59 protein-coding genes and 3 tRNA genes (1 of these 62 only partly in view) are annotated in these 56,934 nt (G+C 47.7%); 31 read left to right on the top strand and 31 right to left on the bottom strand.

Annotated features, from left to right (window positions below):
* Positions 1-99: 99 nt before the first annotated feature.
* From C4B57_07345 to C4B57_07375, 7 genes are all read left to right on the top strand, one after another.
* On the top strand, positions 100-372 hold the full coding sequence (locus C4B57_07345; GenBank protein ID PXF54279.1) for a hypothetical protein: 273 nt from the start codon (positions 100-102) through the stop codon (positions 370-372).
* A 16-nt stretch (positions 373-388) separates the two neighbouring features.
* Positions 389-1,888, top strand: coding sequence for a hypothetical protein (locus tag C4B57_07350; protein ID PXF54280.1), 1,500 nt, complete (start codon positions 389-391; stop codon positions 1,886-1,888).
* Positions 1,889-2,239: 351 nt separating this feature from the next.
* Positions 2,240-3,142 (top strand): radical SAM protein, encoded by a 903-nt coding sequence (locus tag C4B57_07355; GenBank protein PXF54281.1) that lies wholly within the window; start codon positions 2,240-2,242, stop codon positions 3,140-3,142.
* Between the two features lie 253 nt (positions 3,143-3,395).
* The gene (locus C4B57_07360; GenBank protein PXF54282.1) at positions 3,396-4,136 is read left to right on the top strand and encodes a hypothetical protein; all 741 of its coding nucleotides are present in this window, start codon (positions 3,396-3,398) and stop codon (positions 4,134-4,136) included.
* Complete coding sequence (locus C4B57_07365; GenBank protein ID PXF54283.1) at positions 4,137-4,877, top strand: MotA/TolQ/ExbB proton channel family protein; 741 nt, start codon at positions 4,137-4,139, stop codon at positions 4,875-4,877.
* Between the two features lie 29 nt (positions 4,878-4,906).
* Positions 4,907-5,257 (top strand): hypothetical protein, encoded by a 351-nt coding sequence (locus C4B57_07370; protein PXF54358.1) that lies wholly within the window; start codon positions 4,907-4,909, stop codon positions 5,255-5,257.
* A 146-nt stretch (positions 5,258-5,403) separates the two neighbouring features.
* Entirely contained in the window at positions 5,404-9,456 is a 4,053-nt protein-coding gene (locus tag C4B57_07375; GenBank protein ID PXF54284.1) for a hypothetical protein, read from the top strand.
* 290 nt (positions 9,457-9,746) lie between these two features.
* Here C4B57_07375 and C4B57_07380 read toward each other — a convergent pair whose 3' ends face one another.
* Positions 9,747-10,286, bottom strand: a complete 540-nt coding sequence (locus C4B57_07380; protein PXF54285.1) for a hypothetical protein — start codon at positions 10,284-10,286, stop codon at positions 9,747-9,749.
* 474 nt (positions 10,287-10,760) lie between these two features.
* Between C4B57_07380 and C4B57_07385 the strand changes: the two genes are divergently transcribed.
* Positions 10,761-11,024 (top strand): AbrB family transcriptional regulator, encoded by a 264-nt coding sequence (locus tag C4B57_07385; GenBank protein PXF54286.1) that lies wholly within the window; start codon positions 10,761-10,763, stop codon positions 11,022-11,024.
* On the top strand, positions 10,993-11,403 hold the full coding sequence (locus tag C4B57_07390; GenBank protein ID PXF54287.1) for a hypothetical protein: 411 nt from the start codon (positions 10,993-10,995) through the stop codon (positions 11,401-11,403). Before C4B57_07385 ends, C4B57_07390 begins: the two co-directional genes overlap by 32 nt.
* Before the next feature lie 5 nt (positions 11,404-11,408).
* Here the strand turns inward: C4B57_07390 and C4B57_07395 are convergent, their stop codons facing one another.
* The gene (locus C4B57_07395; GenBank protein ID PXF54288.1) at positions 11,409-11,699 is read right to left on the bottom strand and encodes a hypothetical protein; all 291 of its coding nucleotides are present in this window, start codon (positions 11,697-11,699) and stop codon (positions 11,409-11,411) included.
* Positions 11,700-11,748: 49 nt separating this feature from the next.
* Here C4B57_07395 and C4B57_07400 point away from each other — a divergent pair, with 49 nt between their 5' ends.
* A complete protein-coding gene (locus C4B57_07400; protein ID PXF54289.1) occupies positions 11,749-12,012 on the top strand; it encodes a type II toxin-antitoxin system antitoxin, RelB/DinJ family in 264 nt (87 codons plus the stop codon).
* A gap of 4 nt (positions 12,013-12,016) precedes the next feature.
* On the top strand, positions 12,017-12,286 hold the full coding sequence (locus C4B57_07405; protein PXF54359.1) for a type II toxin-antitoxin system mRNA interferase toxin, RelE/StbE family: 270 nt from the start codon (positions 12,017-12,019) through the stop codon (positions 12,284-12,286).
* Positions 12,287-12,324: 38 nt separating this feature from the next.
* Here C4B57_07405 and C4B57_07410 read toward each other — a convergent pair whose 3' ends face one another.
* Positions 12,325-12,480 (bottom strand): hypothetical protein, encoded by a 156-nt coding sequence (locus C4B57_07410; GenBank protein PXF54290.1) that lies wholly within the window; start codon positions 12,478-12,480, stop codon positions 12,325-12,327.
* The gene (locus C4B57_07415) at positions 12,477-12,788 is read right to left on the bottom strand and encodes a hypothetical protein (protein PXF54291.1); all 312 of its coding nucleotides are present in this window, start codon (positions 12,786-12,788) and stop codon (positions 12,477-12,479) included. The genes C4B57_07410 and C4B57_07415 overlap by 4 nt, the downstream gene beginning before the upstream one ends.
* Before the next feature lie 318 nt (positions 12,789-13,106).
* Here C4B57_07415 and C4B57_07420 point away from each other — a divergent pair, with 318 nt between their 5' ends.
* From C4B57_07420 to C4B57_07450, 7 genes are all read left to right on the top strand, one after another.
* Positions 13,107-13,985 (top strand): hypothetical protein, encoded by an 879-nt coding sequence (locus C4B57_07420; GenBank protein PXF54292.1) that lies wholly within the window; start codon positions 13,107-13,109, stop codon positions 13,983-13,985.
* Positions 13,982-15,409 carry a biopolymer transporter ExbB gene (locus C4B57_07425; GenBank protein ID PXF54293.1) on the top strand — a complete coding sequence of 476 codons (1,428 nt, stop codon included), beginning with the start codon at positions 13,982-13,984 and terminating at the stop codon, positions 15,407-15,409. Before C4B57_07420 ends, C4B57_07425 begins: the two co-directional genes overlap by 4 nt.
* Before the next feature lie 146 nt (positions 15,410-15,555).
* Positions 15,556-16,146 carry a MotA/TolQ/ExbB proton channel family protein gene (locus C4B57_07430; GenBank protein PXF54294.1) on the top strand — a complete coding sequence of 197 codons (591 nt, stop codon included), beginning with the start codon at positions 15,556-15,558 and terminating at the stop codon, positions 16,144-16,146.
* Positions 16,147-16,569 carry a biopolymer transporter ExbD gene (locus tag C4B57_07435; protein ID PXF54295.1) on the top strand — a complete coding sequence of 141 codons (423 nt, stop codon included), beginning with the start codon at positions 16,147-16,149 and terminating at the stop codon, positions 16,567-16,569.
* Positions 16,562-17,212, top strand: a complete 651-nt coding sequence (locus C4B57_07440; protein ID PXF54296.1) for an energy transducer TonB — start codon at positions 16,562-16,564, stop codon at positions 17,210-17,212. Before C4B57_07435 ends, C4B57_07440 begins: the two co-directional genes overlap by 8 nt.
* The gene (locus C4B57_07445) at positions 17,209-18,414 is read left to right on the top strand and encodes a hypothetical protein (GenBank protein ID PXF54297.1); all 1,206 of its coding nucleotides are present in this window, start codon (positions 17,209-17,211) and stop codon (positions 18,412-18,414) included. Before C4B57_07440 ends, C4B57_07445 begins: the two co-directional genes overlap by 4 nt.
* Complete coding sequence (locus tag C4B57_07450; GenBank protein ID PXF54298.1) at positions 18,405-18,602, top strand: hypothetical protein; 198 nt, start codon at positions 18,405-18,407, stop codon at positions 18,600-18,602. The genes C4B57_07445 and C4B57_07450 overlap by 10 nt, the downstream gene beginning before the upstream one ends.
* A 51-nt stretch (positions 18,603-18,653) precedes the next feature.
* Here C4B57_07450 and C4B57_07455 read toward each other — a convergent pair whose 3' ends face one another.
* From C4B57_07455 to C4B57_07480, 6 genes are all read right to left on the bottom strand, one after another.
* Entirely contained in the window at positions 18,654-19,895 is a 1,242-nt protein-coding gene (locus tag C4B57_07455; protein PXF54299.1) for a hypothetical protein, read from the bottom strand.
* A 416-nt stretch (positions 19,896-20,311) separates the two neighbouring features.
* Positions 20,312-21,577 (bottom strand): hypothetical protein, encoded by a 1,266-nt coding sequence (locus C4B57_07460; protein ID PXF54300.1) that lies wholly within the window; start codon positions 21,575-21,577, stop codon positions 20,312-20,314.
* A gap of 196 nt (positions 21,578-21,773) precedes the next feature.
* On the bottom strand, positions 21,774-22,343 hold the full coding sequence (locus tag C4B57_07465) for a hypothetical protein (protein PXF54301.1): 570 nt from the start codon (positions 22,341-22,343) through the stop codon (positions 21,774-21,776).
* Positions 22,256-22,435, bottom strand: a complete 180-nt coding sequence (locus tag C4B57_07470) for a hypothetical protein (GenBank protein PXF54360.1) — start codon at positions 22,433-22,435, stop codon at positions 22,256-22,258. Before C4B57_07470 ends, C4B57_07465 begins: the two co-directional genes overlap by 88 nt.
* Positions 22,336-22,596: a hypothetical protein gene (locus C4B57_07475; protein PXF54302.1), complete on the bottom strand. Its 261-nt coding sequence runs from the start codon at positions 22,594-22,596 to the stop codon at positions 22,336-22,338. Before C4B57_07475 ends, C4B57_07470 begins: the two co-directional genes overlap by 100 nt.
* Positions 22,593-23,765, bottom strand: coding sequence for a hypothetical protein (locus tag C4B57_07480; GenBank protein ID PXF54303.1), 1,173 nt, complete (start codon positions 23,763-23,765; stop codon positions 22,593-22,595). The genes C4B57_07475 and C4B57_07480 overlap by 4 nt, the downstream gene beginning before the upstream one ends.
* Before the next feature lie 51 nt (positions 23,766-23,816).
* On the opposite strand from C4B57_07480, the gene C4B57_07485 reads away from it, so the two are divergent.
* Positions 23,817-25,127, top strand: a complete 1,311-nt coding sequence (locus C4B57_07485) for a hypothetical protein (protein ID PXF54304.1) — start codon at positions 23,817-23,819, stop codon at positions 25,125-25,127.
* A 694-nt stretch (positions 25,128-25,821) separates the two neighbouring features.
* Here the strand turns inward: C4B57_07485 and C4B57_07490 are convergent.
* The gene (locus tag C4B57_07490) at positions 25,822-27,318 is read right to left on the bottom strand and encodes a cobyric acid synthase (protein ID PXF54305.1); all 1,497 of its coding nucleotides are present in this window, start codon (positions 27,316-27,318) and stop codon (positions 25,822-25,824) included.
* Between the two features lie 339 nt (positions 27,319-27,657).
* Between C4B57_07490 and rpsU the strand changes: the two genes are divergently transcribed.
* Positions 27,658-27,900 (top strand): 30S ribosomal protein S21, encoded by a 243-nt coding sequence (gene rpsU, locus C4B57_07495; protein ID PXF54306.1) that lies wholly within the window; start codon positions 27,658-27,660, stop codon positions 27,898-27,900.
* Positions 27,901-28,014: 114 nt separating this feature from the next.
* Here the strand turns inward: rpsU and C4B57_07500 are convergent.
* Together C4B57_07500 and C4B57_07505 are read right to left on the bottom strand one after the other, a co-directional pair.
* A tRNA-His gene (locus tag C4B57_07500) sits at positions 28,015-28,090 on the bottom strand.
* Between the two features lie 54 nt (positions 28,091-28,144).
* Positions 28,145-28,221 (bottom strand) — tRNA-Arg (locus tag C4B57_07505).
* Positions 28,222-28,461: 240 nt separating this feature from the next.
* Between C4B57_07505 and C4B57_07510 the strand changes: the two genes are divergently transcribed.
* The 6 genes from C4B57_07510 to C4B57_07535 all read left to right on the top strand — a co-directional run bounded on the left by C4B57_07510 (position 28,462) and on the right by C4B57_07535 (position 34,392).
* Entirely contained in the window at positions 28,462-29,604 is a 1,143-nt protein-coding gene (locus C4B57_07510) for an aminotransferase (protein ID PXF54307.1), read from the top strand.
* Between the two features lie 51 nt (positions 29,605-29,655).
* Positions 29,656-31,236, top strand: a complete 1,581-nt coding sequence (locus C4B57_07515; protein PXF54308.1) for a phosphoglycerate dehydrogenase — start codon at positions 29,656-29,658, stop codon at positions 31,234-31,236.
* A 167-nt stretch (positions 31,237-31,403) separates the two neighbouring features.
* Entirely contained in the window at positions 31,404-31,985 is a 582-nt protein-coding gene (gene scpB, locus C4B57_07520; GenBank protein PXF54309.1) for an SMC-Scp complex subunit ScpB, read from the top strand.
* A gap of 25 nt (positions 31,986-32,010) precedes the next feature.
* Positions 32,011-32,202: a hypothetical protein gene (locus tag C4B57_07525; protein ID PXF54310.1), complete on the top strand. Its 192-nt coding sequence runs from the start codon at positions 32,011-32,013 to the stop codon at positions 32,200-32,202.
* Between the two features lie 517 nt (positions 32,203-32,719).
* Positions 32,720-32,995 (top strand): hypothetical protein, encoded by a 276-nt coding sequence (locus C4B57_07530; GenBank protein ID PXF54311.1) that lies wholly within the window; start codon positions 32,720-32,722, stop codon positions 32,993-32,995.
* The gene (locus tag C4B57_07535) at positions 32,995-34,392 is read left to right on the top strand and encodes a threonine synthase (GenBank protein PXF54312.1); all 1,398 of its coding nucleotides are present in this window, start codon (positions 32,995-32,997) and stop codon (positions 34,390-34,392) included. Before C4B57_07530 ends, C4B57_07535 begins: the two co-directional genes overlap by 1 nt.
* Positions 34,393-34,414: 22 nt before the next feature.
* On the opposite strand, the gene C4B57_07540 is transcribed toward C4B57_07535, so the two are convergent.
* The 15 genes from C4B57_07540 to C4B57_07610 all read right to left on the bottom strand — a co-directional run bounded on the left by C4B57_07540 (position 34,415) and on the right by C4B57_07610 (position 48,990).
* Positions 34,415-34,861: a dUTP diphosphatase gene (locus tag C4B57_07540; GenBank protein ID PXF54361.1), complete on the bottom strand. Its 447-nt coding sequence runs from the start codon at positions 34,859-34,861 to the stop codon at positions 34,415-34,417.
* A 39-nt stretch (positions 34,862-34,900) separates the two neighbouring features.
* On the bottom strand, positions 34,901-36,187 hold the full coding sequence (locus C4B57_07545) for a peptidase M16 (protein ID PXF54313.1): 1,287 nt from the start codon (positions 36,185-36,187) through the stop codon (positions 34,901-34,903).
* On the bottom strand, positions 36,184-38,283 hold the full coding sequence (gene pnp, locus C4B57_07550; protein PXF54314.1) for a polyribonucleotide nucleotidyltransferase: 2,100 nt from the start codon (positions 38,281-38,283) through the stop codon (positions 36,184-36,186). The genes C4B57_07545 and pnp overlap by 4 nt, the downstream gene beginning before the upstream one ends.
* A 93-nt stretch (positions 38,284-38,376) precedes the next feature.
* Positions 38,377-38,646, bottom strand: a complete 270-nt coding sequence (locus C4B57_07555) for a 30S ribosomal protein S15 (GenBank protein ID PXF54315.1) — start codon at positions 38,644-38,646, stop codon at positions 38,377-38,379.
* A gap of 43 nt (positions 38,647-38,689) precedes the next feature.
* Entirely contained in the window at positions 38,690-39,712 is a 1,023-nt protein-coding gene (truB, locus tag C4B57_07560) for a tRNA pseudouridine(55) synthase TruB (GenBank protein PXF54316.1), read from the bottom strand.
* The gene (locus C4B57_07565) at positions 39,675-40,730 is read right to left on the bottom strand and encodes a hypothetical protein (GenBank protein PXF54317.1); all 1,056 of its coding nucleotides are present in this window, start codon (positions 40,728-40,730) and stop codon (positions 39,675-39,677) included. Before C4B57_07565 ends, truB begins: the two co-directional genes overlap by 38 nt.
* On the bottom strand, positions 40,727-41,095 hold the full coding sequence (locus C4B57_07570; protein ID PXF54318.1) for a 30S ribosome-binding factor RbfA: 369 nt from the start codon (positions 41,093-41,095) through the stop codon (positions 40,727-40,729). The genes C4B57_07565 and C4B57_07570 overlap by 4 nt, the downstream gene beginning before the upstream one ends.
* A 15-nt stretch (positions 41,096-41,110) precedes the next feature.
* Entirely contained in the window at positions 41,111-41,404 is a 294-nt protein-coding gene (locus tag C4B57_07575) for a DUF503 domain-containing protein (protein PXF54319.1), read from the bottom strand.
* Positions 41,405-41,636: 232 nt separating this feature from the next.
* The gene (locus C4B57_07580) at positions 41,637-41,990 is read right to left on the bottom strand and encodes a hypothetical protein (protein ID PXF54320.1); all 354 of its coding nucleotides are present in this window, start codon (positions 41,988-41,990) and stop codon (positions 41,637-41,639) included.
* A complete protein-coding gene (locus C4B57_07585; protein PXF54321.1) occupies positions 41,968-44,751 on the bottom strand; it encodes a translation initiation factor IF-2 in 2,784 nt (927 codons plus the stop codon). The genes C4B57_07580 and C4B57_07585 overlap by 23 nt, the downstream gene beginning before the upstream one ends.
* Positions 44,752-44,817: 66 nt before the next feature.
* Positions 44,818-46,134: a transcription termination/antitermination protein NusA gene (locus C4B57_07590; protein PXF54322.1), complete on the bottom strand. Its 1,317-nt coding sequence runs from the start codon at positions 46,132-46,134 to the stop codon at positions 44,818-44,820.
* Positions 46,135-46,178: 44 nt separating this feature from the next.
* A complete protein-coding gene (locus C4B57_07595; GenBank protein ID PXF54323.1) occupies positions 46,179-46,652 on the bottom strand; it encodes a ribosome maturation factor RimP in 474 nt (157 codons plus the stop codon).
* 153 nt (positions 46,653-46,805) lie between these two features.
* Positions 46,806-46,881: transfer RNA gene (locus tag C4B57_07600), tRNA-Gly, on the bottom strand.
* Positions 46,882-46,971: 90 nt separating this feature from the next.
* Complete coding sequence (locus tag C4B57_07605; GenBank protein ID PXF54324.1) at positions 46,972-47,190, bottom strand: hypothetical protein; 219 nt, start codon at positions 47,188-47,190, stop codon at positions 46,972-46,974.
* Positions 47,191-47,196: 6 nt separating this feature from the next.
* Positions 47,197-48,990, bottom strand: coding sequence for a hypothetical protein (locus C4B57_07610; protein PXF54325.1), 1,794 nt, complete (start codon positions 48,988-48,990; stop codon positions 47,197-47,199).
* Positions 48,991-49,212: 222 nt separating this feature from the next.
* Here C4B57_07610 and C4B57_07615 point away from each other — a divergent pair, with 222 nt between their 5' ends.
* From C4B57_07615 to gatA, 5 genes are all read left to right on the top strand, one after another.
* The gene (locus C4B57_07615; GenBank protein PXF54326.1) at positions 49,213-50,031 is read left to right on the top strand and encodes a hypothetical protein; all 819 of its coding nucleotides are present in this window, start codon (positions 49,213-49,215) and stop codon (positions 50,029-50,031) included.
* A 590-nt stretch (positions 50,032-50,621) separates the two neighbouring features.
* Positions 50,622-50,849: a FeoA family protein gene (locus C4B57_07620; GenBank protein ID PXF54327.1), complete on the top strand. Its 228-nt coding sequence runs from the start codon at positions 50,622-50,624 to the stop codon at positions 50,847-50,849.
* Positions 50,850-50,859: 10 nt separating this feature from the next.
* On the top strand, positions 50,860-53,040 hold the full coding sequence (feoB, locus tag C4B57_07625) for a ferrous iron transport protein B (GenBank protein PXF54328.1): 2,181 nt from the start codon (positions 50,860-50,862) through the stop codon (positions 53,038-53,040).
* 303 nt (positions 53,041-53,343) lie between these two features.
* Positions 53,344-53,628, top strand: coding sequence for an Asp-tRNA(Asn)/Glu-tRNA(Gln) amidotransferase subunit GatB (locus tag C4B57_07630; protein PXF54329.1), 285 nt, complete (start codon positions 53,344-53,346; stop codon positions 53,626-53,628).
* A gap of 148 nt (positions 53,629-53,776) precedes the next feature.
* The gene (gene gatA, locus C4B57_07635; GenBank protein PXF54330.1) at positions 53,777-55,240 is read left to right on the top strand and encodes an Asp-tRNA(Asn)/Glu-tRNA(Gln) amidotransferase GatCAB subunit A; all 1,464 of its coding nucleotides are present in this window, start codon (positions 53,777-53,779) and stop codon (positions 55,238-55,240) included.
* Here the strand turns inward: gatA and C4B57_07640 are convergent.
* The 3 genes in view from C4B57_07640 to C4B57_07650 are tightly spaced (at most 5 nt apart) and all read right to left on the bottom strand, a layout consistent with a single transcriptional unit that may run on beyond the window.
* Positions 55,230-56,054: a prolipoprotein diacylglyceryl transferase gene (locus tag C4B57_07640; GenBank protein ID PXF54331.1), complete on the bottom strand. Its 825-nt coding sequence runs from the start codon at positions 56,052-56,054 to the stop codon at positions 55,230-55,232. The two genes, gatA and C4B57_07640, sit on opposite strands and share 11 nt — an antisense overlap.
* A 5-nt stretch (positions 56,055-56,059) precedes the next feature.
* Complete coding sequence (locus C4B57_07645; protein ID PXF54332.1) at positions 56,060-56,497, bottom strand: hypothetical protein; 438 nt, start codon at positions 56,495-56,497, stop codon at positions 56,060-56,062.
* On the bottom strand, positions 56,494-56,934 hold the end of the coding sequence (locus C4B57_07650) for a poly(A) polymerase (protein PXF54333.1). The gene runs 966 nt beyond the window's last position; 441 of the gene's 1,407 nt are visible here — the last part of the coding sequence; the start codon falls outside the window, past its right edge; it ends in the stop codon at positions 56,494-56,496. The genes C4B57_07645 and C4B57_07650 overlap by 4 nt, the downstream gene beginning before the upstream one ends.

Genomic DNA, 56,934 nt, shown 5'->3' on the forward strand with positions numbered 1-56,934 from the left:
TGCTCCGGATTATAGCTTCTGAAATTGTAGTTCATGAGGCCCTCAAAAAGCAATTATCATGTTGAAATTATATAATATTTTACCGAATTCGGCCTCATTTTGCAACTAATATTTGCGGGACAGACTCATTCCCTTTTTGATAAATTTATCTTCTATCTCAATGACAGATACACAAGCAAACGATTTACCGACCATGAGGATACTGAATATCTAGCTGAGTATAACCTGCTGGATTTTGAGGTAAATTACTTTATAAAAAAGAACAAACTATTCTTTAAGGTTGATAATATCTTAGGGGAAGAATATCAGGTCCATAAGAAATACCCACAGCCAAAAACTACTTATACCCTGGGAATGACCTGTGAATTTTGAAAGGAGAAAAAGGACAATGGCAAAGAGCGATAAGAAAAGCAGGAATATTATAGGAATAGTCTTGGTGGTGCTTATAGGCCTAGTTGTCTGGTCAATGTTACGCGTTGTAACCGCTGAGTCAAAATCTAAATATAAACATTTAGGAATAACAGAGTATGAAAAAGGAAATTACCAGGAAGCCATCGAGCTATACAACAAGGGGATAAACAATAACCCGGATGACGCGTGCTTGTTCAATAACCGCGGGTTAGCCTACTATAGTCTGGAACAGTATAAAAAGGCCATTTCCGACTACGACAAGGCAATAGAACTAAAACCTGATTTTACAGATGCCTATTATAATAGAGGTCTTGCATATTTCAGAAAGGGCTCTTATTACAATTTTGAACCACATAAGAAGGCAATTGAAGATTTTACAAAGGCCATAGAACTAAAGCCTGACTTTGTGGATGCCTATTATAACCGAGCTGTTACCTATACTGAGCAGATTCACTATCACCATAAATATACTACCATTCCTCCTAAATTCCCTTCTGAAGATATGGATAACTATAATAAAGCTCTTGCAGACTACACAAAGGTGCTCGAATTAGACCCTTCCTATGTCCTCGCATATCAAGGAAGGGGAAACCTTTTCTACAGGCATGGCGATTGGGACCTGGCAAACAAAGAGTATGATATTGCCCTAAGTCGTCAAAAGGAAATATTAATGAAGGTGGGAGATGTCGGTTTAGCCGGAGTATTAAACAGCAGGGGAAGAAACGAACTGGCGTGGGGAAAATTGGAAGAGGCGATTTCTGATTTTACAAAGGCAATTGAGTATTACAAAAAAGGAGTAATTAACAAAGATGTGGGGTTAAGCAAAGATGTTACAAATGCACTTGCCCATAGAACAGTGGCTTCCTGGGAGCTGGGAAGATGGGAAGATACAATCAAATTTGCCAATGAGACTATAGAAGTAAAGGAAAAAAATCCAAAAAAATACGGCAAGTCAACATTCTATTATTTTACCAAAGGTAGGTGCTACTATCACCTTGGCAAGTATGATCAGGCTATTAACAATCTTGAAAAGGCACTAACTGAATCAAAGTATGGAATGGATGCAAAGACAAGATTATGGCTGGGCAGGATATATAAAGCAAAAGGTGATAATGAAAAGGCAAAGCAGAAACTGAAAGATGCCTTAAAGTTCTGTAAAAAAGACGTTGAAAAGGCGGATGAAAACAGGCTTCACAAGGCATATCTTCTAAGAGGATTGTGTTATTTGGAACTTGATGAGTATGCAAAAGCGATCTCAGACTTTGAAGAGACAATAAAGCGGAGGGTAATGGCGGATCGGCCCGTCAACCATACAAGTTATTATTTAGATGCCCATAAATACATCGGCATAGCTTACATGAAAGCCGGAAATAAGGATAAAGCAAAGGAATATTTTCAAAAGACAATTGAGTTGGCAAAGAAACGCGGCTTCCAGGAAGCAGTAAAAGAGGCAGAGGATCTTTTGACCACAGTATAACTAAAATGATCGGTTCCAGGTTCAGGGTTCAGGGTTGACAACCTTTGAACCTATGAACCTTGAACGGTGAACCTTCTTTATTGACGAGTTATCCTTTTGTTGACAGACAGTTAGGGCTTTTCAACTGGGAACCGTGAACGTTGAACCGCTCAACCTAGATATAAGTTGCAAGGAGTCAAATTATGTGTGTTCCGATAAGCGTACTCACAAAAGGAAGAACCAGTGGTTGCACGGGACTGTGCGGATTATGGACTCACATCGGCGCTTTGGCTGTCCTTTGCGCCGGTCTGGTATGGAACTTTGTCCGTGAAAGATTTTCCAGGAAAAAGGATGAAGCAGCTTGAAAAATAAATGAATTGGTTATATCCCCGTTCAACTCTGCAGATTGAGCCTACTCGCAGGTGCAACCTCAACTGCAAGATATGCATGCGTCCAAGTCTGGACGAAACTTCTGCCTTACTTTCCTTAGAAGACTTTAAAAAGATATTCGCTTCCTCGTTCTGTCTTAGACATATCGCTTTGCACGGATGGGGTGAACCGTTATTGAATCCTCAATTATTTCAGATGGTGAAATACGCTGAGTCACAAGGGATTTCCACTGAAGTTACTACCAATGCTACATTGCTTCAAACAAACACAGAAAGAATATTTGCGAGTGGTTTGAGCAACATTGTATTTGGGATACACAACAAAGAGAATCTGCCCGTTATTATGCCTCAGATTGGAGAGCTGATAGCCCAGCGTAGTATGGAGAGATCGAGAAAACCTAAAGCCTACATTGATATTGTCATATATCATGGAAATCAGAATCACATTGCAGACATAATAGAAGCTGCGGCTGAAGTGAGTATAGATACAGTCGTTCTGCACAGGGTTTTTGACATACGACAGTCAGGTCCTGAGACAGGATATATTTCTGCTCAGGACGAAAAAATGCTTTTTGCAAGGGTAAAAAATCTGGCAAGGAAACTGAAGTTGAAGCTCTATCTGCCTCCCGAGCCATCCATACCATGCAGGGCGATCAAACAGAGTCTCTTTGTTACGTGTGAGGGAAAGATCACTCCATGTCCTTACCTCCCGGGACTTTGCTTGGGAGGCGCGCTTAACGGAGGTCTAAAAGAGGTTATCTCTTCGGACAGATATCGAGGTTTTGTCAAAAATATGAAAAATCATCCTGTCTGCAGCAAGTGTCCACTGGGTTCAACAAGCGGCAACTTCTATACCTCGGGAAGTGGTTTTGAATATGTGTTTTGAAGTTAATTCAAGGAAAATACCCTGTGCCCAAAACCATATACATAATAAGGTCGCTGGCCTATGAGTTTCAGGGTAAGCGTTCACATGGCCACCGCATCTGCTTTGTTGTCGGGCACTTGAAGTACAGGGAGTACGTCTGCGTACCCTCCGCCTCGCATCTGCAGCACCCTATAAACGCTCACAGTTCTCTGGGCTGCGTAAAACGGGCGTTGTAATCCCGTGAACGGTTACGTTTCAGGAAAGGAGTGCGAAAGTGATAACCTATTTTTGGGCAGCAGGTATTGCCTTTACTGTTTTTATCTTTGCAGGCAAGGCGGGGCTGGTGGCAGGCACGACCAATGTCAAGGCGCTGAAGATATTGGGATTGGCCTTTGTCTATGGCGTTTTAGCCTTTTTGATGGGCCTTCTTTTAAAGGTCTTTAACCCTCTCGATTATTTTCAGTTTTTCCAAAAATTCATGTCATATGGTGTAATACTCCATCTTTTTCTATCAATGGGCCTGCTGGCCTGGGGAGTTTATACCATAAAATCGTACGTCAACCAGAAATTAGACCGCATGTCAAAGACAGGCTATCTTTTAATCTTTCCCTGCCCTGTATGCCTCTCGGCGATGCTTCTGAGCTGTTCCATATTTGTGGCCATAACCGGTATTGATCCTCTGGAGGCAGGAGGTTTGATGGCTCTCCTTTTCATGGTTGTGGTTGCAGGAGTCGCCCTGCTGACGAAACGTCTGATGAGAGCAGATAGGGAGGGGACACCAGGCCCGGTGTTCCTTGGCTTTGTGATGATTCTCGTCGGGCTTTATTTTGCCGTCTCGGTAATAGTTGTACCCGTATATTCTCAATCCGAGGTCTTCTTTTCCACGGCCGGTAGTGTCACGGCTCCGGGCCTATCCCTTAAAGAAGCAATATGTCTTCTCGCAGTGTCTGGACTGGTTTTCGGCCTTGGTTTTTTAAAAAATAGAAAGGAACAATTAACAATTGATCATTGCTAATTGATCATTAAAAAAGAAGGGTCCATCCGAATGAACATTTTAGGTTACATGCAGTCTACTCTCTATCTGATAATGAATGCCCTGCTCTATCCGGTTATGGGGCTGCTCATTTTTCTGTTTATCCTCATGCTCTTTATCTCAGGTGCTTTTGTCTCTGAGTTTGCCTTTCGCCGGAAGAGGAATCAAGATACCGGTCAGGACAGTGAATGGCTGGCCATGAAGCTTTCAAATGATATGTCGCATGGAAGGTTCAAAGAAGCTGCTGACAAAATCATGGCATATATAAAGAAGCCGTATACAGGGAACCAATTGACGAGGCGTTTTTTGAACGCTCTGTCTGCCCAGATAGGTAAGGGGCTGGATAATCTCGATATCCGGATAGAAAATACCCTTCAAGAGTATGAAATTGAGGTATCCAGATTGCTTGATAAGACCCGGGTTCTGGTCAGGGTTGGTCCCATGTTGGGCCTGATGGGGACATTGATCCCTATGGGAGTTGCCCTTCTGGCCCTGTCACAGGGTGACCTGGCCCAGATGTCCAATTGTCTCATCATCGCTTTTGGCACCACCGTGGCAGGATTGGCCATCGGAGTTCTTGCCTATGTAATCTCTGTTGTCAGAGAACGCTGGTATGCTGAGGATACAAAGGATATGGCATATATTGCCGAGCTTTTGATGAGAAATATGGAGACAAGTCCAAAAGCATCACAAAAAACAGAAAAAAGCAAGAATCCAACCTAATAAACCCATGGAGAGAAAAAATGAAATTCATGAGAAGAGAGGGGAAAAGGAACGGCCTTAAGCGGTATCCCATCCACAAACAGGACCCTATGAGCGGGGTGGCAAATCTGTTTGACGTGGCCATGGTATTTGCTGTCGGGCTGATGGTGGCCATAGTCAGCGCATATCATCTTAGCGAGATCTTTTCCGCAGATGACCTGACCATGATCAAGAATCCGAACCAGCCAGGAAAGATGGAGATCATTACCAAGAAGGGCAAAGAGATCAAGGTGCAGAAGCTGACCAAAGAGATGGCTCAGGGCCAGGGAATGAGGCTGGGGATAGCTTACAAGTTAAGGGATGGCAGGGTGGTCTATGTGCCGGAGGAAGAGGAGAGATAGCAGGGGAATATCATGGCATGGAATAAACGATTCTTAGTAGTTATTTTAAACGTATGTTTTATCCTGATATTGACGGTTCCGGCTAATGCCGGTGCATTGACCAAAAAAAGCTGGCTTTCTTAATCCCTGAGACTTCAACTAAAGTCATGGCGGAAGGGATATCGAAGTTTAAGGAGGAATATCCTGCACTGGCTAAAAAAGTAGATGTGGTGGTCTATCCTGGCAGGGATCTGGAGGAAAAGTCGGTAGAGCCTGATCTGTCTGATGCGGATGTCATTTTTTTATGCCATTTGAATTACAAGGTCATGCTCGATATGGAGAATGATCTAAAAATGGCGCGATCTGGAGGGGCCAGGGTTATCGGTCTTGGTGGACACGACGTGTTTCGAGCCAAAGGCTATTATAATGTGGATGTGGCAAACTATCCTGAAATAGTGGCCTACTGGGAATATAGTGGTCCCGAAAACGTGAAACGCCTGATTGCATATCTCTTGCGTGAGTTTGCAGGAATGGCGGATATAACAATTGAACCTCCGATTGAGATGCCTTTAGAAGGTATCTATCATCCTGACGCCCCCGGCTCAAAGGTCTTTGAAACGCTTGAAAGTTACCTGGAGTGGTACAAAAAATCGGGGCACCTGAAAGATGCGTCCTGGGTGGGACTCCTTGCCTATAATACCTTGAAGGCCAATGACAACATGGTTGAGAACGCCATAATCAGGCAGATTGAAAAAGAAGGGCTCAATGTAATCTGTACCATTGGTTATCCTGCCGATGAGATGTTTCAAAAATATCTCTTAACTAAAGACGGTACTCCCCAGGTTGACATTATTGTCTCACTTATGTTTTCTCACCCTAAAGAGAAATCTGTTGAGTTACTGGCTAATGCAAATATCCCTATAATACGGGCGATCTCTCTCTATAATAAGATTGAGGAGTGGGAAGACAGTTCCCAGGGGGTTGAGCCGTTTCAGTTGGCCTCACAAATATTCCTTCCTGAGTTAAGCGGTCTCATTGAGCCAATTGTGGTGGGTGGCAAACGTATCTTTTTTGATGAGAGGACCGGAGTAAAGATAACAGAGCGGGTCCCTGTTAATGAGCGGATTGAAAAATTGGTCAGAAGGACAAAGTCGTGGCTGAGGCTGAAGAATCTAAGTAACAACAAGAAAAAGATTGCTGTCCTCTATTACAATCACCACACAGGAAAACAGAATCTCGGCGCCAGCTACCTTGATCTCTTTGCCAGCCTCCAGGTCCTTCTGGAATCCCTTAAGGGGGCAGGCTATTTTCTGGGAAAAGATATTTCCCTGACCAGGGAAATACTCCAGGACATGATTATTATGCAGGGAAGGAACATTAGCACCAAAGCGCCGGGAGAGTTGGAAAAGCTGGTTAAGACCGGCAGGATCGTCCTGATTCCCATCGAACAGTATAAAGAGTGGTATAGGGAACTCCCGCAGGATTTCAGAAAGGGTGTTGAGCAAAAATGGGGTAGCGTCGACAAGACAACCCTTATGACCTGGGAGGACAAGCAAAAGAAGAAAAAATACATTGTTATCCCGGGGCTTATTTATGGCAATCTATTCCTCGGGCCCCAACCTTTCAGGGGATGGCTTGAAGAATCAGAACACCTTTACCACGACATAACACTCCCACCCCACCACCAGTATCTTGCCTTCTATCTCTGGCTGAAGCACGAGTTCAAAGTAGATGCGGTTATCCACTTTGGCAAGCACGGCACCCTGGAGTGGACCCCTGGCAAGCAGGTAGGATTGTCTGAAAATTGCGCCCCTGATGTATTGATGCAGGACATCCCGGATATCTACCCGTATCTTATGGATGATGTCGGGGAGGGGATCCAGGCCAAGAGACGCGGCTATGGGGTAATCATCGACCACATGATACCGGCCATAAAGATGTCCGGCCTTTACAAAGAATATGCAAAGATAAATGAACTTATTCCTCTTTATGAACAGTCGAAGAACCAGACGCCGGCGGTTGCGGAAAAGTATAAAAAGGAGATATTGAAGCTGGCCAAAGAGCTTGGAATCGGCAAGGATATTGGGATGGAACTCGATAAGGAACATTTCGATGATCTCTTGGATGCGCTCCATGACTATCTCGCTGAGATAAGGAGCCAGAGCATGCCTTACGGTCTCCATATACTGGGAGTTTCTTTAAAAGGCGAGAGCCTTGTCAGCATGGTGATGGCCATGCTGGGCGTGGAGACGGACATCCCGTCCATTCAGGAGATAGTTGCCAGGATCCTGAAGATGGACTGGAAAAATATGAAAAAACATCCGGGTAAATACATTAAGGAGGCGGAAAAGATAGATGCCGTCTGTGAGGTTTTGCTAACGAAAGCCATTCTCGAAAAAATACCATTGGAAAAAGCCTTCCCGGAGACCTTGGGTAAGAATTACACCGGCGCTTCTTCTAAAGAAAAAAGATGGTTAAAAGAGATAATAGACAGAGGAATAAGTTATGCCGAAAAGCTCTGCCAATGTGACCAGGAGATTAAGAGTATTCTTAACGCCCTCAATGCAGGATATATCCCTCCAGGGCCGGGCAATGACCCTATCCGTGCACCGGATGCACTGCCGACCGGCAGAAACTTTTATGGCTTTAACCCGGAAAAGATTCCAGCAAGGGCTGCCTGGAAGGTAGGAAAAAAATTAGCAGATGATCTAATCCAGGGTTATCTGAAAAAGAACGGAAGATATCCGCACAAGACCGCCCTGATCCTTTGGGCTACGGAGACCTTGAGACATCATGGGGTGATGGAATCAAAGGCCCTTTACCTTATGGGTGCAAGACCGGTCTGGGATGGCCGGGGGTATGTAAAGGGCGTGAAATTGATACCGGAATCGGAATTAAAGAGACCCCGTATCGATATCCTGGTTTCTGCCTCCGGGCTGTACAGGGATGTCTTTCCCATCCAGATCGGCCTGATTGACGATGCCGTGCAAATGATTATTCAAGTAGAAAAGGAAAAATATGAGAATTTTGTTCGCCTGCATACCTTAGAGGCAGAACAGGTATTCAAAGAAAAAGGATATTCGGAAAAAGAGGCCGCAGAATTTGCCCGCTACCGTATCTTCGGTGCACCCAATCAGGGCTATGGCACCGGTCTTAATAAGGCAATCCCTGCCAGCGGCACCTGGGAAAAGGATGATAAGCTGGCGAACCTTTACGTTAACCGCATGAATTATGCCTACGGCAGAAACGTTTGGGGGAAAAAGTCCAAGGATGCCTTCAAAGAGGCGTTAAAAGGGACAGACATGATAGTCCACAGCCGTTCCACCAATCTCTTTGGGGTTCTTGATAATGACGATTTTTATCAATACATGGGCGGGCTGGCCATGGCAGTGAGGAATGTTTCGGGGAAAACCCCTGAGTTGTATGTATCCGATGCCAAAGACCCGTCTTCTCCCAAGATGGTAAACTTTGCCAAATTTATGGGGCTTGAGACAAGGGCCCGCTATTTTAATCCCAAATGGATCACGGGAATGAAAGAACACGGCTACTCAGGGGCAAGGGAGATGGCAAAATTTGTCGAGCATCTCTGGGGCTGGCAGGTGACCACTCCTAAAGAGGTATCCAAAGAGATGTGGGAGCAGGCGTACCAGGTATATGTGGAGGACAAATACGGGATGGGGCTGAAGGAGTTTTTCGAAAAAAACAGCCCCCATGCCCTCCAGTCCATTACCGCCAGGATAATGGAAGTGGAAAGAAAGGGTTATCAAAAACTGGATGAAAAATTACTGCAAAAGATTGCCGTGGATTATGTTGCCTCTGTTGCCACCCAGGGAATGGCCTGCTGTGAACATACCTGCAATAATATTGCTTTGAATCAGTTTGCGGCCAATATTCTTTCCATACCGGGTCTTGTGTCGCCTTCGACGATGCTAAAGTTTCAAAATCAGGTCAAATTAACAACTGGTCTTGATATCAAGACGCCTGATTGGGTCAAAGAAGCGGAGGAGAAAGAGGCCGGTGCAGGCATGGCGCCCAGTGAAGTGAAAGATGAGGCCGGTTCTAAAAAGTTGGAGGATGTAAAGGGCTATGAGATGAAAGAGAAAAAAGATGAGACAGCCACGGACCTTCCCACCTCAGGGGTATCGCTTGTAGCCATATTGATTGTGCTCGGTATTGTTGCGATCATAGGGCGAGGCCTGTGGAAGGGGATGAAGCGGTAATGATTTGGGATTGGAGGAGGTAACAGCATTGTGCCACAATGCGTCCTTCCTTTCAAATGAAAAAGATTAAGGAGTGGTAAATATTCGGTGAGCCCGTGGTCCACTGTGGAAGTTGCCATCCGTGCCCTGCCGCAGGAGCGGTTTGCCTTTTGCAGGGTTTTGGGTAGCGGGCCGGATTGCACTGCCTCTCCGGTCTGCGATGAGTGAGCTTTGAAACCCGGAAAAAGGTAACCGCTTCAAGGCGGGATATAACGGGTTCACCGAATATTTACAAGGAGTGTGCGACATTGTTACCAACAGTATGGATACCAATAAGGACCGTACCACCAGGGATAATGCCAGGAAGGATATGGGCATGGGTAATATATTTCCTCTTTTTTCGGGGGCCAGAGGTGGACTTCCTTGGCGGAGATCAGGGGATAGGTGTATTCGATTTCACCAAGACGTTGAATCTTCTTGCCCTGAATCTTCCCTGCCACTGTTACCTTTCTTCCCTGGCTATAGATGGCCACATCAAGGTAACCAGAATATAAGGCCAAGAACCTTCCCTCAGATTCATCCACATCCTTTGGCCTTCCCTGTATGTCAGCAGGCTTTTGAAGCACCTCGATCATTGTCCCCTCTTTCAGATTCACAGAGCTTATTATCACCCCGCTCCAGAGCACTGTTTCGCCTTTATGAGCCTCCGGGTCTTTCAGTACCACCTTCAAGGTGAGTTCCTCTGATACCTGTTCCCTCAACTGCTTGGAGATTGGCGGGACACAGCCATTAACAGAGAAAAGACCATAGACCAGAAATGTGAGGGTAAGGAACGTATGCGCAGGTTTCATGCTCCTAAGTCATCCTTAATCAGGGCATTCTTACAAATGGTTCTCAATAACAAGAAGCATCCAATTTGTCAACAAAAAACAGGCCGAACCAGCAATTCTAATTATGACGAATAAGGAATTTAGCCACAGACCCACGCGAACTGACACGGACGAATCCCCGGCCGACCCCAGTTAAACAGGCTTCGCATTTAACTGGGCCGACTCGGCCGGCGATTCATGTCATGCCCTTCGGGCAATATTTGCAGTATTATTGCCAGTTTAGAGTTATGAAGCAACACATCTTTTTTCGCGAAGCGACTATATAATCTGTTCGGCTGACCAAGCCGAACAGATTGGCTGTGTTCGTCTGTGTGGGTCTGTGGCTGGCACATTATCCCAAAATGAGGATTGCTGAGCAATACGGACTTGACAAGTTGTAAAAGTAGGGATATCCTATTTTGTAGGAAAAGACGCTGAAGTAAAGGAGATGATAAAATGTACGCCAGGATTTCAAAAAAAGGTCAGGTAACGGTACCTAAGCTGATAAGAGAAAGACTGAAGATAGATACAGAAGGCGGAATATTGTTTTTGATTGAGGATGATGAGGTTAAGCTTAAAGCGGCCCCAGGTGCACCGGTCGAGATTTTAGCAGGAAGCCTCAAAAAATATGCTAAGGATTATGTTCCTCTGAAAAAAATAAGGAAGAAAATCAAAGGGGAAATTGCAAATGAAATCGCCCGAGAGGGTCTATCTGATTGATACCGATGTCATTCTCAGGTATCTTCTGGGAGATCATCCTGAGTTCAGTCCAAAAGCTGAATCATTTATGAAGGATGTCTCTGAAGGGAGAAAAAAAGCCGAGATACTGGATGTTGTTACTGTCGAATGTATCTATGTTCTGGGAAAATACTATCAGGTTTCCAAGGGTGAAATTGTAGAGAAATTAAGTGGGATATTGAATTTCTCAGGGATTGCAAATTCGAACAGGGCGGAGACGCTCACAGCATTGGTAAAATACAGAGACTCAAATATTGATATCGTAGATTGCATCCTGGCAGCAAAATCTTCTCCATCGAAGCTTATCGTTTCATTTGACAGAGACTTTGAAGAATTGAAAGCGGTTACGGAAAGCCCTTAAAAATCTCAAAAACTGTATCTCAACCTCAGATAGGCCGTATCATTATCCTCAAATTGGCCCAGGCGGGAATTTTTGGGGCCGATGAAGGTCATATATCCAGGGGCAATTTGCCAGTGGTCGCCGATCTTGTATTCTGCAAAGATCTCAGCGGCCGCCCCCTCATTCCTGCCTGTGCGTCGCACGCAGACAGGGCTGGTAAAGTACATACCCCGAAAGCCTGCTGACAGGTCATCATCAAGAAACTTGTCGTTGATCTCAAATGTGATGCCGTGGGTCTTGGCTTGACAATTTATCAAATGATAGCATATAATATGCTATACATGAAAAGCTAAAGGAGGCGGTAAGATGGGCACGACAAAAACAAGTTCAGCCAGGGCTTTACTGGACCCTGAAGTCAAAAAACAGGCTGAAGCCATACTTAAAGAATTAGGGCTGTCAGTTTCAAAATCATTCGAGTTGTTTTACCGGCAGGTTATTGCCCATCGTGGATTACCGTTTGAACTTCAGGTGCCAAACGAAAAAACGATGAAGGCGATTGAGAACTCCAGGCAAGGTAAGGGTAAAAAATTTTCTACAGCTCAAGAACTGTTTGATGATCTCGAAATTTAGTAATATGAGATCGATCAGGCGTGATACACAATTTAAAAGAGACGTGAAGCGGCTAAAAAAACGTCGTAAAGATATTGAAAAGCTGAAAAACATCATTCATCGTCTGGTCAACGCGGAAAAACTGCCACCTGAAAACAAAGATCATCCACTAAAAGGAACCTTGAAAGACTGCCGTGAATGCCACATTGAACCAGACTGGCTACTTATATACCGTATTGAGGGCAGTGAACTTTGTCTTGTTCGTACAGGTAGTTATGCGGACCTGTTTGGTTAGCGTAGAATCAAAAAAATATCAGGCTGTTTGCTGACCGCTTACAAATAGCAGTTGCCGGGCAGTCTTCTAAGGCAGGTACGTCGGGAATTCTTCATACACATAATCGGTTTGAGGCCGAAATGCCTTGAAAAAGCGGTGGAGAACGAAGGCAGGCTATTATATCCCACCGAGAAAGCCACTTCGGTAACGCTCATCCTCTGTTTTTCCAGCAAGAGCTTTGCTTGCTCAAAGTGAAGCGAATGTTTCCTGAGACACTGGACCCAAAAACAACTGGTGAATGTTTGAATTCAAAACTGACCGCAATATTCTGTATTATCCGGTAGTCCCCTATCCCCAGCATAAGTCCCGGCCTTAACTTGATCATGGTCATAAAACCGTTGCCGATCCCGTCGGGCCACCTCCAGAATCCTTCGAAATTTGCTTCAGAGTCCAGGGATTCGAACGCTTCATCCACGTTTCCAAAGAGTTCCTTTCCGTTGATTGTTATTGTCTTTTGGTGCATGTCGATCTCAATGCTCAGTTAAATGCTCAAATCGTCTCTCAACAATACTACGAGTCATCCTTAACCAAAACATTATAAAAACTGATTTTCAATAACAAAAACATTTCAATCTGTCAAGGAAAAGCAGGTTGGATAATCGGTCACATGATTTAGGGAATCAGCAGGGCCTAAAAAATTATTGTGGGAGTAAATCCCAGCCGTCATTGCGAAGAGTAACCAACGCACAGATCGCTCTATAAAATCTCTTGACACCCCGATTTTTACTGTTATAAATGTATCTGAGTTGCAATAATAGATCTATAGAGAGTCAGGCTGGCTTTGGACAAGGAAATTTATGCAGCAAATATTCTGTTCATAGCAGCTAAGTTGAAGTTGATGATTTCCATTTTAAGCAAAAACAAGTTTTGCAGGCATTTAAGGCCCTGTTGCTTGGCATTAGCCCTTCTTTCCTTCTTCATCTCCTCCTCCTCGCTCCACCCGGCGTGGTCCGCCCCGGCTGAGACTGGGGCGGACCGTCTGCTGGGTGAAGTTTCGGAAACCATAGAGGTGCGCAAGCAGACCCAGAAGGAAGAGGATGCATGGGCGGGGAAGAAGGCTGAACTCATGGCCAGGCTCAGATCCCTTAAGGCCGAGAAGGAACACCTTTCCGAGGTGAAAGACAGGACTGGAAGGGCCATCGAAACCGAAAAGGCCTTGATAGCCGAGGCGAAGCGTAGGATCAGGGAGGTAGCGCGAATAAGAGAAGGCCTCGAATCATATCTGGGCTCTGTAGTAACGGAGCTTGAGGCATTCATACAACAAGACCTCCCTTTCTTAAAAGAGGAACGCGAAGCGCGGCTGGCATCCATCAGCGACACACTTTCCCATCCTGAAAAGACCGCGGCTGAGAAATACCGGCGGGTCATGGAGGCCCTCCAGGTTGAGACCGAATACGGCCAGACCGTTGAGGTGTATCAGGAAACCGTGGACATTGAAGGGCAGCCGATCCTTATGGATATCTTGAGACTGGGGAGGCTTTCCCTGTTCTGCCAGAGCCCTGACGGGAAAATGGTCGGTCATTACGACAGGACGGCAGGACACTGGATGAAATTGCCTTCCAGGTACAGGCATGAAATCAACAAGGCCGTGGATATTGCCCGCAAACAGCGGACCGTAGATCTGGTCAGGCTTCCCATAGGCAGGATCGTGGTGCCATGAGATACGGTCTGATTCTCATAGGGATTTTTCTCTTTACTCTTTTTACTCTTTCTGCCCATGCACAGGACATGCGTGAAGCCGCCATCAAGGCAAAGGCCGACCGTGAGGCCGCGCTGGCTGAAGCCGGGAAAAGCGCAAAACGGATAGCCGGCAACCGTGCTTCTCTTGAGAATGAAATCTCCCGGATGGCTGCCGAGGTTAAGGGGCTCAAGGCCGATATCAAGGCCATGAGCCACCAGCTTGAAAAGCTGCGAAAAAAGAAGGCAGAGCTCGTGCAGCAGCAGTCAGGCGATGAAATGGACATGCGGGAGCTTGCCGGCACGGTAAGGGTCGTGGCCAGGGACCTGGAGGGCGTGCTTGAACAGTCCCTTTTCACTGCCCGTTTTCCGGAGCGTCTTAATGACGTCAGGCCTGTCCTGAACAAGGAGCGTTTCCCCGGGCTGGACGACATGAAGGCCCTGACCGGCCTTTTTTTTAAGGAGATGTCTCTTTCAGGGGAGGTGGTCCTGCGAAGGGATTCTTTTGTGGACCGCAGCGGGACAGTGCAGGAAGGAAATATCCTGACCATCGGGAAATTTACCGCTGCTTATGAAGCGGGCGGCGAGACGGGTTTTCTGAATTATTCCCCGGGCAGTCATCGACTCTTTGCCCTGTCCGCACTGCCTTCATGGTCGGTGAGGAAGAACCTTTCGCAATACATAAAGGGAGAGACAGAGGACGTGACCCTCGACTTTTCCGGCGGGGCAGCGCTCCGGCAAATCACACACAGGCCTACCCTGGTTGAGCGCATAAAACAGGGAGGTCCAATCGTGTGGCCTATTCTGGCCATTGGTGTTTTTGCGATTTTGATCGTTATCGAGCGTACTCTTTTTTTGGCCAGAGTCCACGGGAACACCGACCTGATTATGGGGAAAGTCAATGAGCATGCTTCAGAAGGAAGATGGACGGAATGTGAGACCATAGTGAGCACCGGCCAGGGGCAGCCCTGCTGCAATGTCCTGAGATGTGGGCTGGATGCCAGGAAAGAAGACAGGGAGACCCTTGAGAGCATCCTCCAGGAAGGCATTTTGAAGGAGGTCCCTCGGCTTGAGCGATATCTGCCCGTGCTCAACATCCTGGCCGCAATTGCCCCGTTGCTGGGCCTTCTCGGCACGGTCACAGGAATGATCAGTACCTTTCACGTCATCACCCTTTACGGCACCGGGGACCCCCGCATGATGGCAGGGGGCATTTCAGAGGCCCTGGTCACCACAATGCTGGGGCTGGCCGTGGCAATCCCCATTATGCTCGCGCACACATTCCTCAGCCGCCGGGTGGATCACGTTATCGGAGACATGGAGGAAAAGGCCGTGGCCCTGACCAATATTATAGCACGAAACGGTCACTGCAGAGATCGTCAAATAGTTGAGTCGTTAAGTCGTTGAATCGAAAATAAGCATGTTAAATCAGTATATTAGACCTTCAACTACATCAAGTATCCAATTTTTGTGCAAACGATAAATTCAAACAATAATAACCACTTAACTAATCAACTACTCAACCACTTAACGAGGTTTGCACTGAATTCATAATGGAACTCATTTCAAAGACATATGAATATCTCCTTCAGGGAGGACCGGTCATGGTCCCTCTCATCCTGACTTCCGTCTGGATGTGGGCGTTGATTCTGGAAAGGATGTTCTACTTTCGCCGGATGGGCCGCAGTGATCTCAGCCTTGGAGAGGCCATTGAAGCGCTGAAAACACAAGGGGCGCCTATTAAGACCGGAGGGCTTCGCAGCAGGATCGTCAGCAGTTTTCTGAAAGGCCGTACCGGCAGAAACCGGCTGGATAAGAGCCTCATTGAGCATGGGGCCATGAAGGAGCGTCTGATGCTCAAGCGCAACCTTTCGGTCATTGCCATACTGGCCGCTGTGGCCCCGCTCTTTGGTCTTTTGGGTACAGTTACCGGGATGATGACCACCTTTGACGTGATAGGCATATTCGGCACGGGTAACGCCAAGGCTATGGCAGGGGGCATTTCAGAGGCCCTTATCACCACCCAGAGCGGTCTACTGGTGGCCATCCCGGGGCTGTTTATGAGCGAGATGCTCAATCGCAGGAATAACCGCCTGGAAGGCAGCCTGGATGAACTCGTGTTGACGCTCAAGAGGTATGTGTAAATGATCAGCATCCGCAGCAGATTGCATCAGAGGGAGGCAACCGCCGGTGTCAACATGGCCCCGCTCATCGATCTGGTCTTCCTGCTGCTGATATTCTTCATGGTCACTATCAGTTTCGTAAAGGAGACGGGGGTGGATGTGCAACGTCCCACTGCCTCCACCGCAGTCCTGAAGGAAAAGGGCAACATCCTTATCGCAGTGGATTCAGATGGCAGGGTCTTTTTTGAGAAAAAGCATATCGACATCCGGAGCGTGCGTGCCCATATCGAAAGGTCCCTTGCGGAAAATCCGGAAGGGGCAGTCGTGATTGTGGCGGACAAGGGAAGCCGCACCGGCGTGGTAATCCGTGTAATGGACCAGTGCCGGCTGGCAGGGGCAAAGAACGTGAGCATCGCAGCATCCAGAGGTGAAGGAGATGTCTGAAAGGCCGATAGACGGACTTGGGCCTGCGGTTTCAATGGCCCTTCTGGTTAACGTCTGCCTGTTCGCCCTTTTGCCCCTTCTGCTTGACAGACACTCAGGTGCCAGGTCCTATGAGGAAATAATTCCGGTTAATTTTGTAAGGATCAGACCTGAAATGGAGGAACCGCCGGAAGAGAAACCACCGGAAAGGGAAAAACCGCTGCCCGAGGTACTACCGCTGCCAAGGTTGAGCCAGCAGGTCCCTAAGCCCAGGCAACTCAAGCTGGAGACACCTGATCTAAGCTTTGAGATAAACCCGAAACTCGACATGGGCATGGCGGTTGCGCCTCCGGAGCCTGAGCTGGTTAAGGACTTCTTCGATCAGGGCGAGGTGGACCAGCTGCCCATGACTGTCTTCCGGATGAAACCGCTCTATCCTTTCAGGGCAAAACGGCTCGGCATTGAGGGAAGCGTAAAGGTAAAGTTTCTCGTGGACTCGGCAGGCCGGGTGAGCCATGTAAACATACTCGAGTCAAACCCGCCCGGGGTCTTTGACGAAAGCGTGCTGAAGGCGCTTCCTTCCTGGAGATTTTCTCCTGGAGAACTCGGCGGCAAGGCCGTAAATACATGGGTGTCTACAGTTATTCAATTTGATCTGGAGTGAGAGGGAAGACCGTGAATTCGCAGGACATTACGAAATATATTATTTTGAGCCTTTGTGCTCTTTTTCTGCAGCGCGCTTTCCTGCCGTCAGCAGCGGCCGTGGGTGAACCTCCCGAGCCCTCCATGGCGGCCCACCGTGCCTTGTATAAGGCCCAGCAGGCAATGGAGCTAAATGACAAAACAAAGGCTGCGGAAATTCTGAGGACGTTTATAAGAGAAAATCCGAAGAAAGACCATTATCTGCTGGAATTCCATTTGGCCAACGTCCTGGCCTTGTCGGGCAAAAGCGGAGAGGCCCTTGCTCATTATGAAAAGACCCTGGCATTGAATCCCGGTTATTCAGCGGCTTGGCAAAATCTCGGGAAGACCCGCCTAGATTTCGGGAACTATCTCGAGGCAGGGGACGCCTTTCTCAAGGGCTATGAAACCAATGAAACAAAGGATGGCTCCATCCTCTATTATGCCGCGGTCTCCTATCTTATGGGCAAAAAGGCAGGTAAGGCCCTTCCCCATCTGGAGTTCCTTGCCTCGGGAAAGGCAGGAAATCCCAAATCCGAATGGCTTGAGGCTTTATTAAAGGTTTACCTGGATCTAAAACAGGAGGACAATGCCTTCAAGCTCATCCACCGGCTTCTGGAAGAACAGGGGGATGATCCACGCTGGTGGAAGCTCCTTGCCCAGCTCCATTTGCAAAAAGGCGAATACTCGCATGCCGCAGAGGCGCTAACGATTTATTCCTATTTAACTGTCCCCAAGGAGCAGGAAATAGTGCTTCTCGGAGACCTCTACAACGTCATCGGGGTGCCTGTGAAGGCGGCTGTATATTATGAGAAGGCCATGGGCCTTTGCGGAAAGGCCGTCAAAAAGGAAAAACTTGCCTCGGCCTATATAGCGGCCCACAAGCAGGACAGGGCCATGGAAGTGCTCGAGGAGGCCATCAGCCAAGAGCCGGATGCGAAACTCTGTTTCATGAAAGGCCAACTGCTTTATGGCCAAAGAAGCTTTGATCATGCCTATCAGGCCTTTGAAGAGTGCGCCAGGCTCAACCCCGGGGACGGGAGACCGTACGTCATGATGGGCTACTGCGCCTTGCAGCAGGACAACATAGAATTGGCCCGGAGGGCCTTTCAAAAGGCAAGCCGCTTTCACAAGCAGAAAAAGGATGCCGAACGGATGCTGGTGCAGCTGGCCAAATGGAAATAGTAACTTGTGATGAAGTACTGGCAACTTCAGCGGATGTGCTGGGTGTGCTCTGCCGCTTTGTTGCTACTACAGGGAAAAAACAGGTAAAGCCGGACAGGCTAAATGTAAAAAAACGACCTACTTCACAAGTCAGGTATCCTATAGCATTGGGAAACACAACACAAAAAATAAGGCGCTGGTCAAGATAATGAACCAGCGCCTTTTTGATGAATGAAATTATTTAGGATAGATAGCTCTCTTTAGAATTCGACAGCTAATTGACCGAAGACCAGATCTCGCGTGTCTCTGTCATCAGCATCGTTATCATCATACTCGTCATACATATAGCCCACTGACAGGATTGTATTGTCAAAGATTTCCTGGTTGAAGTTGATCCCATAACGATCTTCTGGTAATCCCAGGCCCCCGCAATCGCTGGAGCCGGCATACTTAAGGGCGATTTCGAGATTTCGCCACCAGTTGTAATTATACCCAATCTCAAAGTTCCATACTTCTGGCCTTGCGGCAGCGTTACCGTCACTGCCAGTATACAACTCTCCATGACCAAATTCTTCAGTGGCCGCCATATACTCTGCATCAAGGAAAATGCCCTGATAGCCAACATGGAAATATGCATCAGCACCGCCCACGTAATCTTCAATGTCGCCTACCAATGCGCCCTCCATACTGCAATCTGAATCAGCGATATTGGAAATATATGAACCCCCGATAAGCATGTCTAAACCATAAGTTTCATTTTCAAAGGTATAGTTGGCGTCGAAACCATAACTTTCAATAACATTGTCACTGCTGCTATCTTCTTCTACATCACCATTATAGGTGTACGCTGAAACTGTGAAACCTTTCCATTCAGCTCCGATCAACACGGCCTTTTCGAGTACCTCACCAAGCATCACTGTAAGAGGTGTATCGAGGAAGGGATCATCCGGGAAATGTTCAAAGAGCGCACCAAAAGGCACATACATCTTACCAGCTTTCAGAAAAGCGGGTATTTTTTCCGTATTTCCAATGGTGATAAATGCCTCGTCAATGTCCACACTTGTCTCGTCGTTGTCAAAGGTCGGATCCTCATAAAGCAGGACCATTTCCGCATTGACCCAATCATTGACCTCTGCCGCAATTCCGAGTTGAACAGTAGTCATGCAAAGATCGCTGTCCTTTTCATGGCCCCCATCCTTCATATCAATACTTTGATATGCTACTCCAAACTCAAGCAGGCCATTGATTGTGATGTGGTCTTCCAGGTCAGACAGAAAGCCGACACCTTCGGCACGCGAAGGTTCCGGGACCGCCTTCATTTCATTGAGTTGCTGTTCTACTTGCTTAAGTCGATCAGCGAGTGCCCGGTTTTGCTGGATCAACTCCTGCACCTGTTGATCCAGGTTCCCCTCTCCTGCCAGAGAACTCGATACCCAGGAAACCGCTGCCATGGACACAATGCACAAGCCTAACAACAGAGCTCTCAAGATTTTAAAATACATGACCATCTTCTCCTCTCATTTAATTTATTATAACTCAATTACAAAATATTTTTTATGATTGGTCAATTATAAATAAAGAATATGAGATATATTATTGCGATTAAATAACAGTAAAAAGATATTCTGCCAAGACAGAATTTGAAAAAAGTGGGCCAATCTGAACTTCCAGAGAAAACATCGGCAGGAAAACCGACAAAAATATAGGGAGTTATACACACGGCGCATCCAGCTTATTATGGTGGATCTATCGGTCCGATAGATCTTCTATTTTATAAGACCAAAATGGCAATTGAAGAAAGTCGGAAGAGAGAAAGGATGGAGATCAAGATAACACAACACAAAAAATAAGGCGCTGGTCAAGATAATGAACCAGCGCCTTGTTTGCTGAGTGAAATTATTTAGGATAGATATAATCTTTAGAATTCGATGGCTAATTGACCGAAGATCAGGTCCCGTGTGTTTCGATCAAGATCATCATCTGTTGCATACTCGTCATACATATAGCCCACTGACAGGATTGTATTGTCAAAGATCTCCTGGTTGAAGTTGATCCCGTAACGATCCCTCGGCAGCCTTAAAGATCCGCAATCGTCGGATCCTGCATACTGAAGGGCGATTTCGAGATTTCTCCACCAGTTGTAGTTGTATCCCGCCTCAATGTTCCAGACTGTTGGCTTACCTAAATCTTCCCCCTCCACATTTACGTGATCAACAGCCGCCATATACTCTGCCTCAACGAAGAGGCCCTGATAGCCAACGTGTAAGTAGGCAGCAGCGCCTTCCGCGTAATCATCAATTTCCAAGTCGTAGTGGTCCAGCACTTCCTCTGTCCAGTCGGAGTCGGCTATATTTGAGATATATGAGCCACCGACGAGCAAGTCTAAACCAAGGTCCTCATCCTCAAAGGCATAGTTGGCATCGAAACCATAAGTTTCAATAACATTGTCGCCGCCGCCGGCCTCCTCTACGTCACCGTTGAAAACATAGGCTGAAACCGTGAAACCTGCGTATTCAGCTCCGATTACCAGGGCTTTTTCAAGTGTCTCACCCAGGAGCAGGGTAAGGGGTGAATCAATGCCCATGTCATCCGGAAAATGCGTCAGGAGTGCGCCAAAGGGCACATACATCTTGCCTGCCCTCAGAAAACCCGGTGTTACGTCTGGATTTGCTATAGTAATAAATGCCTCCTCTACATCAAAGTTTGTCTCATCATCTCTAATGTCCTCATAAGTGTTTATTGCTCCAGACGGATCTTCAAAAAGCAGAATCATTTCCGCACTTACCCAGTCATTGATCTCCGCTTCAATCCCGAGTTCAACACTAGTCATCGAAATGTCACTGTCATGTTCAAAACCACTATGGTTCATGTCAGTGCTGTGGTACGCTGCTCCAAACTCAAGCAGGCCATTGATTGTGATGTGGTCTTCCAGGTCAGACAGAAAGCCGACACCTTCGGCACGCGAAGGTTCCGGGACCGCCTTCATTTCATTGAGCTGCTGCTCCACTTCCGTAAGTCGATCAGTGAGTGCCCGGTTTTGCTGGATCAACTCCTGCACCTGTTGTTCCAGATTTCCTTCTTCTGCCAGAGAACTCGATACCCAGGAAACCGCTGCCATGGACACAATGCACAAGCCTAACAACAGAGCTCTCAAGGTTTTAAAATACATGACCATCCTCCCCATTCACTTAATAAGTTGTTGTGATTCATTTAGAAAAAACCCAAAACCCGAATAGTTACTTAGCAACAGAAAAATATTCTGTCAAGACGTATTTTGAAAAAAACCGCGTGATCACCTGTTTATCTCCGTGGTGAGCTGATACCAGTGAAAATATGCCGTAACTACTTGGGTTCAAAGTTCCGGAGTTCACGGTTCAAGGTTAGATTGATGAAAATTGAACGGCTATTGAAAGTATGAATTTACTGAACTCGCCATTTTTCCGTTTCGCGCCGGATCTCTCCATCTTTTGCAGTTCGAAACGGAGGCGGCTCAGTTCCTTTTCCAGATTTTGTGTCTCTTTATGCAGGGCACTCACTTTTGATTGCTGCTTCTTGTACCCTGATTTTAATTCAAGGAGTTTTTCTTCAGCAGCCAGAAGTCTTTCCAGCAACTTTGCCTCTCCGGGCGTTTTTTGCTTACAGGTTTCAGAACGTATTATCCTGATGTACTGATCCTTGGCCCCGTCAAAGGCAAACAGATAAAATGCCGCCCTGCATGCATAATCAGGGTTATCGAGCAATGACTTCAGGTTGGAAATTGCCTCATCAATCCGGCTGTCACTCAAAGGCAGAGTGGCCTCTCTCCATGGATCAGATATATGAAACTTTTGTTGCAATCCAGTTGTACACCCAGCGGGCAATATCAGGAAGAATATGGCAAAACAGACCAGAAGGCAGCACCTTTTCCCGGCAAAACCGCGATATCTTCTGGCAGCGGACTCTCTACCCAAATCTTACCTCCATGCGCCAGGATAATCTCCCTGGCAATTGCCAGCCCGAGCCCGGATCCGTCTTTTTCCGTATCGTCTGAATCTGGTAGAATCTATCGAATATCTTTTCTGTTTCAGATTTATCTATCCCGGGTCCGGCGTCAATAACACCAATTCTTAACCATTTATTACCATTATTATCGGTGTGATCCAAGACGATCTTTATTTTTCCATTTTCAGGGCTAAACTTCACGGCATTGTGCAGAATATTCATAAATGCACGAAATAGTCGTTCTTCGTCAACCGGTATATCCTTTTTAGATCTGATACAGATTCAAGCCCTATGTCAAGATTTTTCTCCAGGGCCATGGGTTCTAATGTCCGGATGATCTTCGAAAAGATCTTTGTGATGTCCGAAGGGTGTTTTTTAATGGGCTCAAGTCTTGCCTTTAGTCTGGAAAGGCGCAAAAGTTCGTTTATAAGACCATGAAAGCGGCTCATACTTTCGTTTAAAATAGTTACCAATTTTTGCTGGTCTTCATTTAATTTCCCTATTTGGGGCTCGGAAAGGAGTTTGGCAGCTTCCATCATGGCGGTTAGTGGAGTTCTCAGTTCGTGGCTCGCCACTGCTATGAAATCAGATTTCAGCTTGTCCAATTCCTTGAGCCTTGCTGCCATATTGTTAAATTCTTCGGCAAGTTTTCCCAGTTCGTCCCGTGGCCCTATGGTAATGGGTTGATCGAAATGGCCCTGGCCAATGATTTCAGTACCGCGGCGAAGCTGATCAATCGGTCTTTTTATATACTTGTAAAGGAACAAAGGGGCAAAAAGGGCAAAGAACGTAACAGCTCCGGTCAGTGCCAATATAGTTACTTTCCTTGCCTGAGAGCTAAGGGATGAGATCGTTGAAGATCTGAGGCTGATCGTTTGCTGTACGCCTTTTTCCAGATCATCCAGCCCTGACATTATGGTGGAGATCAGGGTCTTGACTTTTTCTTCCCGCCGGGCCTCAATAGGTGTGATCCCAGACGGTCTGCTTTTAGGTGAACTTGCATTAGCATTCCGGGCCAGCTTTTCAAGTTCATCAAGGTTAAGCTCAATATCAAGGACAACAGGGACAATCCCTTTGGGAGCATCTTTCTTTACATTGATCAGATTGTCCCGGAAGTCCTGGATCAGGGACATGAGAGAGTGGTAGGCATCCTCTTTGTATAGAGTTACGAGACGGCGGCCTTCGCCTTCCATTGAAGGCGGTATTGCTTTAAGATGTTCTATAGTCTTTGATAGCTCTAAGTCGTGCTTGGCTATGCTGGTCGCAAAACGTTCTAACTCTGACAGGTTGTAGATTGACACCACGCAAGGCAGTATCATAATGGCAGAAAGTATCAGGTAGCCCAAAAAAAGCTTGTTAAAGAGACTTAGGTCGTTCTTAAGCAACTTCATAATTTAGGATTTTATCACAACTCAGATATCTCTCAATAAAATAAAAAAGAAATGGGCAGGGAATCCAATATCAGACAGAGTGATAAAAATACGGCCTCAACGCCGCTAATACTCCTGGTAGATGACGATGAGAGCATACTTGAAACGACAAAGATGCGTCTCAAGCTCTTTGGTTATGAAGATATCATCACGGCCTCAGATCCTATAGATGCCCTGAGGATATTCAGAGATCAAGATGGAAGGATTGATCTTCTCCTGTCTGACCACAGGATGAGCGGCATGAGCGGAAAGGAACTCATGGAAGAGTGCCTTAAGATAGATCCTGATCTCCAGACTATTATCTTCACAGCCTATGGCACTATAGAGAAAGCAGTCGAGGCGATGAAGGCCGGGGCCTTCTCCTATGTAGAAAAGCCGATAAATCATGAAGAGCTTGCCTTGAAAATAGAAAAGGCCATTGAGAAGAGAGAATTGTTGAAAAAGGTGGCTTACCTTGAACATATAGTGGAGAAACAATCCCGGTTCGCGGACATGATCGGCAACAGCCCCCAGATAAAGGCCGTATTCAGGCAGATAGAACAGGTTGCCCCTATCGACAGCACCATAACCATCTACGGTGAATCGGGGACCGGGAAGGAATTGGTGGCCAATGCCATACACTTCCACAGCCCGAGAAACAAAGGCCCTTTTGTGGCCGTTAATTGTGCGGCCGTCCCTGAGACATTACTGGAAGACGAGTTTTTTGGCCATATAAAGGGAGCCTATACAAATGCCGTAACCGGCAAGGTTGGATTGTTCAGGCAGGCCCATAAGGGAACACTGTTTCTGGACGAGGTGGGGGAAATGAGCAAGGCCATGCAGGCCAAGCTACTGAGGGTCATAGAGACAGGAGAAATCAGGCCTCTGGGGAACGACCAGATGCACAAGGTGGATGTGAGGCTGATAGCGGCAACCCAGAAAGATCTCGGTAAACTGGTTGAAGACGGTCACTTCAGGGAAGATCTGTATTACAGGATCCACGTGGTTCCAATCAATATCCCTCCTTTGAGGGAAAGACCGGAAGACATTCTCCTGTTCATGCAGCATTTTTTAAAAGAATACGGAGCCAAGATGGGTAAAGATATCAAGAGAATCGAGGGAGATGTCATTGATGGTTTTCTAACGTATAGCTGGCCCGGGAATGTCCGTGAGTTGAAAAACGTGGTTGAATATCTTGTTGCCGTCTCTACAGGGAACACCATAACCAGCGCCATGTTTGCAAATACTTCCCTGGCCAATTACTGTCTGCCCCAAAAAAGGTTCCGCTCAGACAGGCCAAAGATCAGTTCATCAAGAAATATCTGGAAGATCTTTTCAGGATGACAAAAGGGAATGTCAGCAAAGCCGCCAAGTATGCCGGCTACTACCGGGCGGATTTTTACAAACTCTTTCAGAAATATGATCTGGATCCTAAGAATTATCGCGGCACCAAAAAGGTCGTGAAGACTGAACACATATCCATCAAAGATTGATGTCCAGTACTTAGAATACAGTGAAATAATCTGCATCTCGTTTGCCAGTTTATACTTTCTTCAAAAAATGTGCGCTATCGAATTGAATACGGATGCTGAAAACGGAAATTCGAACGCCAAATAATCCGCCCTGGATACGCTCTGCCTTCCCGCCTCAATACCATTTTCAACCAATGCCTTCTTGACCGACATGGCTTCATTACGAGGCATTTTAAGGATAGTCCATAGTACAGCAGTATGGCAGGTATGAACCACTGGAGTAGCCCGAAGACATGACCTGAAATTTTAACGCAAAGATCTACTGCGAAGAAAACACCCGAAGTGAGGACGATGGCCAGGTGCCCTGCCTTGGAGCGGTTACCTTTTTCCGGGTTTCAAAGCTCACTCATCGCAGACCGTAGAGGCAGTGCAATCCGGCCCGCGATCGAAACCCTGCAAAAGGCAAACCGCTCCTGCGGCAGGGCACGGATGGCAACTTCCACAGTGGACCACGGGTTCACCGGATATTTACCGACTGCCAAGCATAAAGTAAATAATTACAAGCATTACAGGTCCATAAGGGAGAGCAGGCCTGGAATATCCGCATGATCCGAAATCCAGCAGACCAGACGATCCAATTGTTCTTTGCGAAAGGCACTGTAAGAAACGACCCTTTTTATTGGTTCAAGGCCTTGTCTCGTACGTAGAAAATCCAGGAAATATCTCCTAAGGGAGTCATTTTCGAACATGCCATGGATATATATGCCAATGGCAACCATGTTTTCACTCACAGCCCCGATATCTGCACCGAGACCGGGACCTAAAGGTATAAATGATCCCTCGGCGCGGGTTGCCCCCATGTGGATTTCATAGCCCTTGACTGGTAAAGGATCCGGGAAAAGCGGCGGCAGCTCAACCGTGATGTCCGTCCGGGACAGGCTTTTTTTGCTGTACATCTCAGTGACTACGGGAAGCAGTCCCAGACCTGATGATGACCCTGGTTGTCCTTCCACCCCGTCCGGATCTCTTACCTCTATGCCCAGTATCTGGTATCCCCCGCAAATTCCCAAAATTATTGTTCCATTTTTTGCTCTATCGTGAATTGTTGTGTCCCAACCGGTATCCTTCAAGAACTCCAGGTCGGAGCGGGTATTTTTTGTGCCCGGGATTATCAGACAATCGCATCTGCTTGACTCTTCAGGTCTTTGAGCAAAAGAAAGAGCAACATCTCTCTCAAAGGCCAAGGGGGCAAAGTCCGTAAAGTTACTGATCCTTGGCAGATGCACTACGGTGATTTTTAAAGGACCGTTATGGTTTTTTCCTGAAACAGCGTTTACAAATACACCGTCCTCCTGGTCTGCTACTATGTCGTTGAACCAGGGAAGCACGCCAAAGACAGGAAGGGGTATAATCTGTTGAAACTTGGATATCCCAGGGCTGAGGAGTGACATGTCTCCGCGAAATTTGTTGATTATAAAGCCTGAAACCCTGGTCCGGTGTCTCTCGGATACAAGGTCATAGGTACCTTTTAGCCAGGCGAAAACACCTCCCCTGTCTATGTCGCCGACTATGACAACCGGTGCCTCGGCGTAGGCTGCCATTTCCATGTTTACGAGGTCAGTGGCCTGTAGATTGATTTCAGCCGGGCTTCCGGCCCCTTCCAGGACCAGCAGGTCAAAATCCCGGGACAGGGAGTCAAAGGCCTGCCTGACTACTTTCAAATTGTCTTGATAGTTCGAATAATAGGATCGGGCAGCCAGATTTCCTGCTGGTTTCCCCATGAGGATTACCTGTGATTGGGAGTCGCCGGTGGGTTTAAGCAGTATCGGATTCATCCGGACATCGGGCAAAAGCCCGCATGCCTCTGCCTGGTATACCTGGGCCCTTCCCATTTCAAGGCCGTCGAGAGTGACAAAAGAATTAAGAGACATGTTCTGTGCCTTGAAAGGTGCAACCCTAAAGCCTTTTTGCCAAAGCACCCGGCAGAAGGCTGCGACAAGCATACTCTTTCCGACACCCGAGCCTGTCCCCTGGAACATGATGCATCTGGTTCTGTTTGCCATGATTCAATAGATTAGGGTCTGGATATAAAAGTGCAATATTAAAAAACGCTTAAGCAACAGTTTGAGTAAATATTCGGTAAACCCGTTACATCCTGCCTTGGAGCGGTTACCTTTTTCCGGGTTTCAAAGCTCACTCATCGCAGACCGGAGAGGCAGTGCAATCCGGCCCGCGATCGAAACCCTGCAAAAGGCAAACCGCTCCTGCGGCAGGGCACGGATGGCAACTTCCACAGTGGACCACGGGTTCATAGAATATTTACCAGTTTGACTATCTCTTCTGTCTTTTATCAGAAATTTTGTGGAGGGAAAATACTTTTATGTGCGTTGACACATTGTACCATGGGAAGATATAGTGATTTAGTTAATCCAAAACAGGAAGGGGGGATACCCTTGGCGATTGTGGTAGAAGTCCAGGAAAACCTGGAAAAGGCCCTCAAGGTGCTAAAGAAAAAGATGCAGCTTGACGGGCTTCAGCGGGAACTGAAAAATCGTCGCTTTTACGAAAAACCGAGTGTAAAAAAACGACGCAAGATGCAAGAGGCCGAACGCAGACGTCGCAAAGCCCGACGCAGACGTCGCTGATGATCTGATTTAATTATTTAAAGAGCCAGACTTGATCTGGTTCTTTAACTTGACAGCGAATGCTCACACTCCCCGGCAGAAAATGGATATTACGACATTATGTTATAATATTATTGGGGTGAGCGATGGGAATCGAACCCACAGCCTTCGGGGCCACAACCCGACGCTCTAGCCGTTGAGCTACGCCCACCACTGATTTTGATACAATATCATATATCTTTTGGGCAAGGAAGAGATCTTGCAATGGCGGGCGATGGGCGACTCGAACGCCCGGCCTTTGGCTCCGGAGGCCAACGCTCTATCCAACTGAGCTAATCGCCCGCTTTATATATGTTAAGGTACTTTAATTTGGCCGGTATTGATTGTCAAACCTGATCAAATAACCACTCCCATATGAATCCTTGCCGCCGGCAGTGGTTCAGTTAAATGTATGGCTTGATCTTTACGGATTATTTGCCTTAGTTGAAAGATTAGGCATTTTGTTATTATATTGAAAATAGAGACATTTTGAAAAAATAGTGCATCATGCCCTAATGTTTATAATAATTAAGGAGTTAACAAATGGATAAGCGCTACCTCATGGCTCCCGGCCCTGTTACTGTAGCACCCGAGGTTCTGGCAAAGATGTCAGAGCCTATCATCCACCACAGGTCACCTCAATTTTCAGCGATACTCAACAGGGTCAGGGAGGATCTCAAATATCTCTATCAAACGAAAAATGATGTCCTGATCCTGGCATCTTCTGGTACTGGAGGCATGGAGGCATCTGTCGTCAACTTGCTTTCTCCAGGAGACAAGGCCTTGGTGATACGGGGAGGGAAGTTTGGTGAGCGCTGGGATGAGCTGTGCAATACTTATGGAGTAAATGCGGTAAATATAGACGTCACCTGGGGAGAGGCCGTTGATCCACAGGAAGTCAAGAAGGTTCTGGACGCCAATCCGGAAGCCAGGGCCGTATTTGTCCAAGCCCACGAAACCTCCACCGGAGTCAAACACCCTGTCAAGGAATTGGGGGAACTGATCAGGGAGAGACCGAACACGGTTCTGGTAGTTGACGCCATAAGTGCCCTCGGGGTTTATGAGCTTAAGACGGATGACTGGGGTCTGGATGTGGTGATAACGGGCTCCCAGAAATCCCTGTCCCTGCCGCCCGGTCTGGCATTTGTGAGTATCAGCGAAAAGGCCTGGGAGTTTGTAGAAAAGGCGCAACTGCCAAAATACTACTTCAATTTCCTAAAGGAGAAAAAGGCCCTTGCGAAACAGACCACCGCCTTCACTCCAGCGGTCTCCCTTATAGTTGGGCTTGAAGAGGTACTTCGCAGCATACGGACAGCCGGGCTTCCCGTCCTCTTTGCTCACCACAGGCGTCTTTCAGAAGGTACAAAGGCAGGAGTGGCTGCCATGGGGCTTGAGTTTTTCTCTATGGCCCCATCCGAGGCCATAACGGTCATCAAGTCCCCTGAGGGAATAGATGGCCAGGATGTGGTTAAGATCCTGAGAGAAGAATACGGGATCACCATCGCAGGCGGCCAGGCCCAGGCCAAGGGTAAGATCTTCCGTATTTCCCATATGGGACACTTGGTCGAATGGGATATGATTATCGCATTGGCCGCGGTGGAAAGAGCGCTCAAGCAACTCGGTTATTCTATTGAATTGGGGAGGGGTGTTGCTGCCGCAGAGGCGTACTTTGCTCAAAATAGGTAATGTATAAGTAAAAATATGGTAATTTTACTTTTTTGAAAGGACAGATAATCCATGAAGGTCTTAGTAACTGACCCAATAGCAAAAGATGGAATTGAGATTTTAAAAGCCGCCGGGCTTAATGTGGACGAGCGTCCCGGCATCTTGTCAGAGGAACTGATCGAGGCCATTCAGGATGCCGACGGCCTTATAATTCGCAGCAATACCAAGGTAACCAGGGAAGTAGTAGATGCTGCCAAAGAGCTGAAAGTTGTGGGAAGGGCAGGTACGGGCCTTGATAATGTAGACATTGCTGCCTGCAACAGGCGGGGTATCGTTGTGATGAATACCCCGGGAGGCAACACAAACTCCGCTGCGGAACACACCATAGCCATGATAATGGCGCTTTCACGCCACATTCCCCAGGCAACCGCCTCAATGAAGGCGGGCAGGTGGGAAAAAAAGCGCTTTTCAGGTCAGGAGGTGGCTGGAAAGACCCTTGGGATAATAGGTATCGGCCGGATCGGGAGTATCGTTTCACAGCTTGCACAAGGTCTCAAGATGCAGGTTGTGGCATATGACCCTCATATACGTCCGGAAATGGCCAAAAAGCTCGGAGTGGAGTTGACTGACCTTGACAATGTCCTTGCAAGGGCTGATTACATATCCGTACACACTCCCTTGACCGCAGAGACAAGGGGGTTTGTCAATGCCGAGCTTTTCAATAAGATGAAGGACGGGGTCATGGTGCTTAACTGTGCCCGTGGCGGGATCATTGACGAACAGGATCTATACGAGGCCATGAAGTCAGGAAAGGTGGCAGGCGCGGCCCTGGACGTGTTTGAAACAGAACCGGCAGACAAAGAACACCCTCTGTTCTCTCTGGACCGCTTTATCTGTACGCCTCACCTCGGTGCCTCAACCGGGGAGGCCCAGAAAAACGTTGCCGTGGCTATTGCCAGGCAGATCTCAGACTACCTCACAAAGGGAGAGGTGCGAAATGCCGTAAATATGCCATCAGTCAGCGGAGAGACCCTGGTTCAGCTCGCTCCCATCCTCAGCCTTGCCGATAAATTAGGGGCCTTTCATGCCCAGCTTGCCACCGCACCCGTGGATGAACTAACCATTCACTATCAAGGGGATATAGCAGACCTTGACACCAGACCTGTTACCATATCGGTGATCAAGGGCCTCCTTTCCCCGATACTCAGAGACGAAGTGAACTTTGTAAACGCCTCTATACTTGCTGAGGAGCGAGGTATAAAAGTTACGGAATCCAAAAGCAAGACATCTGAGGACTTTACCAGTCTCCTGACCGTTACGGTAAAAACAGCCGACGGTACCAATACCCTGGCAGGAACCATATTCGGGAAAAAAGAACCCCGGCTTGTAAAAATCAATGATTTCTGCCTGGAAGCCGTACCAGAAGGACATATGTTGCTTATTTACAATGAAGATCGTCCAGGTGTAATCGGTCGAATCGGAATCACCCTGGGTGAGGCGAACATCAACATAGGCCAAATGCAAGTGGGACAGGATCCATTTCATCACCGGAATGTCATACTTCTGACCACTGATGAGCTCGTAGGGCGGGATGTCCTTTCTCGTCTTCTGCAGCAGGATGGTGTTGAAAAGGCCCAAGCCATTGAACTCTGAGAAAGTCGTGTCAGTTTCTTGAGGTCAACCTCAAGGTCCTTGAATCAGGACAGGAGAGAACCGATAATGGCAAGGACGTTTAAGGACATCTAAGGTCAGTAGAACAGTGACAGTGGAAGAGATGTGATTTCATCGGAACGTCCTCTCGCTTCCCGTTCAATGATTCTATGACGACCAGCCGGCAAAATCTGAAATCTATTATTGAGGCCATGTTATTTGTAGCGGACCGGCCTATTGGTTTAAAGAAATTCATCCAGCTTTTGCCTGAATATGACAGATATTCAATAATCACTACATTAGAGATTATCCAGAGGGAGTACAGAGACGGAAAATGCGGCTTTGAACTAAAGGAGGTGGCAGGGGGATTTCGTTTTCAGACCTGCAGGAGCTTGCGAAGCTGGGTGCTGAGGCTCAAGAGGTCGAGTCCGGTGAGGCTCAGCAAAGCAGCCCTTGAGACACTTGCCCTCGTGGCGTACAGGCAGCCGATAACAAGGGCGGAGATTGAAAGCGTCAGAGGAGTAGACACCAGCGGCACCCTGCATTTCCTGCTCGACAGAAATATCATCAGGATTGTCGGCAGAAAAGATCTTCCCGGCCGTCCATTGCTTTATGGCACGACCAGGCACTTTCTAGAGGTATTTGAGTTAAAGGACCTCTCAGATCTGCCGTCCCTGGCAGAAATGGCCGAGCCAGAACGCCGGACAAACGGGCCTCCTCAAATTCCGTTGTTCAGACAGGTCAGGGGTTGAATTTTATTTGAAATAAGGAGCAAGTATGTGCCAGTCCACAGTTTATCTAAAAAAGGCCGATACGGAAGAAGAGATATTGCGTGATGCAATCCTGGTAGAACACTGTCCTGAAGGGGTCAGAATACAGGGATTGTTTGATGCACCTAAAATCATTCCTGCCCGCATTGCCATCGTTGATCTGTTAAAGAACAGGATCATATTGGAGTCCCGGAAATAGTACCTTTTCAATCAACAATAGTTTAAGATAATATGTAACTGTTTGCGGATGGAAACTTGAAATTGGAAAGTAAATATTCGGTGAACCCGTTATATCCTGCCTTGAAGCGGTTACCTTTTTCCGGGTTTCAAAGCTCACTCATCGCAGACCGGAGAGGCAGTGCAATCCGGCCCGCTACCCAAAACCCCGAAAAAAGGCAAACCGCTCCTGCGGCAGGGGGCACGGATGGCAACCGTTCACTGGAGGGGATATTTCTTTGAACAGTTTAACGGAAGCCCCCGTAGTTTTCTCGGCTTTTGCTGTGGGGAAAACTGCATCGCCTGAGCGCAGCGTAAGGCGAATGCAGAGGGGGCAGGACATCCCCCATGTCAAAGGCCTTAAGAAAACAAGGGGCTGAAGTGTGAAGTGAAAAGAAATATCCCCTTCCCGTGAACGGTTTGCGGAATGGACTACGGGTTCACCGGATATTTACATTGGAAATCCGTGTATGTGAATGAGATTAAGGAGTTGCCATTTAATGACTGATTTGGAAAAGTTGCGTATCCTTCTTCCCCACTGGATTAACCACAACCAGGAACACATAGCAGAGTTCAAGAGGTGGGCTGAGTTATGTAAAGATTCAGACAACATCCGTCTGGCAGAAGCATTCAAAAAGGCGATAAACACCTCTGAACAGGTAACGAGAGAGTTGCAATATGCCTTGGATCTGGCCGGAGGTCCCGTTGAGGGTCCGGAACGCCATGGCCATCACTACGGACATGGTCATACTCATCACGAACATGGAAGGGATTAATGAGATACATAAGCACCCGCGGAGGAATTGATCCTGTATCCTTCACAGAGGCCGTAATGATGGGTCTTGCTGCAGACGGAGGGCTGTTATTGCCGGATCCCATCCCATCTTTGGATTCCGCGACTATTGACGCATGGAAGGGCCTGAGTTATCCGGAGCTTGCCTTGGAGGTCATGAGCCTCTTTGTTGATGATCTTTCAGACAAAGAGCTTGGAGCCCTCATCAGCGATGCCTATATCAAATTTGATACGCCTGAAGTCACCCCTGTTGTTAAAGTCGGCAAACACTATATCCTGGAGCTCTTTCATGGGCCCACTCTGGCCTTTAAGGACATTGCCCTGCAAGTTCTGGGAAATCTCTTTTCTTATCTTCTTAAGGAATCAGGTAAAAAAATGAACATCCTCGGCGCCACTTCCGGAGATACAGGCAGTGCCGCTATCTATGGGGTCAAAGGAAAGGATAATATTAACATCTTTATACTCCATCCCCAGGGACGGGTGAGTAAGATACAGGCCCTCCAGATGACCACTGTGCCGGAGAAAAATGTCTTTAATATCGGAGTGCAAGGCACCTTTGATGACTGTCAGGCCATAGTCAAGGCCATATTCAATCAGCTTGATTTCAAGGCTCGATATCATCTGGGCTCCATCAACTCCATTAATTGGGCCAGGGTCCTTGCTCAGGTCGTATATTACGTCTATGCCACGCTGAAAGTAAAAGAGCAGACAGGAGACGAATCAGTCAATTTCTCTGTACCAACCGGAAACTTCGGAGACATCTTTGCAGGTTATATAGCAAAACAGCTTATTCGACCTAATATAAAAAGACTGATCCTTGCCACGAATGAAAACAATATCCTGACCCGTTTTGTCCTCCGGGGCCGCTATACCAAAAGCGAAGTGATCCCCACCATAAGTCCCTCCATGGATATCCAGGTCGCCAGCAATTTTGAACGTTATCTTTATTACCTGTACAATCAGGAATCCGAAAGGGTAAGGCAGGCATTTATCCTTCTCGATAAGAAAGACGAAATTATCATTAGCCAGGAGGAACGGTCCCGGGTGAGAAAGGATTTTGCCTCTGCCTCTATAGATCAGGCCTCAACCATTGCAACTATCAGGGACACGTATAAGGAGACGGGCTATATTCTGGATCCCCACACTGCAGTAGGGGTAGCCGCGGCTGAAAGGCTGGGCCCTGATCTACCAAAGGGACCCACTATCTGTCTGGCCACCGCACATCCGGCAAAATTTCCTGAGGCTATACGCAAGGCCATAGGCAAGGAACCAGAGCGACCGGAATCATTAAAGGGAATTGAAAGCAGGCCCAGCAGATGCGAAATTTTACCTGCAGAGGTAAACGCAGTAAAAAACTATATTGTTAAGCAGGCACTTTGACCGATCAAATTCAGCCAAGCATCTAAACCCCGCTATGACCAAAGCCGCCTTCACCCCTTGCGGTTGCAGGTAATGAATCCACTTCTTGCCAGCTTGCATGCCAGATCCTGGCAAGGATCATCTGGGCTATCCTTTGTTTTCTTTTGATGGTGACAGTCTCCGGGCCAAGATTAATGAGTCCCACTTTTATCTCACCGCGGTAGTCGGCGTCAATAGTGCCGGGTGCATTTATTACCGTCAGGCCGGATCTGATGGCAAGTCCACTCCTGGGCCGGATCTGGAATTCATAACCATGTGGCAGGGCTACTGCAAGACCTGTGGGAACAAGACCTATTTCCCCCGGATGCAGGTGGATGTCGTGTTGGATCGCTGCAGCCAAATCCATACCTGCCGATTGCCTGGTAATATAATGAGGAAGAGGAAGATCAACCGCGTGGGACAGGCGTTTTATCTGTACGACTACAGGCAGTCCTTCCAGTGATCTGATGGACAGAGATTCTATCACATATTACTCACGAACTGTCCGCAAAGAATTTGTCAACTCCTCAGACCTCCCGGCCTCTTCATCCGGGACCGGCCCTAAACAAACCAGGGCAGGACCTTTTTCCAGGCACCGCGTTGCCATCTGCTTTATTTCCTCAGGAGTAACTGCATTAATTTTGCGGATTATTTCATCATAGGAGACGAATTGGCCCAGATTTATTTCATTTTTTGCCAGAAGCGTCATGCGGCTGTCCGTGCTTTCCGCAGAGAGCAGCAATCCACCCTTGACGTGATCCCTGGCGGCTTCCATCTCATCGTATTCAACAGATTGATCCGCGAGCTTTTTTAGCTCTCCGTGCATTAACTCAACCACATCTGAAAGCTGTTTGGCAGAGATGCCTGCATAAATTCCCAGCATCCCGGTATCCTGAAACGAAGAGAAAAAGGAATAGACTGAGTAGGCAAGTCCCCGCTTTTCTCTTATCTCCTGAAACAGCCGGGAACTCATGGATCCGCCGAGGATTACGTTAAGCAACAGAGAGGGATAGCGTTGGGGGTCTGAGGAGCTCGGCCCTTCATAACCCATCAGTACGTGAAGCTGTTCCAGGTCCCTTTGGTAAAATTTGACCCCGAGGTGAGGTACCGCCCTAGAGCGAGATGAACGGCCATTGATAGACGCCAGGTCTCCAAAAAGTTCGCTTATCTTGGCAACAAAAGGCTCGTGTTCCAGGTTGCCTGCTGCAGCGACCAGGACCTTTGGACCTACATAGGCATTACTCACAAACTCCTTCAAGGTCTGTGGCCTTATTGCGCTGACACTGTCAACAGTACCGAGAATGGATTGCGCAAGGCTGCTTCCGGGCCAGTAAAATCTGTTAAAAAGTTCGTGAATCAACTCATCCGGAGAGTCTTCAAGCATACCGATCTCTTGTATTATGACCTGACGTTCTCTTTCCATCTCCTTGTCGTCAAATCTGGAACGGAGAAAAATATCAGAGAATAAATCCAGCAGCCTGTCCAGATGGATATCCATTACCTTTGCATGGAAGCAGGTGATCTCTTTGGAGGTAAAGGCATTGGAAAAGCCGCCCATCTGGTCAAAGGCCTTGGCGATGTCCAGGGCGGTACGCCGTTCAGTCCCCTTAAAAATCATATGCTCGATAAAGTGGGAAATGCCCGAGTTACTGGCATCCTCATCCCTGGCGCCTACAATAACCCACACACCGACTGATACCGAGCGGACATTGGGTATGCGCTCAGTAAGCACGCGAATGCCGTTTGGAAGGACGGATTTATTGTATTGCTGCTTCACTTTTGAACAGCAGCTCCCTGCTCATCCATGGCAGCCTTGCGGCTGAGCTTGATCCTGCCTTGTTGATCTATACCTATGACTTTTACAAGGACTTCGTCGCCTTCGGAAAGTATATCCTTTACATTTTTCACATGCCTGTTCTCCAGTTGAGAAATATGCACCAGACCGTCACAGCCCGGCAATATCTCAACAAAGGCCCCGAAGTCCATGATCTTTTTTACGGTCCCGAGATAGATATCTCCGACCTCGGCCTCTTTTGTGAGGTCCTTGATCCTTTTTATGGCATCTTCTGCCGCCTCCTCTGAAGAGGAAAAGATGTTCACCTCGCCTGAATCATCAACGTCTATCTTTACGCCGGTTTCTGCTATTATGCCCCGTATATGCTTTCCGCCCGGGCCAATAAGATCCCGGATCTTTTCCGGATTGATATTGAGGGTGATGATCTTAGGTGCATATGGTGAAAGGTCTTTTCTGGGGTGATCTATCACTTTTCTCATCTTGTCCAGGATATAGAGCCTTGCATCTTTTGCCTGTATAAGCGCCCTGCTCAAAATATCCCGGCTTATCCCTGAAATCTTGATATCCATCTGCAGGGCGGTAATTCCTTCCTCTGTCCCCGCGACCTTGAAATCCATATCGCCCATGTGGTCTTCATCCCCCAGGATATCAGAGAGTATGATGACATTCCTATTCTCTTTTATAAGGCCCATGGCCACCCCTGCCACCATATCTCGAACAGGGATGCCGGCATCCATCATGGCAAGCGCCCCGCCGCAAACGGTAGCCATGGAAGATGAGCCGTTGGATTCCAGGACATCTGAGACAATTCGAATAGTATATGGAAAATCGTCCGCAGGAGGTACTACTCCGGCCAGTGCCCGTTCCGCCAGCACGCCATGGCCGATATCTCTTCGTGCCGGACCCCTTAGCGGCCTGACTTCGCCTACGCTGTACGGAGTAAAATTATAGTGCAGCATGAAGTGTTTATAACGTTGTCCTGCAGGGGATTCAATCCTCTGCTCGTCTTCAGAACTGCCAAGGGTTGCCACAGCCAGCACCTGGGTTTCTCCGCGGGTGAAGACCGCTGAGCCGTGGGTACGGGGGAGTTCTCCCACAGAGCAGGAAATCGGCCTGACTTCTTCAAAAGTCCTGCCGTCAATCCGGCGCTTTTCTTTTATGATCAAAGTACGCATCAGCTCCTTTTCAAGGTCTTTCAGGCACTCTGATATCTCATGCTCACGACCGGGATGGTCAGCACCCAACGCCTCCTGAACCTCTGTTTTAAGGCGCTTTATTTCCTTGTTTCGTTCGATTTTGGAAGGTATCTGTATGGCTGCAAGCATCCTCTCCCTGGCGGATTCCCTGACCCTTTTTATAAGCTCGGGGTCCGAATCGGGTTCAGGGACAGTCATCTTGGGTTTACCTGCCTTTTCAACGAGCTCATCCTGGAGATCGAACAATGGCGTCAGTGATTCATGACCGAAAAAAATCGCGTCCAGCACTTCCTGTTCTGAAAGCACTGCTGCCCAACCCTCTACCATGATTATCGCGCTTCTCGTACCTGCAACAATGACGTTAAAATCAGAATTCGATAACTGGGTCCTGGTGGGATTGGCTATTAATTTGCCTTCCACCCTTCCTACTCTCACGCCGGCAATAGGACCATCAAATGGTATGTCTGAGATACAAAGGGCCGCGGATGCCGCGGTAATGGCAACTACATCGGGATCGATCTCTGTATCCACGGAAAGCACCGTTGCTATTATCTGGGTATCGAACGCGTATCCATCGGGAAATCTGGGCCGAAGCGGACGATCTATCAGCCGTGAGGTGAGAGTTTCTTTTTCACTGGGTCTTCCGATCTCCCTGCGGAAATAATTCCCGGGAATGCGGCCTGACCCGTAGAACATCTCCTGATAGTCTACCATGAGTGGCAGGTAGTCCACTCCCTCCCGCACTTTACCAGAGGTCACCGCTGTCACCAGGACTACGGTTTCCCCCATTCTGGCCAAAATGGCACCGTTGGCCTGCTTGGCCAGACGTCCCGTCTCAAGGGAGAAGGTCATGTCATTTATCTGTGTCTTTAATTTTATCATCTCAATCAAACTTTACTCCAATTGGGGCAAAACCCCTCTGAGTTCATACTCCCAGCCTGCCGGCTTCCAGGGAGCATAAATAGTTAAATCGTATCACTTGCGGATTCCCAATTCCTTTATAACTTTCCTGTACCGCCCCACATCCCGGTTCTTGAGGTAATCGAGCATTCTCCTTCTCTGGCCCACAAGTTTTAACAGGCCGTGTCTTGAGGCATGATCCTTTTTGTGGATCTTGAAGTGCTCGGTCAGATAGCCGATGCGGGCACTCAACAGGGCTATCTGGACCTCGGGGGAACCGGTGTCGGTTTCGTGGGTCTGGAAACTTTCTATTATCTCTCTCTTACGTTCCGGATTCAAAACCACCTGTCTCTTCCTCCTTCACCAAATTACTATTTGATCTCTGATTCTAATCTGCAACAGCACATTTCCCGGGCCAAATTTTTATAGGGCGCAGGATCTTATGGTTATCCGTTTTCAGCACTGTGGGCCATGTCACTACAGACACCAAATCTTTTCCCTGAGATCCTGAACCATTCTTTGAGAAAGGCGCCCTGCAAAGAAGAAGCCGCAGATAAGGCAATTCCGGATCTGACTCATGGTCTTGCGACTCCATCAGCTCTCTGAGCCTGCTCACTAAAATCGGACGTCCATTCCTTAAATCCGCTGCCATATCAATATCTATCTCAATGGCAGGGATGTGGGCCAGTGCCTTTTCAACAGGAATAAGAACCCCTGAAGGTCCTTTGCTTTCAAGAATTTCATCAAGGGTCTCAATTTTCAATGCCTGCCCTATGTCAAAAGGCCCGCTTCGAATCCTTTGCAGGCCCTTTACATGAGCACCACAGCCCAGATCAGATCCGAGCTCATTTACAAGTGACCTTACATAGGTACCTTTTGAGCAGTGCACTCTGAAGTCCACCTCTGGCAGCCTCATTTCAAGGATCTCGAACGAGAATACCTGCACCGGCCTGGATTCCTTTTGGACCATTATTCCCTGACGCGCGAATTTGTATAACGGTCTTCCTTTATGCTTGGCTGCAGAGAATGGTGGAGGCGGCTGGAAAAGCCTGCCCGTAAATTTTTTGGCTGCGTTTTGCAAAGAGACCAGATCAAGGTCCGAAGGTAAGGGCCTTTGTTCCGTGACCCTTCCTGCTGCATCGTAAGTATCGGTAGTCACTCCCAGAAGCATGGTCCCCTGATATACCTTGTGACCCGCCATAATGAACCGGACGATCTTTGTTGCACGTCCCAGGCATATGGGCAATACACCTGTGGCAAGCGGATCAAGGGTACCCGCATGTCCGGCTTTTTTGACCTTAAACCTCTTGCGAACTTCCTGAACCATTTGGAAGGAAGTCATGCCGGATGGCTTGTCCATTACCAGGATGCCATCACGCATCGGCCGTTTCCGAGTCCTCAAAACAGGCATTTATTTTTTTCAACAGGACCTCTCTGATCTCGGCTGCTGTCCCGGTCTTACGGAAACCTGCTGCATGAAAGTGCCCTCCGCCTCCGAATTCCTTGGCCAGTTCTGCTACATTAAAGAACGACTTTGACCGCATGCTGACAGATACCTGCCCGGCATGGACCTCTTTTATGAAAATGGCAACTTCTACTGTATCTATGCACCGGACATGTCCTACAAAATCCTCTGTGTCGTACTCTGTTGCACCGCAGATACGAAACATCTCCGGAGTGGCCTGGAGAAGTCCTATCTTGCCATGTCCCTTTACTTCGAGGGTCCTTAATACAAGACCTAAAAGGCGTTGCCTGTGCAAAGAATAATTCTGATAAAGCTTGCTTGCAACGGCATAGGGATTTGCGCCGTGTGCCACGAGATCGCCAGCCATCCGGAAAGCTGTCTCGTCGGTATTGCTGTGACGGAAACATCCTGTGTCCGACAGTATGGCGGCATAGAGATTAGTGGAGATGTCTTCTGTTATGGGCCATCCAAGTCCTTTGATGATCCGCATGACTATGGCACCGGTGGCAAAAATGTCTGGAGATATATAAGTGATGCAATGAGGGTGTTTTTTCCCCCGGTTCCGGGTACAGAACTGGGCCTGGCCCAGATGATGATCAAGAACGACAATAATTGAGGCCTGCTCTATCAATCTTTGTGCCTGCTTTCCCATCCTGTCGGGCTCGTTGCAATCAAGGACCACCAGGGTAGTATTTTCAGGCAGCGGATTAGCTACTTCACTGACCAGGTATTGAGAGCCAGGGAGAAATTGAAGTGTATTCGGCACAGGGCCTTCTACAAAAAGGGTCACATCCCTGCCTGCATCCTTAAGGGCAAGACCCAGGCCCAACAAAGAACCCAGGGCATCTCCATCCGGCTTGACATGACAGGTCAAAAGCAGACGATCGGATGCATTGACAGCATCCACCACTGCCTTCAGTTTCTTGGTATCCTTGGGTAAAACCCCGGTCTCAGTTGTCTTCAATTTTCTACCTGTTGGCCGGTTCGCACACTGGCAAGGAGTCTCTCAATCTTTTCCTGGTAATCCAGGCTCCGGTCCAGTTGAAAGCGGATCTCAGGTATCCGCCTCAGGTCAAGGCGGTGTCCCAGAATTTGCCGTATGAAGCCTTTAGCCTTATTCAGCCCTTCCAGCACAGATTCCCTTTCAGACTCACTTCCAAGAACCGAAACGAAAAATCTTGCGTAACAGAGGTCCTCCGAAACCTTTACCTGCATTATGGTCACCAATCCATGTACCCTTGGATCCTTGATTTCACTGAGCAGTATGTCTGCCACTTCTTTTCTGAGGAGATCCTCTATTCTTCTGGAACGTGGGAACCCGTGGGGCATGATCCTCTTGTCTCCTTATTTTCCCATGTGAATAATCTCGATATTTGTGTCAGTAACCTCTACCGGACAAGTTTTTTCTATGAAATCCAAGATCTTGTCCAGTACAGAGTTGATTGCCGGACGGCTATTTCCTACCGCTGATATTCCTATCTCTGCATTTTGCCATACATCGTGCATGGCTATTTCTGACACAGCCACATTGAAACGACTGCCCACCTGCCCGATCAAACTCTTAACCACGCGCCGTTTCCCTTTCAGCGAATGGTTCCCGGGCATTCTTACCCTGAGCTTGATTATTCCTACAACCATTTATCGGCATCCTTCATTCACCGGATATTTACCACTGGTTTGCACTTTCTTCAAAAAAACGTACATTATCAAATTGAATACGGATGCTGAAACTGGAAATTCGAAATTAGGCAACATATCTGCATCTTTTTGTTTTCCCCAATTTCAAATTTCACATGTAAATATCCGGTGAACCCGTAGTCCATTCCGCAAACCGTTCACGGGAAGGGGATATTTCTTTTCACTTCACACTTTAGCCCCTTGTTTTCTTAAGGCCTTTGACATGGGGGATGTCCTGCCCCCTCTGCATTCGCCTTACGCTGCGCTCAGGCGATGCAGTTTTCCCCACAGCAAAAGCCGAGAAAACTACGGGGGCTTCCGTTAAACTGTTCAAAGAAATATCCCCTCCAGTGAACGGTTGCCATCCGTGCCCCCTGCCGCAGGAGCGGTTTGCCTTTTTTCGGGGTTTTGGGTAGCGGGCCGGATTGCACTGCCTCTCCGGTCTGCGATGAGTGAGCTTTGAAACCCGGAAAAAGGTAACCGCTCCAAGGCAGAATATAACGGGTTCATAAGAATATTTACTTTCACATTTCTTTCTCTCTGGCATCAGATATAGATTCTCCGAGGACAGGGGTTTCTTCTCTCATTATATAAGTCTCTATTATGTCCCCTGTCTTTATGTCATTGAACTTTTCAAGGCCTATTCCGCATTCATACCCGGCCTGGACTTCTTTCGCGTCTTCTTTGAAGCGACGAAGAGATGCTATCTTGCCTTTATAAGTTACCACGTTGTCTCTTAAAAGCCTGGCCTTGGCATTTCTTTTGATCAAGCCTTCCAGCACATAGCACCCTGCCACTGTACCGACTTTGCCAATGTGGAAGACGTCACGAACCTCGGCGCGTCCCATGGGCTCTTCCCTGTAGACAGGTTCAAGCAAACCTGCCATGGCATCTTTAATTTCCTCAATGGCATGGTAAATGACATCGTAGAAGCGGATGTCCACATGTTCATGTTCAGCTAAGGCCTTTGCCTGTGGGCTGGGCTTTACATTAAAGCCTATGATGCTGGCATTTGAAGCAGATGCCAGCAAGACGTCGGATTCAGTGATGGCCCCGATACCGCTCCTGACGAAATTTACCTTTATCTCTTGGGTACTGAGCTTGTGCAGTGCCTCTGCAAGGGCCTCCACAGAACCCTGAACATCAGCCTTGAGCACTATATTGAGTTCCTTGAGTTCCTCCTCCCGGAGTCTTTCAAAGACATTTTCCAGACTTACTTTGCTGCTCCTGAGCAGTTCCTTCTCTCTTATCTTGCGCTGGCGATACTCAGCCACCTCTCTGGCCTTCTTGTCGTCAGAAAGTACCGTGAATTCGTTTCCTGGCTCAGGCACGCCGGAGAGACCCTGGATTTCCACTGGCATGGAGGGACGGGCAGCCTTTATCCTTTCATCCTTGTCGTTGAGCATGGCCCTCACTCTGCCGTGATGTATACCACAGACGAGAGCGTCACCTATATGCAGTGTACCTTCTGAGACCAAAAGGGTAGCCACGGGACCACGCCCTCTGTCCAGCTTGGCTTCTATCACGTGACCTCTGGCAGGCCGCTTGGGATCTGCCTTGAGCTCCATCACCTCGGCCTGGAGGGCCATCATCTCAAGCAGTTCTTCTATTCCCGTTTTTTCTTTGGCAGAGATGTTGATGCAAATGGTCTCTCCGCCCCAATCCTCAAGAACTAATCCCAGTTCAGAAAGTTGCCTTTTTACTTTTTCCGGATTAGCCCCCGGCTTGTCGATTTTGTTGATTGCTACAATGATAGGGACCCCGGCTGCCCGGGCGTGATCTATGGCCTCATGTGTCTGGGCCATTACACCGTCATCCGCCGCTACCAGCAGTATCACGATATCAGTAACCTTGGCTCCGCGAGCCCTCATGGCTGTGAATGATTCATGGCCCGGGGTGTCCAGAAAGACTACCTCCTGACCAAAGGGAAGTGTGACATGATATGCGCCTATATGCTGGGTGATGCCGCCTGCCTCCTTTGAAGCCACATCTGCTTTACGGATGGCATCCAGGAGCGTGGTCTTTCCATGATCTACGTGGCCCATGATTGTGACCACAGGGGGTCTTGGCACAGGCTCGCCCTCCCGGACATCCTCTGTGTGGACCAGGTCCTCAGCCACAGACTTCTTCTCCAGTTCATAGTCAAACCCAGAGGCCACGATGCTGGCTACGTCGTAATCGACAGACTGATTAACTGTGGCCATTACGCCCAGGTCCATGAGCTTCATTATGACGTCTCCCGCCCTGACGCCCATCCGCTTGGCAAGCTCACCCACCTGAATAGTCTCGTATATGGCAAACCTTCGTTTGCCTGCCTTGGGAGGGGCGGTACTGGGCTTAAGGACAACTTCCTCCTTTTGTGCTGAATCGCCGTAATCCCTGGAAATTTCCTTTTTTTCCCGGCCGGATACTGTTATATCAATCTCCTCCGCAAGAATTTTGTTTATATGTTTCTGTTTTTCCTTCCACTTCGGAGTAACCCGGCGTTTTTTGAGCGGCTTTTCCAACTCCGACATCTGGACTACTCTCTTGCCCTTCTTTTTGCTTTTTTTTTCAGGAACTGCAGAGATATCAATTAAGGGAACCGGCGGTTCCTTAGAGAGTTCATCCGGATGGAGAGGTAATGTGGTCCGGCGAGCATGGCTTTCTGGTTTATCGTTTTTTTGACGGGAGATTTTAATCCTCGGCAGATCGAGGATCTTTACAAAGCTTTCGGGTTTATCAGCCCTGGTCTTTTTTACAGTCTTGGGTTTATGGGTGGTCTCGGGCAGAGCAGGCTGTTTTTCAGGTACAGATTCTTTATCTGATCCTGATGCAGTTCCGGTTACCTCCTGTCCGGATTCGATTTCTGGCCGTTCTCTTTCAATAGTCGGGGCTTCCTCCACGGCCTTAATTTCTTCCTCTTTCCCGGCGACAGGAGCAGCCCCCTGCACCTCTTCTTCTGTTCCCGCAGCCTTATCCGGTTTATCTGTAGTAGTTTCTGGTTCTGCCTCAACTGGTTTTTCAGCCTCTTTTCTCTGTACCTCGACAATAGTCTCGCCTTTAGTCTCAGTTGAACGAACGATTTTTTTGAGGATAATTTTCCGGTGCCTGAGACGCACCGTGGTTTTTGGCTCGGCCTCCTGCTTTTTCTTTGCCGCCGCATGCGCCTCACCCCTCAGTTTGCGGCGGATATCCCGGGCCTCATAGTCCTCAAGTGTACTCATATAATTCTTGATGTTGTAGCCAAGATCAATAATCTTGGCCGCCATCTCTTTACTGGCTACCCCGAATTCTTTGGCCAGCTCATGAACTCTGATTTTAGTCATGCCCCTTTTTTAAACCCCCGGCAATATAACTCTTTTAAAAGAGCCGTTCAGGTCCTCATGAATATATCATGGATCGGCCTGTTCATCTTCTATCGCTTCCGGCTGCTTCACCCCGGTATCTGCCTCTTCAGCATGGACCTCCTCTTTTCCCTCTTCCTTCAGTTTTTTGGCCTCTTCCACCAATGAGCTGATCAACTCCATGCTCAGGTTGGTCTTCTGCGAGAGTTCATCAGGATCAGCCTGGGCAAGAAGCTCGAGTGAAGTGGCACCAAGGTCATAGATCTTGTCCGCTATGTTCTCTGTTACAGCAGATATCTTTAATAATGAGTGATAACCAGGATCCTGGTAGTGTTGATAGCGGGTCTCACTTATCACATCTATTCTCCAACCCATGAGCTTGGCTGCAAGACGTACGTTTTGCCCTTGCCGTCCGATGGCAAGAGAAAGCTGGTCATTCGGCACGATAACTTCCAATGACTGGTTGGAATCGTCCACTATAACTCTGGAACACTCGGCCGGGGCCAGGGCATTGTAAACATACTTTGCAGGATCAGGGCTCCACGGTACTATATCTATCTTTTCGCCCCTGAGTTCCTGAACCACTGCCTGGACCCTTGATCCCCGCATACCCACACAAGCTCCTACGGGGTCCACATCAGACTCACTGGCGCTGACAGCGATCTTGGATCTGCTTCCAGGCTCCCTGCTCACTCCCATAATGTGAACTATTCCCTCTGAGATTTCCGGTACTTCCAGTTCAAAAAGCTTGACCAGAAAATCCGGATGTGTCCTGGATAAAACGATCTGGGGTTCTTTTTGCGTATCTTTCACTTCAATTATCAAGGCACGGAGCCGGTCGCCATGGCGGTAGCTTTCGCTGGAAATCTGCTCAAATGCAGGCAGGATAGCTTCTGTTCGACCCAGATTGATTATAATATTTCCCCTTTCGTAGCGCTGGATAATGCCGTTTACAACCTCGCCTTCCCGACCCTTGAATTCCTCATAGATAAGATCCTTTTCAGCAGTCTTCATCTTCTGGATGATTACCTGTCTGGCTGACTGGGCTGCTATTCGCCCCAGGGCTGAAATATCCATTTTGGTGCCGATACAATCTTCCAATTCACATTTGGAATCAAGCTCTTTGGCCTTTTTCAGAGAAATTTCCGCTTCTTTGTCATGGACTTCTTTTACTACTGTACGATACTGAAATACCTCAATTTCGCCCCGGACATCGTCAAAATTGACTTCCAGATCAAGATTGGCACCATAGCGTTTTTTGACAGCCGATTTGATTGCCTCCTCAAGCGCAGCAATAAGAATATTGCGGTCTAACCCTTTTTCCCTGCTTACCTGATCTATGATCATCTTGAGTTCTGAACCCATATTTTGTTTTATTCCTTAAATTTGCAATTTCTGGATCAACGGATCTAAATTATGTCTAACCTGGCCTTGGCTACAAGTTCAAAAGGGATATTAAAGACCGTTTTCTCTGTGGAAACAACTATAAAATTTTCCCTTGTCCCATGCAAAATGCCTCTGAAATTTCTACGGCCATCTATTGGTTCTCTGGTCTTGATCAAGACCTTCTGACCAGCGAAACGTTCAAAATCATCCCTCTTTTTTAGCGGTCGATTAATCCCTGAAGAAGATACCTCCAGATTGTATGATCCCGGCACAAAATCCTTCGCGTCCAGAAGGTCACCTACCAGCCGGCTTATGTCCGCGCAATCATCGACTGTCACTCCATCCGGTTTGTCTATGGTGAGCCTCAGGACAGTGCCTGAAGGCCCGCGGCCATATTCCACATCAACCAATTCCATGCCTGTATATACCACTACTGGTTCAATAAGTGCCCTTACAGCTTCCGCTTGTCGGTCTCTATTTTTTCTGTTAAGCACCATAAAAAAATAAAGTGGGCCAAGCCCACTTCATTAGCAGAGTATTATTGATATTTGTACGTTGCTACTTAAACGCCAAAAAACCCCACTAATTGAAGTAAAATCCTCTCATGCGACTAAATGTCAACATGAGCAGGTACAAACCTCAAAAAGGGTTGGAGCGGGCGACGGGGTTTGAACCCGCGACCCCAAGCTTGGGAAGCTTGTACTCTACCAACTGAGCTACACCCGCCTGTAATCTGTATTATATTAAGAATAAAATAAAAAATGTCAAGAATTTCGAGAAGGTAACGCCCGGAAATCTATTTTATTTAAGTGCTCATTATTTCAACAATAACCGTTTATGATCCATAAATATCCGGTGAACGGTTGCCATCCGTGCCCTGCCGCAGGAGCGGCTTGCCTTTTTACGGGGTTTTGGGTGGCGGGCCGGATTGCACTGCCTCTCCGGTCTGCGATGAGTGAGCCTTGAAACCCAGAAAAAGGTAACCGCTCCAAGGCAGGATATAACGGGTTCATAAGAATATTTACTATGATCCATGAGAGGTCATTCGTATATCTGATTGTCCTCCAGATTTACAATAACGGAAGAGACAAAACGGCCATCTATTGATACGTCTTCCGGTAAATCTCTCCATTCTTTATAAAGCGGCGTCAAGGATTCCTTTACCATTGAATAGAGCTTTTTGCGCGCAAGTCCCGTCTGCTTTGCAACAGGTCGTAAGGCCTCTACACAACGCCTGATTGTCTCTGGTGGTGGTTCATCAGGTCCTGAAGATTTCTTTTTCCCACTGAATGAAGGAATCATGCTATCCGGGAACCATATGCTTCTCAAGTAGTTGAGTTTCTCAGCCGAAATGGGATAAACCTTCAATTCTCCACCCAATGTCTTTTGGCCAAGGGCGGTCAAAAGGGCCTGGGGCAAAACAAGTTCGTTCGGATGCCCCAGGTTGGTTGAGTTCCAGGGTATCTCACGTGTCCAATTTTCATGCTGAGGTAATATACAGGCCATTAGGAGCGCCCATTCACCTACGGTGGTTATAAGATTTTCCACCGAGGTGAGTTCCGTCATATCACAAAATGGTCTATATTTGCTCAGGGCCGGGTCCCATAACATGGGACGTTCAGACAATAGCCCCTTTAAGGTATCTGCCCACGCCTCTGGCAGGTGGAGGAAATCCCTGGATACCAAGCCGGAGCTTACCAGGCTGCGGGCCTTTGCAGCCAATCTTCTGATCGCGGTATTGGCAAGCCTTATTATGTCTTCTATCACACCTGACTTCAGGACCTCCTCCGGGGACCTGCCTTCCGTTCTCCCTGCAACCTCCAGGCCCAAATTGAGAAGGGCTGCCACCTTTAAAAGGGAGTCACGCAAAGCTTCAGGATCATCGAGGTCAACTTCATCTACCATAAGGATCTTGTTTGCAGCGCCTGCCCATTCATGAACAACTCTTTCCATGATCCTTGTACCTGACAATTTTTCAATGGCAGTTCGGAGGACCGGATAGCTTCCCATGTATAGAGTAGGCACAAAGGCCGGCAGCGTGGTGTCAGGCCATTTTTCTTCTTCGGAGAAGGAAATTTCAACTTGTCTGACATAATTACCACGCAGAGGGGCGTAGATATCAAGGGCGTCATAATAGTCTGGAAGACCCCAATCTCCTATACGGGAACGCCGAAGACGAAAGGCATTTTCCAGGTTTTCGGCAGCACTCTCACCGATAATGGTCTCCAATACATCTCTATACAGACCGGGTGACACATCCAGGATCTTCACGAGAAAACGGTCCCAGATCGGCTGCAATGCATCCTTTTGGAAAGACACGAAATACACATTATCCAAAGTAAACAGGGGAAGCATGTCCTTGGCTTCCTGTATATCCATGTCATCAGGCCGCTTGTAAACCTGAATAAACGGCCTCAAAATGGCGGGGAGAAGTGTCTCATCCTTTTTTTTCAGCCACTGTAGCCAGGAAGCCATCGCATCTTCACCGGCTTCAAAGAGAAGCAATATCCACGTTGCTATTTTCTCAGGCAAGAGTTCAGCCTTATGCCACCAATCCAGATCGAAAATGAACTGCAACTGTTCTGCATTTGCTAAATTCAAAATGTGAACAGCATCCTGAGGTCCAACCGCCTTAACAGTCCAGAATAATTCCTCAACCGGCAATCCCTGCACAAGGGCCCTGCTCTCCCGGGACAGTATTATTATTTCCTGACGCCTCTCCCATGGGGCCATCAAGACCAAAGAGGCCTGTTCAGCAAGAGGCAGATCATTTATAAGTGCCTCGGCTTCAGCCGGGGGCAGGGTTAAAATTGAATGGGGTTTAATAATAGCCATCAAGTCTTTATTCCTTTTTACCGATAAAGCAGTAGTATATAACAGCAGAACATACTATGGAGTCAACAATGACAATAATCATATCGGACAAGTCTCACAAGCAGGGGTTTATTTTAATTGAAAAGACAAAGCGGATCAGGCCGGAGCACCAGAAAATCATGGTCCGGAGGAATTTTTATTTAAGTAATCAAGCCGACCCATTCAAAGGAACATAGAAAAACAATGGGCAATATCCGGTTCCTGGAACATCTTTTTTATAGCTGCTTTCAAAACAGCAAGATCGGACATCTTGCTAAGGGCATCGTTCACAATTTAAATGGCTTTATGCAGATCTTCTCCATGAACATTGAAATGTTAAAAATGGATATCGAAAAGGATCTGAAGGCCATTGAACTTACTGATTACTCCGGCCTGCCGGACATTGCCGCCAGCCGGCTGAAGAATATCGCAGACAACCTTCAAGAGAGATTAAAACGATTATCGCGGATGGAAGAATCGCTGACCAATATGGAAAACATGATCAACATAATTACTAACAGAAGCCAAGATGGGGAAGACAGGCAGAGACCTGTAATTCTCAGACAAGTGGTTGAAGAGGAGCTGGATTTTTGGAATGCAGACCTCTTTTTCAAGCATCAGATAGAGAAACATTTGTCTCTACCCGGTACTCCAACCCTGATCGTAATCAATGAAAGATACCTTCGCGACTTGATTGACGGCTTGCTGGATGCCTGCATAAAACAGATGCGAGAAACTGAGGAACGTTATCTGAAATTAACATTATACCAAAAAAACGGGGCTACATGGTCTTTAGAATTCGAACATACGGGAAATGCCTTTCCGGCTGGCTGGGATCAAGATTTCAGCAGATATCCGCTGGAAGCAAACGAGTATACACAGAAGTCCTCTGGCGATCTCTTTCTTATCCTGGCTCTCAACCTGGCAAAGGTCAGGGCAGAGCAAATTGGAGGGGTGCTGAAAATAGAGCCGCAAAAGGCTACCTGCCTTATACCAAATGAAAAACAACCGGCTGTTGAATAGCCGGCACACACCGGCTTCATATAAATCGAAAGTAAATATTCGGTGAACCAGTTATATCCTGCCTTGGAATGGTCACCTTTTTCCGGGTTTCAAAGCTCACTCATCGCAGACCGGAGAGGCAGTGCAATCCGGCCCGCTACCCAAAACCCCGTAAAAAGGCAAACCGCTTCCGCGGCAGGGCACGGATGACAAATGCAAGGCACAGTGGACCTCGGGTTCACCGGATATTTACAATCGAAATAGCCCTGAAACACCTGATGAAAGTCCCCCCCTACGGACAATATTGTTGTGGCCGTATTCGTATGATTGCAGCCTCCACTGACCATGCCCGACTGCGAAGATGATCTCTCTCGCCCAAAAAAATAATATGCTATTGAGTTAGCTCCGCTTTGATATATAGTCTTTGATTACCCAATAATCCGTTACAATTAGCATATGATGCGGAGCTAACTCAATAGTCATAAAAAATAAACGAGGCTGTCGAATTTGTTAAATAAATATGTTAATTATAAAAAGTTTTGTAGCGGACCCCCCAAGTCCCGCCAGGTTGGAACAGACAGAGGGAATCATCACGAATCGAGGTAGTTTCTATGCTGTTAAGCGAAATGAAAGAAGGCCAGGCCGGAATAATTGCCCGAATAGGTGGAAACGGTGTCCTGCGCAAAAGGATACTTGAGATGGGTATTCTTAAGGGTACGGAGATTTACATAGAAAAATATGCACCCCTGAAAGATCCCCTTGAAATGATAGTCAAAGGCTGTCATCTGTCACTTAGGGTTGAAGAAGCTGCGCAAATAACAGTCGATAACGTGAAATAGGAACGTCTTGATGCATCAAAAAAGCCTTACGATCGCCCTTGCGGGCAATCCCAATTCAGGCAAGACGACAATATTCAACAATATTACAGGCAGCAGGCAAAAGGTCGGGAACTGGCCGGGTGTAACAGTTGAAAAGAAAGAGGGGATTATTAACAGATACGGATATGAGCTCAGGATCATCGACCTTCCCGGAACTTACAGCTTAACGCCTTTTTCCATGGAGGAGATCATTGCACGGGATTTTGTTCTTGAAAAATCCCCGGATGTTGTAATCGATATAATCGATTCCTCCAACCTGGAACGGAGCCTTTATCTTGCAACCCAGTTGAGGGAAATAGATTGCAAGGTCTTATTCGCCCTCAACATGGCCGATATTGCGAGTTCGCGCGGGATCAAAATCAATGCGGAAAAACTCTCTGAGCTCTTAGATCTGCCAGTAGTATTTACGGTCGGAAACAGAAACCAGGGCATAGATACACTTCTGAAAAAGGCCGTAGAACTTGCGGAATCAAAGGTAGATACAAGGGGAGAGCGTAAAGTAAGATATAACAGGGATATTGAAGAATCCATCTCGAAGCTCCGCGGTTTTCTCGATAGCCGAATACAGAAACCACTGCCTTACAATATGAGGTGGACGGCAATAAAGCTCCTTGAAAATGACAAGATCGTAAAGGAACGTATTCTCCAAAGGGCAGGGGATAAGAGTCAAGATTTACTTCAGGAAATCCAATCACAACGCACGCATCTTGCGAGCCGCTTCAACGACGATCCGGAAATAGTAATGACGGATGAGCGGTACGGCTTTATAGCAGGAATCATAAAGGAAGTGGTTACAACCTCTGCAAAGCAGCGCGTCGACATATCCCGAAACATAGATCTCGTGCTGACAAACCGGTTTTTAGGATTTCCGATTTTTATCTTCTTTATCTGGCTCATGTTCCAGTTAACCTTTTCAGTTGGAGACTATCCAATGCAGTGGTTGGATAGCGGTATCAACTTGCTTTCAACATCATTAGGCGGTCTTCTCCCGGACGGCCTCATCAAAGATCTCCTTTTAGACGGGATAATTGCAGGAGTGGGAAGCGTTATAGTCTTTTTGCCGAACATACTGATACTTTTCTTCTGTATAGCGCTCTTTGAAGACACGGGATATATGTCAAGGGCAGCTTTTCTTATGGATAGGATAATGCATCTTATCGGGCTCCATGGTAAATCTTTTATACCCATGCTTATGGGATTCGGCTGCAGTGTCCCTGCCATCATGACTACCCGTACTCTTGAAAGCAGAAAAGACCGCGTTCTTACTATACTTATTACTCCCTTTATGTCCTGCTCGGCCAAGCTGCCGATTTATATTTTACTTGCAGGCACTTTCTTTAATGCCAGAGCCGGAACTGTTATTTTTTCCATTTACCTTGCCGGTATTGTCTTTTCCGTTATAACAGGCCGCCTATTTCGTTCTACCCTCCTGAGGGGAGCCGATGCCCCGTTTGTCATGGAACTGCCTCCATACAGGGCCCCAATGATAAAAAGCCTGATAATTCACATGTGGGACCGCGGCAAGATGTTTCTCAAAAAAATGGGGGGCGTGATACTTGTCGGTTCCGTTGTAGTGTGGGCACTTTCATCGTTTCCCCGAAACATAGAATATTCTTGCGATTATGATGCTGAAATCAATAAGGTCGATGCTTTCTATAGGGCCAAAACTGCATCTGCCAGTGGATCTGCCGGGCAGCGGCTTGAGAAGGAACGAGATGCTGCCGTTGCAAAGCTTTTAATGTCCCAAAGATCAGAAAAAGTGGAAAAATCTTTTATGGGGCGCATCGGGAAGGCTCTTGCCCCCATATTTGCTCCCATAGGCATAGACTGGCGTGGCAGCGTGGCCCTTCTTACCGGTTTTGTTGCCAAAGAAATCGTTGTAAGCACCTTGGGTGTACTCTATTTATCTGAAGAAGAAGGAACGGATAATCTTAAGAACGCGCTTTTATCATCCGGCATGACGCCACTCAGTGCCCTGGCAATGATGATCTTTGTGCTTTTATATCTGCCGTGCGTTGCAACAATAGCAACCATTAACCAGGAAACCGGCTCCCTTAAGTGGACTCTTTTCAGCATTACATACAATACCTCATTAGCATGGGTGACGGCCTTTTGTGTCTATCAGGCGGGAAAGGCCATAGGTTTTGGATAAGCACCGATTTTCACAGATACAAAATAAGGCACCAGGAGCAATTTGCGTCAGGCTTTTGAATGTCGCGAGTAAATATTCGGTGAACCCGTTATATCCTGTCTTGGAGCGGTTACCTTTTTCCGGGTTTCAAAGCTCACTCATCGCAGACCGGAGAGGCAGTGCAATCCGACCCGCGATCGAAACCCTGCAAAAGGCAAACCGCTCCTGCGGCAGGGCACGGATGGCAACTTCCTCAGTGGACCACGGGTTCACCGAATATTTACTGTCGCGAAACATGGAAAAATAAAAGGAGATTATACGTTAGTGAAGATAACTGTCTCTCAAATTGAACATATGGCCCACTTGGCACGGCTCAGCTTTAACCCATCTGAAATTGAGGACTTCAGCAAACAACTGAACGACATTTTAGGATATATAGGCAAATTAGAAGAACTGGATACCAGCCGGGTTGCACCTGCTACTCATGCCCTGGAGTTCACGAATGCCTTTAGAAGAGATGAAGTAAAACCCTCATTGCCGGTTGAAAAAACGCTCTCTAATGCACCGGAACGGGAAAGGAGGGGGTTTGTGGTGCCAAAAATTATCTAATTACAGCCCTCGTTAAGTGGTTGATTAGTTGATTCGTTAAATAGTTATTATTATATAACTTCTCAATAAGTTCGGGCAAATCATATTTTCCGACTCAACGACTCAACGACTTAACTATTTGACGATCTCTGAATTGAGAAAGTGCAAAATGCAGAATCTGATTGATCTCAGCATACATGAACTCTGCGGTCTCCTCGGCAAGAGAGAGATTTCAGCAGTCGAGGTCACAAGGGCCTATCTGGACAGGATAGGTGAAGTTGATCCAAAAATCAGGGCCTATCTGACAGTAACTGCCGACCAGGCCCTGATGCAGGCGGAAGAAGCCGACAAGCGCCTTAAAAAGGCCTGTGATGTTACCCCTCTTACAGGAATTCCTCTGGGCATTAAGGATGTTATCTGCACAAAAGGGGTGAAGACCACCTGTGCCTCAAAGATACTTGAAAACTTTGTGCCACCCTATAATGCAACAGTAATGGAGAGGCTCGAGGCCCATGGAGCGGTAATGCTGGGCAAATTAAACATGGATGAGTTTGCCATGGGGTCATCCACTGAGAACTCCGCCTTTCATCCTACCCGTAATCCCTGGGACCTTGAACGAATCCCCGGCGGATCAAGCGGTGGTTCGGCAGCATCTGTTGCTGCCAGGACCTGTGCAGGTTCGCTGGGCTCGGATACAGGCGGATCGATACGTCAGCCGGCCTCACACTGCGGTGTTGTAGGCATGAAACCTACCTACGGCATGGTATCAAGGTTCGGCCTTGTGGCCTTTGCCTCCTCACTTGACCAGATAGGACCCATCTCAAGGGACGTTACCGATTGCGCCCTGCTGTTAAACGCTATATCCGGCCATGATACCAGGGATTCCACTTCTGTTTCCGGAGAGGTACCTGATTATACCGGCTTCCTGATGCCGGGTCTCAAGGATTATACGTTAGGAATTCCCAGGGAATATTTTATTTCAGGTCTCGACCCGGAGGTGGAAAGGGCCGTTAGACATGCCGTTTCCGCTCTGGAATCTCATGGGGCCAGACTGGTGGAGGTAAGCCTTCCCCACACAGAGTATGCTGTTGCCGCATACTACATTATCGCTCCTGCCGAGGCCTCTTCCAATCTCTCACGTTACGACGGAGTAAAATACGGATTTCGTGCTTCTGGCTATAAAAACCTCATGGATATGTATAAAAAGACCAGATCCCAGGGTTTCGGCCCGGAGGTCAAGAGGAGAATAATGATCGGGACCTATTCCCTTTCAGCCGGGTACTACGACGCATATTATAGAAAGGCCTCCCAGATACGGACCCTTATCACACAGGACTTCAAAAAGGCATTTGGACAGTGTGATGTGATCGCCGCTCCTGTTGCTCCGACTCCGGCGTTCAGGCTTGGAGAGAAAGCAGGCGACCCGCTTCAGATGTACCTGTCCGACATCTTCACAATCCCGGTAAACCTGGCAGGCATCCCCGGGATTTCTGTGCCCTGCGGCTTGAGCAGCAGCGGGCTTCCCATAGGAATTCAATTAATAGCAGAACACTTTGAGGAGGCGAAGCTCCTCACTGCTGCATATAACCTGGAGCTGGCCTTAGGCCGCCGTGAGGACTGGCCTATACCCTGACATTCCCCCCCCTGGCCCGCCAGATGATTATTCCAAGCGCAAGGAGTGCCAGGCTCAACAACTGCCCCATGGTTACCCAGTTCAAAAAGACATAGCCCAGCTGTGGATCCGGTTCCCGAAAGAATTCGACTGCTATGCGGCATACGGCATAGAGGACCAGAAAAAGTGCCAGCTTTCTCCCATATGGCCAGGCCCTATGGCGAAGGGTCCACAGGATAATAAAGAGCAAAAGCCCCTCCAGCAGGGCCTCGTAAAGCTGAGACGGGTGCCGTGGCACCGGCCCTCCTCGCGGAAAGACCATGGCCCACGGCACATCTGCGGGACGGCCGAACAGCTCTCCATTAATAAAATTCCCTATACGTCCCATACCGAGGCCCACCGGCGCTGTGACCGCAAAGCGATCAGACCACTTCCAGAAATCCAGATCATGTCTCTTGCAATATATCCATCCGAAAAAAACAACTCCTGCCACTCCTCCATGAAAGGACATGCCTCCGTGCCACACGGCAAATATCTCTGAAGGATACTCAAGATAGTAGGAAAGGTTGTAGAATAGTACATAGCCCAATCTGGCTCCCAAGATGATTCCTAAAATCAGAGAAAATAGGATCCCCTCCAGTTGACTCAATTGAGATGCTACGGAAGACCCCTCATATCTGGATACGGAGAGGGTGTTTCGACACTCCTCAATAATCTGCTTTCGCACCAGCAGGTAAGAGGCCCCGAAACCGAGCAGGTACATAAGACCATACCAGTGGATACCTAAGGGACCAATACGGATTATTACCGGATCAATATCCGGAAAAGCAAGCATTGATCCTATTGTCTCCCCTTGCGATCGCTTAGAGCAATGACCCTTGATCCGCCAGTGGGCTCAGGCCGGTCCGGTCCCTGGTCTTTTGTGGTTTTCCCGACTGAGGTAACATCCCGCTTGAGTAATACAGACTCCAGCAGATCATGATACTGCTGAATCAGCTTGGGATTAATGTCTGACTCCAGGACAAAAAAGGATACCCGGCTCCGTTGTATCCGAATAGAGGATACAGTCATGGCTGTGAGAACATGGGGGCGGACAACAGGACCGCGCTCCTGATCATATAACACGGCACACGGGAAGTAGAGATCAAAAAAGGCCGCCTTTTCCAGGGCAAAGAGAACGGTCTCGGTCTGGCGGTTGTATCTGATTTCGCCTAATATCAACCCAAGCCCATCTACTTCTATCAAGACCAGCTCTTTGGCATTTTGACGCAACTTCATACGCGGACCTCCTCAGATTCTGAAATTAAACGCCTGACACGCTGAGAACGTCTCTTCCTTTTGCCGGATTTCTTTAAAGGCTTTGGCCCCGGGCGGAGATGCGGGTCAGGACCAATGACCGGTTGCCCCAAGACCTCCTGTACTAAATCATAAAGCATGACAGATTCCCGGAACGCGGCTTTGTTCCAGACACGCTTAAACCACTTGCCCTTTGCAAGACATATGGAGATATTCCACTGACTGGACAGGATCTGAACCGCCACGTCTCTTACTGACCTCCTGAAGTCATACGGAAGGAAAATCTCGCTCAACATGGATCTCACTTCGTAAGTAGGCCACTTCAGACGCCCGACCTTTAAAGCCTGCCACTCCGGTGTTACACATAGCCGGGGGTATGCAAAAAGGGCCAGCATAAGGGCATCACTGACTTCGGCACC

This window comes from Deltaproteobacteria bacterium (genome assembly GCA_003194485.1).
In the GTDB taxonomy this organism is placed as follows: domain Bacteria; phylum Desulfobacterota; class Dissulfuribacteria; order Dissulfuribacterales; family UBA3076; genus UBA3076.

What these genes read in the sequence shown, in the direction of transcription:
- C4B57_07350 (PXF54280.1), top strand. Translation starts at nt 389, where the DNA reads ATGGCAAAGAGCGATAAGAAAAGCAGGAATATTATAGGAATAGTCTTG.
- C4B57_07355 (PXF54281.1), top strand. Translation starts at nt 2,240, where the DNA reads ATGAATTGGTTATATCCCCGTTCAACTCTGCAGATTGAGCCTACTCGC.
- C4B57_07370 (PXF54358.1), top strand. Translation starts at nt 4,907, where the DNA reads ATGAGAAGAGAGGGGAAAAGGAACGGCCTTAAGCGGTATCCCATCCAC.
- C4B57_07375 (PXF54284.1), top strand. Translation starts at nt 5,404, where the DNA reads ATGGCGGAAGGGATATCGAAGTTTAAGGAGGAATATCCTGCACTGGCT.
- C4B57_07380 (PXF54285.1), bottom strand. Translation starts at nt 10,286, where the DNA reads ATGAAACCTGCGCATACGTTCCTTACCCTCACATTTCTGGTCTATGGT.
- C4B57_07385 (PXF54286.1), top strand. Translation starts at nt 10,761, where the DNA reads ATGTACGCCAGGATTTCAAAAAAAGGTCAGGTAACGGTACCTAAGCTG.
- C4B57_07390 (PXF54287.1), top strand. Translation starts at nt 10,993, where the DNA reads ATGAAATCGCCCGAGAGGGTCTATCTGATTGATACCGATGTCATTCTC.
- C4B57_07400 (PXF54289.1), top strand. Translation starts at nt 11,749, where the DNA reads ATGGGCACGACAAAAACAAGTTCAGCCAGGGCTTTACTGGACCCTGAA.
- C4B57_07405 (PXF54359.1), top strand. Translation starts at nt 12,017, where the DNA reads ATGAGATCGATCAGGCGTGATACACAATTTAAAAGAGACGTGAAGCGG.
- C4B57_07410 (PXF54290.1), bottom strand. Translation starts at nt 12,480, where the DNA reads ATGAGCGTTACCGAAGTGGCTTTCTCGGTGGGATATAATAGCCTGCCT.
- C4B57_07415 (PXF54291.1), bottom strand. Translation starts at nt 12,788, where the DNA reads ATGCACCAAAAGACAATAACAATCAACGGAAAGGAACTCTTTGGAAAC.
- C4B57_07425 (PXF54293.1), top strand. Translation starts at nt 13,982, where the DNA reads ATGAGATACGGTCTGATTCTCATAGGGATTTTTCTCTTTACTCTTTTT.
- C4B57_07430 (PXF54294.1), top strand. Translation starts at nt 15,556, where the DNA reads ATGGAACTCATTTCAAAGACATATGAATATCTCCTTCAGGGAGGACCG.
- C4B57_07435 (PXF54295.1), top strand. Translation starts at nt 16,147, where the DNA reads ATGATCAGCATCCGCAGCAGATTGCATCAGAGGGAGGCAACCGCCGGT.
- C4B57_07440 (PXF54296.1), top strand. Translation starts at nt 16,562, where the DNA reads ATGTCTGAAAGGCCGATAGACGGACTTGGGCCTGCGGTTTCAATGGCC.
- C4B57_07450 (PXF54298.1), top strand. Translation starts at nt 18,405, where the DNA reads ATGGAAATAGTAACTTGTGATGAAGTACTGGCAACTTCAGCGGATGTG.
- C4B57_07455 (PXF54299.1), bottom strand. Translation starts at nt 19,895, where the DNA reads ATGTATTTTAAAATCTTGAGAGCTCTGTTGTTAGGCTTGTGCATTGTG.
- C4B57_07460 (PXF54300.1), bottom strand. Translation starts at nt 21,577, where the DNA reads ATGGGGAGGATGGTCATGTATTTTAAAACCTTGAGAGCTCTGTTGTTA.
- C4B57_07475 (PXF54302.1), bottom strand. Translation starts at nt 22,596, where the DNA reads ATGAATATTCTGCACAATGCCGTGAAGTTTAGCCCTGAAAATGGAAAA.
- C4B57_07480 (PXF54303.1), bottom strand. Translation starts at nt 23,765, where the DNA reads ATGAAGTTGCTTAAGAACGACCTAAGTCTCTTTAACAAGCTTTTTTTG.
- C4B57_07485 (PXF54304.1), top strand. Translation starts at nt 23,817, where the DNA reads ATGGGCAGGGAATCCAATATCAGACAGAGTGATAAAAATACGGCCTCA.
- C4B57_07490 (PXF54305.1), bottom strand. Translation starts at nt 27,318, where the DNA reads ATGGCAAACAGAACCAGATGCATCATGTTCCAGGGGACAGGCTCGGGT.
- rpsU (PXF54306.1), top strand. Translation starts at nt 27,658, where the DNA reads ATGGGAAGATATAGTGATTTAGTTAATCCAAAACAGGAAGGGGGGATA.
- C4B57_07510 (PXF54307.1), top strand. Translation starts at nt 28,462, where the DNA reads ATGGATAAGCGCTACCTCATGGCTCCCGGCCCTGTTACTGTAGCACCC.
- C4B57_07515 (PXF54308.1), top strand. Translation starts at nt 29,656, where the DNA reads ATGAAGGTCTTAGTAACTGACCCAATAGCAAAAGATGGAATTGAGATT.
- scpB (PXF54309.1), top strand. Translation starts at nt 31,404, where the DNA reads ATGACGACCAGCCGGCAAAATCTGAAATCTATTATTGAGGCCATGTTA.
- C4B57_07525 (PXF54310.1), top strand. Translation starts at nt 32,011, where the DNA reads ATGTGCCAGTCCACAGTTTATCTAAAAAAGGCCGATACGGAAGAAGAG.
- C4B57_07530 (PXF54311.1), top strand. Translation starts at nt 32,720, where the DNA reads ATGACTGATTTGGAAAAGTTGCGTATCCTTCTTCCCCACTGGATTAAC.
- C4B57_07535 (PXF54312.1), top strand. Translation starts at nt 32,995, where the DNA reads ATGAGATACATAAGCACCCGCGGAGGAATTGATCCTGTATCCTTCACA.
- pnp (PXF54314.1), bottom strand. Translation starts at nt 38,283, where the DNA reads ATGATAAAATTAAAGACACAGATAAATGACATGACCTTCTCCCTTGAG.
- truB (PXF54316.1), bottom strand. Translation starts at nt 39,712, where the DNA reads ATGCCTGTTTTGAGGACTCGGAAACGGCCGATGCGTGATGGCATCCTG.
- C4B57_07570 (PXF54318.1), bottom strand. Translation starts at nt 41,095, where the DNA reads ATGCCCCACGGGTTCCCACGTTCCAGAAGAATAGAGGATCTCCTCAGA.
- C4B57_07575 (PXF54319.1), bottom strand. Translation starts at nt 41,404, where the DNA reads ATGGTTGTAGGAATAATCAAGCTCAGGGTAAGAATGCCCGGGAACCAT.
- C4B57_07580 (PXF54320.1), bottom strand. Translation starts at nt 41,990, where the DNA reads ATGCCAGAGAGAAAGAAATGTGAAAGTAAATATTCTTATGAACCCGTT.
- C4B57_07585 (PXF54321.1), bottom strand. Translation starts at nt 44,751, where the DNA reads ATGACTAAAATCAGAGTTCATGAGCTGGCCAAAGAATTCGGGGTAGCC.
- C4B57_07590 (PXF54322.1), bottom strand. Translation starts at nt 46,134, where the DNA reads ATGGGTTCAGAACTCAAGATGATCATAGATCAGGTAAGCAGGGAAAAA.
- C4B57_07595 (PXF54323.1), bottom strand. Translation starts at nt 46,652, where the DNA reads ATGGTGCTTAACAGAAAAAATAGAGACCGACAAGCGGAAGCTGTAAGG.
- C4B57_07605 (PXF54324.1), bottom strand. Translation starts at nt 47,190, where the DNA reads ATGGATCATAGTAAATATTCTTATGAACCCGTTATATCCTGCCTTGGA.
- C4B57_07610 (PXF54325.1), bottom strand. Translation starts at nt 48,990, where the DNA reads ATGGCTATTATTAAACCCCATTCAATTTTAACCCTGCCCCCGGCTGAA.
- C4B57_07615 (PXF54326.1), top strand. Translation starts at nt 49,213, where the DNA reads ATGGGCAATATCCGGTTCCTGGAACATCTTTTTTATAGCTGCTTTCAA.
- C4B57_07620 (PXF54327.1), top strand. Translation starts at nt 50,622, where the DNA reads ATGCTGTTAAGCGAAATGAAAGAAGGCCAGGCCGGAATAATTGCCCGA.
- feoB (PXF54328.1), top strand. Translation starts at nt 50,860, where the DNA reads ATGCATCAAAAAAGCCTTACGATCGCCCTTGCGGGCAATCCCAATTCA.
- gatA (PXF54330.1), top strand. Translation starts at nt 53,777, where the DNA reads ATGCAGAATCTGATTGATCTCAGCATACATGAACTCTGCGGTCTCCTC.
- C4B57_07640 (PXF54331.1), bottom strand. Translation starts at nt 56,054, where the DNA reads ATGCTTGCTTTTCCGGATATTGATCCGGTAATAATCCGTATTGGTCCC.
- C4B57_07645 (PXF54332.1), bottom strand. Translation starts at nt 56,497, where the DNA reads ATGAAGTTGCGTCAAAATGCCAAAGAGCTGGTCTTGATAGAAGTAGAT.